Consider the following 57,671-nt stretch of genomic DNA (forward strand, 5'->3'; position numbering starts at 1 on the left):
GTCAGGATCTTGTCCTTCGTGACCAGCGTGCCGTCCACATCGGCCAGCACCAGCCTGATCTGGCTGGCCGGTGTTGCTGCTGCGTCCTGGGGCATGTTGCCTCTCCCTTCTGTGCCACGCGCCTATGCGCGGGGCAGTACAAAACTTTCCATGGCAAAAGCCCACCCGTCATCCGTATTGGGTCGCGTCACGAAACGGGCATGGGCCTTCACATTGTCGGGCGCGTTGCCCATGGCGATGCTGACCCCGGCTTCCTTCAGCATGGGAATGTCGTTGTTCATATCCCCGATACACGCCGTATTCCGGATATCAATATCCAGCAGTTTTGCCAGTTCTTTTGCCGCATAGCCCTTGTTCGCCTGCGGATGCGTAATATCAAGGTAAATGGGCGACGAACGATGTACGCTCGCCTTGCCAGCCAGCAGGTCCGCAAGCGCGCGTTCCACCTCCGGCAGGGTGGCGGGATCGGTCGATACCCCCATGATCTTGCCGACATGTTCATAATGCCCGTCAAAATCATCCACCCGTACCGGGATGGTCTGCACCACGTCACGTTCATGACGGACCTGGGGCGTATCATCGCGGCGCACCAGCCAGTCATGGTCGATGTACAGCCACGGCTCGACCCCATGGGCGATCAGGAATTCAACCGCCGCCCGAGCCGCTGCCGGGTCAAGGGACAACCGTTCGCGGATCGTACCATCGGGATCGCAGATCAGCCCGCCATTCAGCCCGGCAATGGGGGTATCGATACGCAGTTCGCGGACAAACTGCATCATGCCACGGGGCGCGCGGCTGCTGACAAGGCTGAGCCTGATGCCAGCAGCCCGCACGTCATCCGCCGCGCGACGGGCAGCCGGGGTCAGCGCGCGGTCCGGTGTGATCAGGGTTCCGTCAATATCGGATACGACAAGGTGGACGCCGCCTGCGGGGGCAACGGGGGAGGTCATGGGCATCATCCAATCTTCAGCCAGTGGCGGTGGTCGCGGGCCAGCAGGGCGTCGGCCGCTTCCGGCCCCTCGCTGCCGGCTGCGTAGAAATCAAGGCTCCGCGCATCCTGTCCCCAGTCCAGAACCGGCTGCACGGCGCGCCATCCGGCCTCGATATTATCCGCACGCTGGAACAGGGTGGCATCACCGATCATGCAGTCATAGATCAGGGTCTCGTAACCCGTGCTGGGCCCTTCGCTGAACCATTCGGCATAATCGAATTTCATCCGCACCCCGCCCAGCCGCACGGACGGACCGGGGATCTTGGCGGAAAACTGCATGGTCACACCTTCCGTCGGCTGGATATGGATGACCATGATGTTGGGGGCCAGCTTTTCCACCGGTGTGTCGCGGAACAGCGCATAGGGCGCAGATTTGAAATGTATGGCGATTTCGGTCTTGCGCGCGGCCAGCCGCTTGCCCGTGCGCACATAGAACGGCACCCCGGCCCAGCGCCAGTTATCAATCTGGAACTTCATCGCCATATAGGTTTCGGTCAGGGAATGGGGATCAACGCCGGGTTCCTGCCGGTAGCCGGGCACGTCCTTCCCATTGACCACGCCGGGGGCGTACTGCCCGCGCACGACGTCCTGCGGCGAAAGGGGATGGATCGCGTCCAGCACCTTGGTCTTTTCATTGCGCACCGCATCGGCATCAAAGGAAATGGGCGCTTCCATCGCCGTCATGGCCAGAAGCTGCATGACGTGGTTGGGCACCATGTCGCGCAGGGCGCCGGTGCCTTCGTAAAACTTCGCACGCTGTTCCACGCCTACCGTCTCGGCAGCGGTGATCTGCACATGGTCGATGTTCTGGCGGTTCCACAGGGGTTCAAAAAAACCGTTGGAAAAACGCAGCGCCAGAATGTTCTGGACCGTTTCCTTACCAAGGTAGTGGTCGATGCGGTAAATCTGCTGTTCCGTCAGGGTATGCAGCAGCCGTTCATTCAGCGCCACGGCGGAAGGCAGGTCGTTGCCAAAAGGCTTTTCGACAATGACGCGGCGGAAGGTGTGGCGTCCTTCGCGCACCAGTCCCGCCTCCCCCAGCCTGTCCACGATGGGGCCAAAGAAACGGGCGGCCACGGCAAGGTAGAAGATGCAGTTCCGATCGCCCACCACCGTGGCGATGTCCTGATACGTCTGCATGGTTTCAAAATCGCCGCGCACGTAACGGATGCGCGGTTTCATCCATGTCCAGACGTCCTCGCGCAGTGTCACGGCTTCAGCACCCCGCCGGGCGGCGAAATCCTCCAGCGCCGCACGGACATTGAGCTGCAGCTGCGCATCGGTCAGTTCGGCGCGGTCAACCGCCACGACGCTGAACCCGTCATCCAGCAGCCCCGCACAGGCAAGATTGTAAATGGCAGGCAGCAGAAGACGGCGCGTCAGGTCGCCTCCCCCACCGAAAATGACAAATGATCCCGGCGGGCTGCGCCGTGGGGCGGTTTCATGCCCGGTGTCGCCAACCTGTGATACCGCCGAGGCAATGATGTTTTCCATTATACTGCTGTCCCTGGACTGTTTCCGCCTGTCTTCCTTCCCCGGCTGTTCCGGTTGCAGTCATTAAGCGCTGTCGTTTTTTCCAGAAACAGCCGGGACCCGGAATGCGTAGCATCCCGGCGTCCCGTCAGTTACCAACCGCGTGTCAGGTCAGTTATTCGTACCCTCAATGTGACCGCCAAAACCGAAGCGCATGGCAGACAGCATCTTTTCGGCAAAGTTGTTGCCCGTGCGCGAACGGAAGCGCGTGAACAGCGACGCGGTGATGACAGGCACCGGCACCGCTTCCTCGATCGCGGCCTCGATGGTCCAGCGGCCTTCGCCGGAATCGGCCACGTCGCCCTTGTAGTTCGACAGGTCGGGGTTGCCCGCAAGCGCGCTTGCCGACAGGTCCAGCAGCCACGATGACACCACGCTGCCACGACGCCAGACTTCGGCGATGTCGGGCATGTTCAGCTCGAAACGCTGGTCTTCGGGCAGGTCGGTCGAATTCTTGGACTTCATCACGTCAAAGCCTTCGGCGAAGGCCTGCATGATCCCGTATTCAATGCCGTTATGGACCATTTTCACGAAATGGCCCGAGCCTGCGGGACCGCAATGCAGGTAACCCTGCTCGGCACGCGGATCGAAACCGGGCTTGTCACGGCCCGGCGTGCGCGGGATGTCGCCAATCCCCGGCGCCAGGGCGGACAGGATGGGGTCGATGTAATCGGTCGCGTCCTTGGTGCCGCCGTACATCATGCAGTACCCACGTTCCAGCCCCCACACGCCGCCCGACGTGCCGACATCGACGTAGTGAATGCCCTTTTTCATCAGTTGCTCGGCGCGGCGGATATCGTCCTTGTAAAACGAATTGCCGCCGTCGATCACGATATCGCCCTTGTCCATGAGCGTCCCGAGTTCCTGCACGGCCTCTTCCGTCACCTCGCCCGCAGGCAGCATGAGCCAGATAACCTTGCGGCCTGCAAGCTTGCCCACCATGTCTTTCAGCCCGGTGGCAGGGGTGCAGCGATTGTCTTTACCCTGCGCGCAGACCTTGGCGGTCACGGCAGGATCACGGTCAAAGGCCACCACGTCATGACCGTGGCGGGTCAGGCGGATGGAAATGTTACCGCCCATCTTGCCAAGGCCAACAATACCGATTTGCATGATCAAACACTCCTAGAAGATGGGATAGGGCCATAGTCCTACCGCCATCGTGGCCATTTCCCAATGACACCCATCAAAAAACCCGCCCCTTCGTCAGAGGGGGCGGGCCAGCATGCGGTCAGACCGCGCGGGCAATATCCTGCCCAAGTTTTTCAAGACCGGCCTTCAGTTCACCATGAATGTGAACACGCAGCACCCGGCGGCCACGTTCGGCCAGCACTTCCATATCGCCACGGGCCTGCGCTTCCTTGACGATGCTGAAGGTATATTTTTCACCCGGCACCGGCAGGTTGACTTCATCATCACATGTGATCTGCAGGAACACGCCCGTGTCGGGCCCACCCTTGTAGGCCTGCCCGGTTGAATGCTGGAAACGGGGTCCGAATTCGGCAGCCGTCGCCAGCTTCAGCGCGTCACGCAGGTCAAGGCGTACCTTCTGGATCCAGTCACGCGTCCATGTATCGCGGTCGATATAGGCCAGCAGGGCAATGTAATCGCCTGCCTTCCCACGGGCGAAATGCGCCTTCAGGATCGCTTCCGCCGTCCTGCCGCCACCCAGCGCCGAAGCGTTTTTCGGATCGGCGTAGAAAGCGAACGGGCCGTCCTTGGCAAACGGCTCGTAGGGCGGCAGCTGGCCGGTTTCGTTATAGGCCGTGGTGATCTTCTTGGTTTCGATCTTCGATTCCTCGACATCGGGCTGGTTGAACGGGTTGATCCCGATCACCGCACCCGCGACGGCGGTCGCGAATTCCCAGCGGAAGAATTCCTCCAGCACCTGACGGCGTTCATGCAGTTCGATGGTGACGACCGGCTCACCCGCTTCGGCCAGTGCAGCGAAGGCCGCGTCCTGCTTCGGGCAGGGATCTTCAGCCAGGCGCAGATAGGCAAACACCCGGTCCGTGCCATACACGCCCGGCTTGCCGATGGTTTCATCATCAATGGGGATCAGACCCTTGCCGTCCTTGCCGGTCGATTCCGCAATCAGCTGTTCCAGCCATGCACCCATGTCGTAAATACCGGGCGATGCGATGATGGTCACCTTGTCACGACCGAAATCGCGCGCGGCCACACCCAGCACGGCGCCCAGCACCACGCCGGGGTTCTGCGCGGGCGGGACCGAGGCAGCACAGGATTTCTCGCCACGCTGTGCCGATTCCAGCAGCAGTTTCAGCGGCAGGCCGGCAACGGCTGCCGGCACCATGCCGAAATCGGACAGGACGGAGTACCGGCCACCGATCTGCTTTTCACCGTAGAAGATTTTCCAGAATCCGTCCTTCTTCGCCACATCTTCCATGTGCGAACCCGGATCGGTCACGGTGATGAAGTGCGAACCAGCCCTGTCGCCCAGTACCTTTTTCGCCTGATCGAAGAAATAGGCCTTGAGGATGTTCGGCTCCAGCGTGCCGCCGGACTTGGAAGATACGATGAACAGCGTCTTGCTGATATCGATCTTCTTTTCAAAATCACGCACCTGCTGCGGGTCCGTGCTGTCGAGCACGTACAGGTGCGGGAAACCTTCATGCCTGCCGAATGTCTGTGCCAGCACTTCGGGCCCGAGGCTGGAGCCACCCATGCCGAGCAGCAGCGCATCGCGGAAACCGCGTGCCTTCACTTCCGCCTGGAAATCCTCGAACTTCGACAGGGCAGCAACCTGGTCATCGGTGATGTCCAGCCATTTCAGCCAGCTTGCCTCATCCTTGCCGGTCCACAGGGTTGCATCCTTGTCCCATATGCGGCGGACATTGCCCTTCCTGCGCCATGTCTCCAGTTCCGCATCGACCGCTTTCTGCAGGTCGGCTGGCAGCCTGAGCGCGGTGGAGGTGACCTTCTTGCCAAGGAATGCCGCCTGCTTGGCCGCAACCGACCCCAGCAGGTCATCAAACGCATCGGCGAAGGAGGCAACGCCCTCATCCACCAGTACCTTCGTCACGCCATCAAGGTCGAGGCCAAGCCGCCGGGCTTCCGCCAGGACCTTCTTCGCGCCCTCGATATCCTGCGTCAGGGTCGGGGCGACCTTGCCGTGATCACGGAAGGCGTCGAACGTCGCGGGCGGGATGGTGTTGACGGTTTCGGGGCCGATCAGGCCGTCCACATACAGCACGTCGCTAAAGGACTTGTCCTTCGTGCCCGTGCTGGCCCACAGCAGGCGCTGCGGCTGGGCGCCGGCATCGGCCAGCTTTTTCCAGCGCGGGCTGGCCGTAACTTCCTTCCAGTGTTCGTACGCCATCTTGGCATTGGCGATCGCGACCTTGCCGCGCAGCGCCTTCAGCGCCGCGCTTTCCTTGTCACCCTTCGCCACGCGGGCGTCGATTTCCTTGTCGATCTTCACATCGATGCGGCTGACGAAGAAGGACGCGACACTGGCGATGTTCTTTACGCTCTCACCACGGCCAAGACGGTCTTCCAGCCCGGTGATGTAGGCTTCCAGCACCTTCTTGTACGCATCGTTCGAGAACAGCAGGGTAACGTTGATGCTCAGTCCTTCGGCAATGGCGGCGCGCACGGCGGGCACGCCTTCCTCGGTGCCGGGAATCTTGATCATGAGGTTGCAGGCATCGACCGCTTTCCACAGGCGCAACGCCTCGTGCAGCGTGCCCTTGGTGTCACGCGCCAGATAGGGCGAAACCTCAAGGCTGACATAGCCATCCACGGCCTTTGTCTGTTCATAGACGGGATACAGCACCTTCGCCGCGGCGCGGATGTCGTCCACGGCCAGCAGTTCGTACAGCGCGCCCGCGTCAAGAACCTGATGGGCCAGCACCGAACGGATCTGGGCATCGTAATCCGTGCCCTGACCCATGGCTTTCTGGAAAATGGCGGGATTGGAGGTCACGCCCTTCAGCCCGTCTTCATCCACCAGCTTCTTCAGGCTGCCATTTTCGGTATAGGAGCGCTGGATAAAGTCCAGCCACGGGGACTGACCATAGCGGGCCAGTTCCTTTAACGGATTTTCGCCACCAGATTCACGCGCACTCATGCTGTGCTTCCTTTGCTTGCCAGCAGCGCGGGAAAGCCCCACGCCGCCAATACTGCTTCTTCAAAAAACAGGGCAGGCGGAACGCCATGTCCCGCCTGCCCGTCCATTGCGCCTATTTGCCCGCCTGCCTGCGGGCCGCGGCCACCACGGCGTCAACCGTGAACCCGAATTTGACCTCCAGCTGCCCCGCCGGGGCGGAAGCGCCAAAGCCGTGCATGACGATCGTCTCCCCCGCAAGGCCGGTATACCGGTCCCAGCCAAGCCCTGCTGCCTGTTCCACCGCAACGCGCGCGGTGACGTCGGGCGGCAGCACGCTGTCGCGATAGGATTTGGGCTGCGCTTCGAACAGGTCCCACGACGGCATGGAGACAAGACGCACCTTGATGCCATCCGCCTTCAGCTTTTCCGCCGCCCTGATGATCAGCCCGACTTCGCTACCCGTTGCCATAAGGATGACATCGGGACGCCCGTCAGCATCTGCAAGGACATAGGCCCCTTTTGCCAGCCCTGTTGCGGGCGCATAGGTCTTGCGGCAGATGGTGGGCAGGTTCTGGCGGCTCAGCGCCAGCACGCTGGGGCGATCCGTGATCCGGACCAGCGTCCGCCAGGCTTCTGCCACCTCGTTCGCGTCAGCCGGGCGCAGCACGGTCACGCCGGGAGTGGCGCGCAGCTGGGCCAGCTGTTCGATGGGCTGGTGGGTCGGGCCATCTTCCCCCACCCCGATCGAATCGTGGGTAAAGATATAGGTCACCGGCAGCTTCATCAGCGACGACAGCCGGATCGGCGGCTTCATGTAATCCGAAAAGATCAGGAAGCCCGAGCAGTAGGCCCGGATGCCATACAGCGCCAGGCCATTGCTGATCGACCCCATCGCATGTTCGCGCACGCCAAAATGCAGGTTGCGCCCGCCATAGGTCCCGCCCCACTGCGGCGGCTGGAAATCACCCGCGCCATCGAACGTCAGGTGCGTCTTGGTGGACGGCGACAGGTCGGCCGAACCGCCGATCATCCACGGATAGTTCTTCGCGATTTCGTTCAGGACCTTGCCCGAGCTTGCGCGTGAGGCGATGCCCTTCGCATCCGCGTCGAAGACCGGGATATCCCTGTCCCATCCTTCGGGCAGCGTCCCCGCGAAGATGTGATCCAGCTGTGCGGCCTCGGCCGGATATTTGGCGCGGTAGGCGGCGAACAGTTCGTCCCACGCCCTGGACGCGGCAGCGCCACGGGTGGCGATTCCCGCCTGGAAATGTTCGGCCACGCCATCGGGCACGTAGAAGTCCCTGTCTTCCGGCCAGCCATAGAATTTCTTGGTCTCGCGGATTTCCTCCGCGCCCAGCGGCGAGCCATGCGCTTCCGCCGTCCCGGCAAGGTGCGGCGCGCCCCAGCCGATGATGGAATGGACGATGATCAGCGTGGGCCGTGACGTTTCGGCCTTCGCTTCGGCCAGCAGGCGGCGGAAATCGCCCGTGTCGTTGGCGTCCTTCAGTTCCAGCACATGCCAGCCATAGGCCTCGAAGCGCCTGTGCACGTTTTCGGTAAAGGCGATTCTGGTCGAGCCCTCGATGGAGATATGATTGCTGTCATAGATCCATGTCAGGTTGCCCAGCTTCAGGTGCCCCGCAATGGACGCGGCCTCGCTGGCGACGCCTTCCATGTTGTCGCCATCACCACACATTGTATAGATATGGTGATCGAACAGCTTGAATCCGGGCCGGTTATAGCGCTCGGCCAGCCATTTTTCCGCGATCGCCATACCAACGGAATTGCCGCAGCCCTGACCCAGCGGGCCGGTCGTGGTCTCGACGCCTGCGGTATGGTGATATTCGGGATGGCCGGGGGTGAGCGAGTCCAGCTGGCGGAACTGCTCAAGATCCTCCAGCGTCAGCGCGGGACGGTCATTGCTGACCCCGCCGGGGCGTATATCGCGGATACCGGCCAGATAGATCAGCGAATACAGCAGCATGGACGCGTGGCCGATCGACAGCACGAAACGGTCGCGGTTGGGCCATAGCGGATTGGCCGGGTCGTAGTTCAGCACATCGCGCCACAGCGTATAGCCGACGGGGGCAAGCGCCATGGGTGTGCCGGGGTGGCCGGAATTGGCTTTCTGCACCGCGTCCATGGACAGTGTGCGGATTGTGTTGATGCACAGCGTATCGATATTGGTGGGCATTGCGCCACCTCCTTCAGGTGCCATCAGGGGGGATGTAGTCAGGGAACGCATGAGAGACCGGCCTCCTTACAGCCATGGTCGTTGTCCTGATCGGGCCGGGCCTGTTGCCTGAACACGACAACCTTTCTTGTTTTTCTTTCCACACCACCAGCATCCGGCCCACCCGGCGGCGGACAGCGCGGGACGCAGGGAAAAAGGCTTTTTACGGCACGCACCTTCTCACGACCTTCGGGACGGAACAAGCCATCTCATCAAGCCGTTACCACGTCCCGGCCAGCAGGGACCGTGCCTTGCCATTGCCCTATAGCAGCGCGTGGCATCCCGCACGGTTGCCCCACGTCACGCATACGGGACGGAATTTGACATGCGGCCCGACCTTCCCCACCAGATCAGGGGTCGCGCCCGTTGGCCGATGGAGACCACGCATGCCCCAGCTACCCGCCAGCGATCACACGGATGGCACCCGCTTTTTCAATCCCCCCGCCATCCGCCCCGACGCCACGCCGCCGGGGCGGATGCGGCGCCTGTCCATCCTGAAATGGCAGTGGAACCGACCGAAATCGGACTGGCCCGCATGGATCGGGAACCCGCCACCAAAAGGCGACCCACATACCCGGCCTGCGGCGGGAACGGTGCAGGTAACGTTTATCGGGCACAGTACGTTCCTCATTCGTCTGCCCCGCCCTGATGGCACGGCGCTGAGCATCCTGACCGATCCCATCTTCTCCCTGCGCTGCTCGCCCTTTTCCTTCATGGGGCCCAGGCGGGTGCGCGCGCCGGGACGGGCACTGGCCGACCTGCCGCGCATTGACGTGGTACTGGTGTCCCATGCGCATTACGACCACATGGACCTGCCCACCCTGCGCGCGCTGGCACGGCGGGGGGATGACCCGCTGGTGATCACGCCGCTGTGCAACGCCCGATTCATGCGCAGGACCGGGCTGCGGCGCATCATGGAACTGGACTGGTGGCAGTCCGTGGCCATACCGGGCCTGCAGGTGACCTGCACCCCTGCCCGCCATGGCGCGGCCCGCACCCCGTTCGACCGGAACAGAAGCCTGTGGGGCGGGTTCATGCTGCGTGACGGGGCGGGGCACCGGCTGTTCTTTGCCGGCGACACCGCGCATGGGCGGCACTGGGGGCTGATCCGCGAACGGCTGGGAGCACCGGACATCGCACTTCTGCCCATCGGGGCGTATGACCCGCGTGCGCTCATGGCAGGCGTGCATGCCACCCCCGAGGAAGCAGTGGCGGGCCTGCGCCAGCTTGGGGCGAAGCATGGCATCGGCATGCATTTCGGCACGTTCCGCCTGACGGATGAACCCATGGATGAACCCGTGCGCAGACTGGCCCGCGCCGTGCAGGAGAGCGGCCTGCCCCCCGATACGATGGGCGTCATGGACCACGGGGAATGCCGCGACATTGCATGGCGGCAACCCGATGATGCGTGATTGCCCGATGTTCTTTTCAGCCGAACCGTCCTATGATCCGCCGCATCTGACGGGACCGGCCCCCGCCCCCGTTTTCCGCAACCCGACCCGCGAGGCAGGCACATGAGCAAGACAATCGCCAGCGGCGACCCCGCCGCCGCCGCACCCGAATCCTTCAGCAACGCGGAAATCGAGACCCTGTTCCTGTCCGCCGCCCGTGATGGACAGACAGACCTGGTCAGCGAATTCCTGAACGCGGGCATCAACCCCGATACCCGCAATGACAAAGGCTACACCGCGCTGATCCTGGCGGCCTATAATGGCCATGCCGGGACCGTGCGCGCCCTGCTGGAAGGTGGGGCCAACCCCAACCTACAGGACGCCAAGGGGGCGACCGCGCTGGCCGGTGTGGCGTTCAAGGGCGACCTGCCCTGTGCGCGCGTGCTGGTGGAACATGGGGCTGCGATTGACGTGCCCAATTTTGTCGGCCGCACGCCGCTGATCTTTGCGGTCATGTTCAACCGGGACCCCATGGTGACCTTCCTGCTGGATCATGGCGCCAACCCCGACCTGCGTGATGGCGAGGGGATCAGCGCGCGCATCTTTGCCACCCGCCAGGGCAATACCGCCCTGCTGTCCGCCATGAACCGCCCGGCACCAGCCGGCGACTGATCCTTTCCTTTCCTTTTCTTTACTCCCGCGCGCCCGTGCCCGCCCCGGGGACGGGCGCGCGTCTGTTTTCATGACCCTGACAATCTGGAATTCACCCTGATGAGCCGTTTCTGGAGCCCTGTCGTCCATACCCTGACCCCCTATGTGCCAGGGGAACAGCCCAGACTGGCCAACCTGATCAAGCTGAATACCAACGAATGTCCGTATGGCCCGTCGCCAAAGGTGCTGGAGGCCATTCGCGCCGCCACCAACGACACGCTGCGCCTGTATCCCGACCCCACGGCGCAGGCGCTGTGCGCCGCGATCGCACGCGCGCATGATGTCCCGGTTGACCATGTTTTTGTAGGCAATGGATCGGACGAGGTGCTGGCCCATACCTTTCAGGGGCTGCTCAACCACGAAGACCCCCTGCTGTTTCCTGATATTACCTACAGCTTCTATCCCGTGTACTGCGGGCTGTATGGCATAAGGCATGAGACGGTGCCGCTGGATGACGCCATGCGCATCGACGCCGCCGCCTATCGCAGGCCATGCGGCGGCATCATCATCCCCAACCCCAACGCCCCCACCGGAATTGCCCTGGGGCTGGACGCCATCCGCACCGTGCTGGAGGACCACCCCGACGCGGTAGTGGTCGTGGATGAAGCCTATGTCGACTTCGGTGCGGAGACGGCAATTGCGCTGGTGGCGCAGTACCCCAACCTGCTGGTCGTGCGTACCCTGTCCAAGTCCAGTGCGCTGGCGGGGCTACGGGTTGGATACGCCATCGGGCAGCCCGACCTGATCGCAGCCCTGACCCGCGTAAAGGACAGTTTCAATTCCTATCCGCTGGACCGTCTGGCGCAGGCAGGCGCCATCGCCGCGATCGAGGATCGGGAATGGCTTGCAAACACCCGTGAGAAAATCATAAACTCCCGGAACAGGCTGACCGACAGCTTGGGAAAGATGGGGTTCGAGATCCTGCCATCACAGGCAAATTTCATATTTGCCCGGCACCCGGACCGTGACGCCGCGTATCTTGCCGCCGCCCTGAGGGAACGGGCGATCATCGTGCGTCATTTCCGGACCCCGCGCATTGCACAGTGGCTACGCATCACCATTGGTACCGATGCCGAATGTCAGGCCCTGATATCGGGTCTGGCCGATGTGCTGGCGCTGAACGGGGGTTAAGTCCCCCGGTTCATCACGTACCTGCGCCTGCCCAACCTGCCATGACCGCAGGCGGGGGACAGTGCGTGCTGTCCGTCTTTCCACATTCCGGTTAACAACCCATTTCCTGGACCCGAGGTCCACAGGACACCTATCATGCGCGCATTCCACGGACAGATGTCCGACAACCAGCCGATCCGCCGCACGCTTGCTGAAAAACAGAAACAGCTGCGCGACCTGCGTGAAACGCTGGCCACCATGAAATCGCATACTTCCCCCGCCCTGCGCGAAAGCGTGCAGAAACGCATCCGCCAGCTGGAAAGCGAAGTCAGCGCCGCCCCTGCCCTGAAAACAAACGAACGACGCACCACAGGCAGCCCGAATGGCACGGATCGCCCGCGCAGCCCGCGCCGTCGTCCCGAACGCAGTATCTGACAGAACGAAAAAGGCCGGCCCCATCGGGTGCCGGCCTTTTTCATATCATGCCACCTGTCTGGCTGACCCCAAGGTCCCGTGCCGTCAGGATAAGGCTCCATGACCTACAGTTTCTGATCATAAGATGGTTTCCGGACGCTTCCTGAAGCTTTTCCTCTTTTCCCCCAGCAATCCTGGGTCAGTTCCTATTCAGATCATAAAAAACGGGCCTGCTTTACAGCAGGCCCGCTCTCTACCCGTCCCGAAACGACGGGACTGATACAGGTGGGGCGGGATCAGTGACCGAGCGTCACTTCTTCCGCCACGTCACCGCGCGCCGCAGCCGCGTCGATGTAACGACGGGCTTCAGGCGAGACGGTCAGCACCAGCGTCATCACGGCTGAAGCGACATACAGGCCGGAGAAGATCCAGATGATCCCCTCGATCCCACGCCAGTTTTCAAACCACGTCACGATGGCCGGACCAACCCACGTGCTGGCGCCAGCACCCAGACCCAGGGCGGACAGGGCGGCAGCCTTTTCCTTCGGGCAGATCTGCGGCACCAGGCCGGACAGCGGCACGAAGGCGGCAATCGTCGCGCCATACAGCGCGCCCATGGCGGCAGCGATGGGGAAGTTGCCGGGGAACATCTGCGGCACGTAGTAGAACAGCGGCACGGTGATCGCAGCACCCACGCAGCCGAACAGGGCGACAACCGTACGGTGACCCAGACGGTCAGCCGTGATGCCGGACACCAGGTTCACCAGAATGTTCGACAGGAAGATGATCGACAGAAGCTGCAGCCACTGCGACAGCGAGAAGCCGATCACCTTGGTGAAGAACGCCGGCATGATGACCAGGAACGCATATTCGGACGACGTGTTGATGGTCCGCACGATCATGGCGATAAACGTCTTGGGTTCACGCCACAGGATGCTGATCGAACTGAAGAAGATCGTGGCCGGCGGCGTGCCGGGGGCCGCGAGGCGCTTGGACCCGATCGGTTCACGCGTCATCAGCAGGGCAAGCAGGCCACCGAACATGACCAGCGCCAGCGAGGACCAGAACGTTGCCATTTCGCCAATCAGCGGAATGGAGAAACTGGCGAACAGCGAACCCAGCGTAGGCAGCCCGCCGGAGAAGGCGAACCAGAACCAGCCCGCGGCCGAACCCAGCTGGCGCGGCGGGGTCGCGGCGGCAATCCATACAAGGAAGCCGTAGGTGAACAGCGGATAGCCAAAGCCACGCATGGTGTAGGCTGCCAGCATGATGGGATAGCTGTTGACGGCCACGCCAAAGGTCAGGAACAGGACCTCGAACACACCCCAGATGGCAAGTCCGATCCACATGACCCGCTTGGGGCCCCACAGGTCGGACAGCGGCCCCGATGCCCATGAGGACAGCGAAACGGTCACACCGTAAATGGTAAACAGCAGCGCGGTATTGCGCGACGAAATGCCCTGCCCCTCCAGATAGGGGGCCAGGTAGCCGGCCTCGACACCATCACCGATCATGAAGAACAGCAGGCCGACAAACCCCCAGAACAGGGGCGCCGGGATGCCAAGCTTATCAGCTATGGACGTTGATTCGGACAGATTGTCTGTCTGTTTCAAGGGGAGATACTCCTCTTTCACAGGCAGCCGACACGAAGATGAGGGGCTCCACCTCATTGTGGAGCGTCGATGCAGGCTGCGTCCACACCGTCCGGTTTTCCGGAAGCACCAGTGCGGAACCTCAGTTTCACAAGTTCGGGTGTGCAACCACCCGGACCGGCTACAGCAATGCGGGAACAGAAGAATGGCACCAGCGCCAAAACGCCAGCGCATCATGCCTGGCAAACCTGCTTCCCCATAGATATCACCGGCCAAAAGTCGTCGATCCAGCAGGAAAACGCGCCTGACGGCACGAGTTTCATAACAATACCAATGAAAAAACACCTGGCCTTACCCAAAAAAGGGCACAACCACGTGATCTCCCATCACCGGAAAGACCAAGAATTGGCTGGATATACAAAATCGTTGCAGTTTCGAACGATTTCACAGTGATCCGATAGTCTTCAACCTCCGAACAGGTACAAAAAATATATTCAGTGATGGCAATCTATACTAAAAAACTCTCCAGAATGTAAGGGAAATCTCAAATTTTTGCCGAGATTCGGATTTTTCCCTTATTATATCAAGAGATTTCAGGTCATATTTTTATGCATACAGTATATGCATCACGCCCGGGCACCATCTTTCGCCATGGGTGGGTTCCTGCCATAGTCGGCCTTTCACCTGCCCATACGGGCGGGGCCGCACCCCGGTGCGGTACAGGCACTGCCTGCTGCATTCTTTCATGCCGGGGCATGGACAGACGGAAACGGTTACGGTGAACATCAATTCCATACGCCTTGCCGCATTGCCGGTTGCTTTGCTGCTTTCCCCCGCGCTGGTCTGCGCGTCCGCCCATGGCCAGAGCCTGGCCACGCAGAAGGTGCAGCGCGCGATGGAAGTCCTGCGCCTGAAGCCGGACCTGGCCAGCAAGGCATGCCTCGACAAGCTCGAGGACCTGCACAAGATGGAAAAGGTCATCGAGGAAGCAAGCGAAAGCGCGCACAACCCCAACCTGTCGCTGGCCCACGATGTCATGGAATCCGATTACGAGGACGCAACCGAATCCTGCGTGCCCGATGCGGCCAAACTGTGCGCCAACCCGGGCAAACTGGCCAGCGCGAACCAGAAGAAGCTGTGTGAATCGCTGGATGCGATCATGTCGGTTGATGGATCGGATGAAGGCGAGGAAATCGCCACCCCGCCCGAAGGCACGTCCTCCGACTGAAGGACGCGCCCGGAAGGAAGATCAGGAAAGCTGCGCCAGCAGGTGCAGCCCTTCCGCATTGCCCAGAACGGCTGATTTCTCGGCCCGGTCCAGTTCCCGCATGGCGGTAGCCAGATCGGGGGCCTCACGCAGTTTCAGCAGCCCCACCAGCAATGCCGGATTGATCGGATCGCCCGGCCTGCGGGGTGGCGGCAACATGATTTCATGTACCCTGAGCAGCCCCGCACGCGCCCGCAGCACCGTCACCGCGTCCTGCACCGGGCGCCCGGCCATCTGCACCATATAGGTCAACGCCGCCTGCAGGACCGACGGCGGGGCGGTTTCCTCGGGGATCAGCAGCAGGTGAGCGCGCCGGAAGGCCTGCCCCACTGCCGCACTGCCCGTCAGCACCGCCAGCGGTATGGCGCAGACCAGCCCCAGCGTGACCGGCAGCATCCACAGGAACAGCGGCAGGGAGACACTCCATGCCGCAACCGCCAGCGCAATGCCCAGTATGGTATGGATGGCATACAGCCGGGCGTTCTGCATGATCTGCAGCCCGCCTGCATCACGCCGCTGCGCGTTCCAGCCCGAGTCGCGACCCAGCAGGATGGACATGACCCCCGCCGTCTGGATGATCATGGCGATAGGGGCCACCAGTCCCCCCACCACCGTTTCCACCACGATGGACGCCGCCGCGGCAAACGCGCCGCCGCAGCCACGCCGCAGCGGCCCGTCAATCAGCAGCAGCAGGTAGGCCAGTATCTTGGGCGCCAGCAGCACGCCCATGGTGCCAATGAACATGTATTCTGCCTGAACCGGGTCAACATGCGGCCAGTTGGGGTAAAGCAGCTTGGTATCGCCAAAATATTCCGGTTTGTAGAAACGGTTCTGCAGCGAAACCACAATCCCCACCAGCAGGAAAACCAGCCACAGCGGCGACGTGACATACGATCCGATGCCCATGAGCATGTGCATCCGGCTGATCCAGTGCAGGCCCCGCGCGGACACAACCTTTGCATGCTGCAGGTTGCCCTGGCACCACCGCCGGTCGCGAATGGCGATGTCGGTCAGGGACGGGGGACTTTCCTCATACGATCCGGCCAGCGCCGGTACCATGTGGATGGCCCATCCGCCCCGGCGCATCAGCGCAGCCTCCACGAAATCATGGCTCATGATCGCGCCACCAAAGGGCTTGCGCCCCGGCAGGTGCGGCAGGCCCGCCTGCTCGGCAAAGGCACGGGTGCGGATTACCGCGTTATGGCCCCAGTAATTGCCTTCCGACCCGTGCCACCAGGCAATGCCGTGGGCGATCAGCGGACCATATACCCGTCCCGCGAACTGCTGCATGCGGGCAAACAGCGTCTGCCCGTTGACAATAACCGGCAGGGACTGGATCAGCGCGACACCGGGATTCCGCTCCATGGCCGCCGTCAGCCGCACGATCACATCACCCGACATGACGCTGTCGGCGTCCAGCGTGATCATCTGCTGGTAAGCCGCACCATAGGTCCGCACCCATTGCGCGATATTGCCCGCCTTGCGGTCCGTATTGACCGCACGCCGACGGTAGAACAGCCGCCCGCCCCAGCCAGTGGCGCGGCACAGGGCCATGTAGGCCGCCTCCTCCGCCACCCAGACATCCGGGTCGGTCGTGTCCGACAGGATGAACACATCAAACGCCCGTTCCTGCAGGGTGGCCGAAAGGCTGTCTATGGTGGCGCGCAGGCCGGCCATGACACGGCCCGGGTCCTCGTTATAGGTCGGCATGAGCAGCGCGGTGCGGGTGGTCAGGCGCGGCAGCGGACCGCTGCGTTCAATCCCCAGCCCCAGGCCGCCATGCGTCAGCATTGACGCAAACCCGGCAAGGGCTGAGGTAAAGGCCAGCGCGATCCACAGGAACAGCATCACGAACAGCACCAGCATCACCATACCGGCCACGGAGCGCTGCACGGCATTGAACACCAGGTCCATTTCGTAACCGGCCAGCCCCGTCATGGCGACCGCGCCACCAATCACCAGCAGGCGGCGCAGGTGGATCATCCGCCATTCGGTGGGCGGCGTCGGGCTGCGTCCGTGCAGATCGGGCGTTGCCGCCAGCGGATGGACCGGCATCTCCAGCGGGGCCGCGGGTGGCAGGGCGCACCAGCCCTGCGGCAACAGCGGCGCGGACTGGCCCGCCGCCGGACCGGGTGGCGCGTTTGCGGCTAGGGTGTCCATCGATAGACCCATTCTTCCGACACAGGACCATTATCATCGGCCAGCACGCAGTTCAGTTCCGCCACCTTTGCGTCACCAGGCGCGAATTCGAACGTGCTGCGCCAGCCATGGATGGGGGGAACAGGTTCGACCACCACATTGCGGATCTCCCCTGCCGATGTACGGCACTGCAGGTGGAAATGCGGCTTTTCGGGCAGGTTCTCAAACGGCGCGCCCACGAAATCGAGGTCAAAGAACCGGGTATGCGAATCATCCGTCGCATCCCCCACGCGCGTTGCGGAAATACGGGCCAGCTTCGTGGGCCACGGCGTATCCCACCCCCAGTACATCCGGTAGGTGAACACATATTCACGCCCCGGCGCCAGCGCATCCTGCGGCCGCCAGAAGGCGACGATATTGTCGTTCACTTCATTGGGCGTGGGGATTTCCACCAGATCCACGGCACCCGCGCCCCAGTCCCCGATCGGCTCGATCCACAGCGAGGGACGCTTTTCATAATTCAGCGACACGTCCTCGAAATCGGTAAAGGCGCGCTTGCGCTGCATCAGGCCAAAGCCATGCGGGCGCACGTCACTGAAGGCCGAGAACTGCAGGTCACGCGGGTTGCGCAGCGGACGCCACAACTGCTGGCCACTGCCCGTCCACATGGACAGGCCTTCGCTGTCATGGGCCGCGGGCCGCCAGTCATCAACGCGCGTCCGGTCATTCGCATCGAAATAGAACATGCCTGTCAGCGGCGCGATCCCGGATTCCGCAATGGCCTTGCGGGGGTAGAGATAGGACTGGACATCAAAGACCGTCGTCTCGCCGGGGCGGATGGTAAAGCGGAACGCCCCGACCAGCGACGGGCTGTCCAGCAACGCATGGATAACCACGCTATCCACGCCCGCCTTGGGCTTTTCCAGCCAGAAGGCACGGAACAGTGCGAATTCCTCCCCCTTAGGGTCGCCGGTCCCGTTGGCGAACCCACGCGCGGACAGGCCGTAATTCTGCCCCTTCGCCACGGCACGGAAATACGACGCGCCAAGGAAAACGCAGAATTCCTCCATCACGCCCGGCGTATTGATCGGCGCGCGCAGCCGCAGCCCGGCAAAGCCGATATCGTCATTCACCCGCAGGGCAGGATCGTTATAGGTGAACATGTCGGGGTTGAAGGCGATGGGACGGGACTGACCATCAATGACTTCGTTCATGTCGATGCGCGGTGCATACAGGTAGCCACGCGGAAAGAATTCGACATCGAAACCCAGGTTCTCACCATGCCACAGGGCCTGTTCCGAACGGAACGTAATGGAATTGTACTGGTCGAAATTCAGGTTACGCATCGCAGGGGGCAATGACTGGGACGGGGCCTGGTATGCCTGCTGCGACAGCTGGTGCGCCAGCGTGCGCACGGTCGTGGAATCGAAATTTCCGCTCTGGGTGGCGCGGGCGGGCCGCGCCACGCCCACGCCCGCCACGGTCATGGCGGACAGGGCGGTTCCTGCTTTCATGAAATCACGTCGTAACACTGAGTTTAGCTCCAGTTCATTTTTCTTGATTTACTGCCGCGCCACATATCCACGCTCATCGGCGCAAAAGAATGCCTGAACGTCCGTGATCGGAGTCGCCTATGGCTTTTTCACGGCGGGGGCGAACACATGGCGGCCAATGTTTCCAGCTGTCCCTGCACGGCGTCCCGCCCCGCTTTCTCGATATCACGGTACAGCCGCACCACGGCTTCCCCTTCGGGCGAAAGGCCGGCCCCGCCGCCGCCGCCGGGGCGTGCGGCCACCAGCGGGCGCACGAAGGTCGTGTTCATCGCCTCAACCAGCAGCCATGCCCGGCGATAGGACATGCCCATGGCCCGGGCGGCTGCCGAAATGGACCCCGTCTGGCCAATCTGTTCCAGAAGCTTGATCTTGCCATGCCCCAGCAGGGGTGAGCCGTTCGCGTCCACGCGTAACGTCAGGCGCATTTCTGTCATGGTTCCAAACTCCCGGACACAGCTATATCATTGTCCCTTCTACCGGAAACGGCTGCACCTGAAACGGAATTTTCCCGCCATGTCCCTGCCCTCTTCCCCACCCGGGCCGCCAGCAGGCCCATGGCGGCCCATGCAGCCACACGACCTGCCCGCCGTCATGGCGCTGGCCACCACCATGCACCCCGGCTGCCCAGAACGGGCGGACGTTCTGGATGAACGCCGCAGGCTATGCCCGGCGGGCTGCCTCATCCTGCCTGACGCGCAGGGACGCCCTGGCGGGTATGTCCTGAGCCACCCCTGGCGGGCAGACCGTCCGCCCGCGCTGGACACCTACCTGCACCACCTGCCCGGACAGGCGAACTGCTGGTACCTGCACGACATCGCCATCATCCCGCCCCTGCGCGGACAGGGCGCGATGCATGCGGCGCTGCGCATCCTGACCCGGCACGCCCGCGACCATGGCGTGAACCGGATGGCGCTGATGGCGGCGGAAGGCGCGCGTCCGGTCTGGGCGCATATGGGATTTACCCCCATGCACGGCATCCCGCCGGACATCACCGCAACCTACGGGGTCGATGCCTGCCCCATGCACCGTGCCATTTCCGGAACGATACAGGTATAAAAGCCATTCCGGGCCGTCTGAAAAGCCCACTGATGCACCAGTCCGCAGGTCTTAAAAACGATTGTGGTAAAGAATTGTCTAAAAAACTTTAGAAAATGCCGCCTTTTTTTAAAAAAGGCGGCACCCGAAGAATTTTATTATTTTTTATTACTCAACTGTTCCGGGACAGTTGCTTACACAGGCAGGCTGGCCCGCACGCCGCGATCCCGAATGGCCCTGCGTGCGGCGACCACCGCCGCATCCAGCGCGGTGGTGTCCATGTCCCGCCAGCCATCAAAGGCCGGCAGCCGCAGGCCTGCGGCAAGGTCGCTGTCATTGACCAGCGCGATCTGGTCCGCATCCAGCGTGGGTTCGATAGGCGTATAGGTCTGCCCCTTTTCATCCTGCCCGCGCAGCATTTCCAGATAGGCGGCGATGCCGAACGCTATCCGGTCAAGGTCACGCCCGCTGTTCAGTGAACGGCGCACGGTATCGGTCCAGAACACACGCACCTTGGATGCGCCATCGCTACAGATCCGCAGCAGCGTATCGGCCACGGCGCGATTGGAAAACCGGCTGAGCAGGCGCGTGCGGTACGCATCCAGGTCCACGCCCGCCGGGGCGTCGATCTGCGGCATCGCATCCTTCGTCCAGTAGGCATTGGCCAGACGGGCCAGATCGGCGTCCTCCACCGTTTCATGCGCATAGCGGTGGCCCAGCAGCAGCCCCGTCGAGCCAAGCAGCAGGTGGGCTGCGTTGAGCATGCGCACCTTCACCTGTTCATACCCCGCCACATCGTCCGCGAACTCGACACCCACCTGTTCCAGCGCGGGACGACCGTTGCAGAACCTGTCCTCCAGCACCCACTGGCTGAAATCCTCCGCCAGCACCGGCAGGTCGTCATCCAGCCCGCTGGCCGCGTTCAGGCTGTCGCGCGTGGCCCTGTCCACGCCCGGCGTGATGCGGTCGACCATGGAGCACGGGAAGGTCACATTGGCATCAATCCATTCGGCAAGATCCGCATCCAGCGCGCGGGCGTAGCCCACGAATGCCTCATGCGCGACATGGCCGTTACTGCGCAGGTTGTCACATGACAGGACGGTAAATGGCCCGGCCCCCGCTGCACGCCGGCGACGCAGGCCTTCCACCACGTAACCGAACACGGTCGTGGGACGACGGGGGTTCTTCAGGTCCGCCTGCACGGCGGGGGTATCAAGGCGGAACTGCCCGGTTTCCTCGTTGATGTTATAGCCGCCTTCGGTAATCGTCATGCTGACGATACGGGTCTGCGGGTCCGCAAGGCGGGCCAGCACGGCTTCAGGATCGGCAGGGGCAAGCAGGTACTCACGCAGCGCGCCGATGATGGACACCGTGCGCACGCCACTGGCCGTGACTTCCGTCAGGGAATACAGGCAGTCCTGCTGCGTGAAGGCATGGGCCTTGGCTTCGCCACGCGGGCCACCACCCAGTCCCACACCCACGATCCCCCACTGTGCCTGTCCCGGCAGGGCGAGGCATTTATTGACGTACCATGCCTCATGCGCGCGAAAGAAGTTGCCGACACCAAAATGAACGATCCCTCGTCCCACGTCCTCCCGTTTGTAACGCAGCGGCTGGACGCTGGCGGGAAGGTGATTCAGGGTTTTTTCATTCAGCATGGTGTCTGTTGCACTCCTTGATTGTGTCTTCGTGCGCCCGTCCTATTGCCTTGCAACCGCGTTGGTTGAAACAGGATCAAACGCCGTCTCGGCCACGAACGGATGCCCCGACAGGGGGAACGGACCATCATCGGTCCGCCCGTCCGACCAGATATTGCGCGCGGCCAGCCGCATGTCGGCATGCAGCAGCCCGATGGCGAAACGCATGACAGGGGTCCAGTGTTCCCCCTGCTGATCCTGCAGGTCCAACTGGTCCAGAATATCGCGCATTCCCTCATCGGGCAGCGTGTGTCCCCGGCGGGACGCAGCCATGGCATCGCAGCGGTCGGCCATCTGGCCCAGCATCCGTCCCAGCATGTCACGCTCCTGCTGCAGGATGTCGCCGGTCCGGGCTGTTTCGCCTTCCACGGCGGCGCGCGAAATAAAGATAGCATCCGAACGGACCCGACGCAAAAGTCCCGGCAGGCGCACCACCAGCGGGTCGTGCCGCGCCAGTGACCCGGGGTGTTCGACCTCGGCCTCCTGCACGCCGTCATTTATGTCCTGCAGCAGGGAGCGGCACATGACATCCACCGTGGCCAGCGCGTCATGGTCGGGATGCTGGTGCAGCGCGGTGACCAGCAGGTCCGACAGGCGGCGCAGCAGGCTTGCGGCATTACGCAGCACTTCGCGTCGCGCCTCGTTCCGCAACACGAAAAACGACACCGCGAACGACACCACGACACCCGTCATGATCGAGGCGATCCGCTGCAGCGGCCTTGAAAACGGCTCCCCCGTGGCGGGAAACAGCAGCACGACCATCAACGTGACAATGGCCACCCGCATCTTGGGCCGCAGCGCCACCAGCACCGCCAGCGGCATGAGCATGACCCAGAACACCATGCCCACCGACAGCGCGCACCACTGTTCCAGCGCAATGGCCGACATGCCCGCCGCCGCCCCGATCAGGGTGCCCACGATCTGTTCGCGCCCGGTGGACAGCGTCTGGGTCAGGCGCGTCTGGGTAATGACGATGACCGAGGTGATCAGCGCCCAGACCGGTTCATCCAGATGGATGATGGTGGCGACAATGCCCGACAGGATGAGCGAGACGTTCATCCGCACGACCTGCCGCCACGTCCCCCGCCGCGTAATGGACAGGAAAAGGTTCTTCAGGCGTTCATGCATACGGCTTAGTGTCCGGCGCCATCCGGCAGGGGAAAGGGCACCCAGCGCAGACCGTCTGAATTCTGCACCAGGAACAGCACGGTCTTGCGGTGCTGGGCGCGGGCCGCGTCAAGCTGGCGGCGCAGATCGGCGGGCGTGTTCACCGCCGACTGCTGCACTTCGGTCACCACGTCGCCGGGGCGCAGGCCACGCTCGGCCGCGGGGCTGTCATCTGTCACGCCGGTGACCAGCACGCCCTTCTGCCCTTCCGCCATGTTGTATTTCTGGCGCGCGATGTCATCAATCTCGCCCACCGTGAAGCCCATGCCTGTAATGGCCATGCTGCCCTGTGCCGGTTTTTTCGCAGGTGCCGTGGCGCCATCGGCCTTATCGGTCTTTTCCTCGGGCAGGGCGCCAATGGTGATCGCCACGTTCATCTGCTGGCCCTTACGCCAGATTCCCAGATGCGCGACGCTGCCACCCGCCAGTTCCGCCACAAGGCGCGGCAGGGCGCGACCGTCAATATCCTTGCCATTCAGGCTCTGGATCACGTCGCCGGTCTGCAGGTGGGCCACCGCCGCGGGTCCCTTTGGCTCGACCCCCGCGATCAGCGCGCCGTGGGGGCTTTTCAGGCCCAGCCCATCGGCAATTTCCTGCGTCACGTCCTGAATGCGCACGCCAATCCATCCGCGCGTGACACGGCCGTGGTGGCGAAGCTGGTCGATGATGCCCTGCGCTTCGGCCGAGGGAATGGAAAAGCCGATCCCGATCGATCCACCCGAAGGCGAGAAGATGGCGGTGTTGATGCCGATCACCTCCCCGTTCAGGTTGAACAGGGGGCCACCGGAATTGCCCTTGTTGATCGGGGCGTCGGTCTGGATGAAATCGTCATACGGACCCTGTTCGATATTGCGTCCGCGTGACGAGACGATGCCCGCCGTCACCGTACCCGACAGGCCGAACGGATTGCCGATCGCCAGCACCCAGTCCCCCACGCGGGCATGGTCGCTGTCGCCAAAGGGCACGGCAGGCAGCGGTTTCGGGCTGTCCACCTTCAGCACCGCAAGGTCGGTGCGGTCATCATGGCCCAGCAGCCGCGCCTTCAGCACGGTATTGTCCTGCAATGTAATGGTGATCTGGTCGGCATGGCGCACGACATGGTTGTTGGTCACGATCACGCCCGACGGGTCGATGATGAAGCCCGAACCCAGCGCCTGCATCTTGCGTGGTGGCGCATTGGGGGTGTCCTGGCGGTTCATGAAATCATGGAAGAATTTCTCGAACGGCGATCCTTCGGGAAAATTGGGCACCTGTGGCGTGCTGTCGCCATCATCGCCATCATCATCGTCCTCGCCGGGACGCACCATCTCGGTGGTGGACACGTTGACGACGGCGGGCAGCAGCTTCGCTGCAAGGTCGGCAAAACTGTCGGGCATGTTGCGCCCCTCGCCCGGCAGGCGCAGGGGGGCGGCGGATGCGGCGGCCGGAACAGGGGCCGGGGCGGGATCAGCCGCCTGCGCGGCATGCCCCCCAAGGGCCGTCACCAGCCCAATGGCAAGGCAGGATCGGGAAAAGGCAGCGGCGCGAAAGGACATGGGGCTCATATATCCTGCTGAACTGGATCGGACGCAGCACCTATATCACGCCCTTCACGCGCGCGGAAACCATGCCCTCAGTTCCGGCATAACGGCGCATGCACGGGCAGGCCGCCCGGTGCGGGGGACGCGGCCCTGCGGGCGCGGGCCACCGCACGGGCGCGTTCGCGGTTGCGCGCCACCCACAGCAGCACCATAAACCCCACGACATTCACCACCACCTGCATGATCCAGCCCGCGCCAAAACTGGTCAGCACCAGCCGGGCATACAGGTCCACCAGCGTTCCCGCCGTAAAGATTTCAAGCGAATGCCGACCGAACAGCGCCATAAGCTGCCCACCGCGCGTTGCGGCCAGCGCGGTCGCACCGGGCGAGGACTGCACCAGATAGAACAGCGCCAGCACATCCAGCAGCCGCCATGGGGCCAGGATCATCTTGTCCGGCACCGCCATGCTGACGGGCCGCAGGTCGGCAAAGCCCCAGTCCATCCACGGAAACGACTGAACGAAGGAAAAGACCAGATACAGACCGCAGGCCGCAGCCAGCACACGCGAACGTGGCAGGCTGCCATCATGCCGTCCCGCAAGCCGCGCCCCACAGACCCCCAGTATGAACAGGAACTGCCACGCCAGCGGGTCGAAATACCACCCGTCGGGGTCCAGCCAGTTGGGAAAGTTCAGGCGCGGATCAAGATTGACCAGAAGCCAGACGGCGGCACTCAGCCCCAGCACGACCGGCGTCCCCACCCCGCGCAGCAGCGCGTACAACGGCGCGAACCCCAGCAGCAGCACGATATAAAGCGGCAGGATGTTCAGGTTGCCCGGCAGGGCCTGAAGTGACAGCACCCGCCATGCCGAATCCAGCCCATGCGCCAGTTCGGGTTCAAGGAAATCAACCGGCACAGGCCAGAAATGCCGCCATATGCGGATGGTGGAAATACACACCACCACCATCGCCATCTGGAAAACATAAAGCTGCCAGCACCGTCGTCCGATACGCGCCAGCACCGACAGGACCGGCTGTTTTTTGCCAAACGCACGGCCATAGGCCAGCCACGAGGCATAACCCGCCAGCAGTACGAACACCTCCGCCGCATCGGCAAACCCGACATTGCGCATGGTGAACCGGTTCAGCACATCCTGCGGGATATGGTCGATACACATCATGAGCAACGCAACCCCGCGCAGCGCGTCAATGCGGTGATCGCGCCGGTGGGGCGTTGCTGCGTGCGAAGGGGAAGCGCCCATCGTATTTCCTGTCAGCCCGAACGGTGCACAAGATGGCTGCAACCATCATGGCGCAGCGAGCGTAAAGCAGCAAACCGCGCCGCAGGCCATTCCCGTCATGGCAGGGATGCCACGCATGCCGGACATGGCACGCGGATGCAGTCCGGACAGGCTGCCCACCGTTTCATGACTCGACCATCACGGCCCGCCCCTTCTATACCCGCACGGGTCACACAGCCGCCAGCAGGGAGCGCACAACCATGACCAGTCCCGACCGGACAACCATCGAGACCGTGCTGCACCGCGTGCGCACCGCGGATCATGCCGCCAGTATTGCGGATATGGGCAGTCTGGATGCCTTCATGATGCGTGATGGCGTCCTGCATGTCGCCATCGCGACCGACCGCACGCGGGCGGGATCATTGCAGCCACTGCTGCCTGAACTCGAACGTGCCCTTGTCTCGGCGGTTCCCGGCTGCACGGGGGCCAGCGTCATCCTGACCGCGCACCGCCCGGTATCGGCGCAGCCCGCGCCACAGCCCGCCCCCGCTGGCGGGGGGCACCGCCCCCTCAACCTTGGGGGGGACAGGGCCTCCCGTCCGGCCACCGGCCCCCTGCCGCCGGGCGTGGGCGTGGTTATTGCCGTGGCGTCGGGCAAGGGCGGCGTGGGCAAGTCCACCACGGCCGTCAACCTTGCCGTCGGGCTGGGGCTGGAGGGGCTGAAGGTCGGCCTGCTGGATGCAGACGTGCATGGCCCTTCCCTGCCGCGCATGATGGGTGTTGGCGACCAGCCCGAAGTCCGCGATGGCCGGCTGATCCCGCCGCACAAATGGGGCATCAGCGCCATGTCGATCGGCATGCTGGTGGATGAAAGCAAGGCCATGATCTGGCGCGGGCCGATGGTCATGGGCGCGATCGGGCAGTTGCTGGGCGATGTGGAATGGGGCGCGCTGGACGTTCTGGTAGTGGACATGCCGCCTGGCACGGGAGATGCCCAGTTGACACTGGCGCAGAAAACCGCGCTGGCCGGCGCCGTGATCGTCTCCACCCCGCAGGACATCGCCCTGCTGGACGCCCGGCGCGGCGTGGCCATGTTCGAGAAGATGAACGTGCCGGTGCTGGGGGTTGTGGAAAACATGTCCTATTTCTGCTGCCCCAACTGCAACCACCGCACCGACCTGTTCGGTCATGGCGGCGCACGGGCGGAAGCGGAAAAAATGAACGTGCCGTTCCTGGGTGAAATCCCGCTGCTGGCCGATATCCGCGCCAGCGCGGACAATGGCGCGCCAATCGTCATTGCCGCCCCGGACAGCCCGGCGGGTCAGGCCTACCGCGCCCTGGCCCACACGGTTGGGGGCGCGCTGCGCCGCCTGCTGGAACAGAAGGAAAAGGCCGCGCGCTGATCGGGACGGTGCATGTCACGACACCAGGCGCGACAGTCTCTTTTTTTCAGTCGCCCCACTCCCGTTGGCCTGGTCCATGATCGGGTCAACGGCGCTGCATGAGCCAACGTGATGAATTAAATAACAAAAGGCCCGGGTGCCACCTGTTTTCAAAAAGGCGGCGTCCCCCGAAGCTTAAAAAAAGCTTTACCAGAAACTTTTAATTTTCAGTCTGCCCCGCAGACAGGGCCTTACAGCCTGCGGTCGCGCTTGATCCGGTCCCATGCCGCATTGATCTGGGCGATGCGGGCAGCCCCCTGCGCCTGCTGCGCGGGGGTTGCGCCACGCGCAGTCATGATATCGGGGTGATGTTCGCGCACCAGCCTGCGCCAGACCACGCGCACTTCCTCGTCGCTCGCATCGCGGGAAACGCCCAGCACGGCATAGGCATCGACCTCGCTCACGCCCGGACGCGCACCGCCATCACGCGCGCGGTCCCATGCCCCGGGGCTGAGGCCGAATGCCTTGTGCACCCCGCGCAGGAAGGCTTCCTCACGCGCATTGACCTCTCCATCCGCGCGCGCGATCACGAACAGGGATGCCAGCGCCTCTTCCAGCATGCCGGTCTTGCTGGCGAAGGCACGGCCCAGTTCAGTGGCGAAGGCGCGGTAGTCATCCGTGCGCTGGCGCGCGCTGTCAAACAGGCGGCCGACTTCCTTCATGTTTTCGGGCGGCAGGTGAAAACGGCGCTTGAAGGCATCGATTTCGGCCCGGTTCACCGGCCCGTCACACTTCGCCATCTTGGCGGACAGGATGATGATGACCAGACCATACATCTGGTCACGCTTGCCCATCACCGCCGCCATCTTGGCCGCCATGAAGGTCGCGGCCCCGTTAGGGTCCGCATTCAGCCGGGGGCCCCAGCGGTCGGTCCATCCCCCCACCGGGGTTTCCAGCAGGGAACCGTTATCCGCCGCATGGCCCAGCGCCGTGCCGACGACAGCGCCCATGGGGCCGCCAACCGCGAACCCCGCAACGCCACCAAAAAGTTTTCCCCAGATTGCCATGCCCCGAGGCTAGCACGGATGCCCGGTCAACCCAACTGATCTTCCCTGTCCGTACCAGCAATTTCCGGCAATGCAGGCATCCATTCCCGCAATGCCTCCACCCGCAGCGCAGATGCCAGCGGGCGGTCCGGGGGACGGCCCGCGTCAATCCGGCCCACCAGGGCGGCAAGGGTCAGGCCGCGCTTCTGCGCGATCAGGTGCAGGGCATGCCAGAACTCCGGCTCCAGCGCCACGCTGGTGCGGTGCCCCGACAGGTTGATGCTCCGCTTGCGCAACAGGCGCGCACCGCGCTGCGCGGGTAGCGGCATGCCCATATGGTCCGTCACCGGGGCAGCCTGAGCGTGGCCCAGCGCGCGGCGTCCGCCACCACCGGGTCGGCATCCGCGCATAATGCCGCAACGCTGGGCCGCAGGACGGCCTGCCCGCTATTGCCGATGGCCACCGCCACGTTGCGCACGAAGCGCCCCCGGCCAATCCGCTTGACGGGAGAGCCGGAAAACCGTGCGCGGAACCCCGCGTCATCCAGTGTGGCAAGATCCTGCAGCGCGGGCGCGCGCAAATCGTCGCGCGCAGCCAGTTTCATGTGATGCGTGGCCGTGGCGAAGCGGTTCCACGGACACACGGCCAGACAGTCATCACATCCGTAAATACGGTTGCCCATGGCGGGACGCAGCCCCTCGGGAATCGGGTCACGGTTTTCAATGGTAAGGTAGGAAATGCACCGTCGCGCATCCATCACGCCGGGGGCCGGAAACGCATCGGTCGGACACGCGACCAGGCAGCGCGTGCAACTGCCGCACCCCCCACCCGATGGGACCGATTGCGGCAGGTCCAGCGTGGTATAGATCTCGCCCAGGAACAGCCAGCTGCCATGACGGCGCGAGACAAGGCTGGTGTGCTTGCCCTGCCAGCCAAGGCCCGCGTTCTGCGCCAGCGGTTTTTCCATGACCGGGGCGGTATCGACAAAGACCTTCACCTGCGTGCCGTCCATGCCCTGCCGCCGCCCCTCGTTCACCACGAACTGGGCAAGGTGCTTGAGCATTCCCTTGACCACGTCATGATAGTCCCGGTTGCGGGCATAGACAGAAATATTGCCCGCATCGGGCATGCGGGTCGTAGCCAGCGCGTCCCCTCCGGGCGCGTAATTCAGGCCGAGGGCGATGACGCTGCGCACTTCCGGCCACAGCATGCGCGGGTCGCCACGCTGTTCCATGCGCTGGGCCATCCAGCCCATGCTGCCCGCGAATCCGTTTTCCACGAACATGGCCAGACGCGCGCGCGCCGCATCATCCAGCCGGGCTGGCGCGAACCCCACCGCGTCAAAACCCAGATCGCGCGCATGGTCGGCAATCCGCGCCGCCATCCGCACGGGATCAGGACCGGATGGCGCGGCCGCCATCAGGCCACCGGGGGAATGTCGGGAAAGGGCATTTCGTCACCACTCCAGTCATCCATCGCCCACTGCGCACGCAGGTGGTCGGCATGGGCGGCAAACGCGCCATCGACAATCGCCGCCCGCATACCGCGCATCAGGCGCTGGTAATAGGCAAGGTTATGCCATGTCAGCAGCATCGGCCCGAGGATTTCATTCGCACGGAACAGGTGATGCAGGTAGGCGCGGCTGTGACGTGAACAGGCCAGGCAGTCACAATGCGGCGAAATGGGCCGCGAATCGGTGGCATGCCGTGCGTTGCGCAGGTTCAGCGTGCCGCGTTCGGTATAGGCACGCGCCGTACGCCCCGCGCGCGTGGGCATGACACAGTCGAACATGTCCACGCCCCGTTCCACGGAACCAAGCAGGTCATCGGGCGTGCCCACGCCCATAAGGTACCGCGGGCTGGCATCGGGGATCAGCGGGACAGTGGCGTCAAGGGTGGCGAACATCAGTTCCTGCCCTTCACCCACCGCAAGGCCGCCAATGGCGTATCCTTCAAACCCGATTCCCGTCAGCGCCCTGACGCTTTCGGCCCGCAGTTCCGGCTCGGTCCCGCCCTGGATGATGCCGTACTGCGCGTAGCCGGGGCGCTGGATGAACGCGGTGCGGCACCGCTCGGCCCAGCGCATGGACATGCGCATGGATTTTGCGATTACGTCGGGGGCGGCAGGCAGCGCGGGACATTCATCGAAGCACATGGTGATGGTGGCATCGAGCGCGTGCTGGATGTCGGTCGAACGTTCCGGCGTCAGCCGGTGCCTTGACCCATCAATATGCGAACGGAATGTCACGCCATCCTGATCCAGCTTGCGCAGCGGCCCCAGCGACATGACCTGAAACCCGCCCGAATCGGTCAGGATCGGCCCCGGCCAGTCCATGAACCGGTGCAGCCCGCCCAGCGCGCGCACCCGTTCGGCCCCGGGCCGCAGCATGAGGTGATAGGTATTGCCCAGCACGATGCCCGCGCCCGTTGCGCGCACGCTGTCCATCGTCATGGCCTTGACGGTGCCGGCGGTGCCAACAGGCATGAAGGTGGGTGTCGGCACACTGCCATGGGCGGTATCCAGCCAGCCGGCACGGGCATGGCCCGCGCGGGCTTCGGGCCGCCAGCGGAATGTGGTCATGGCAGGTCTCCTTCGGTGCGGTGCAGCAGGCAGGCGTCGCCATAGGAATAAAAGCGGTAGCCGCTGGCGATGGCATGGGCGTACGCCGCCTTCATGCGGTGATAGCCGCCAAAGGCGCAGACCAGCATGAACAGCGTCGAACGCGGCAGGTGGAAATTGGTCAGCAGCATGTCCACCGCGCGGAAGCGGTAGCCGGGGCGGATGAAGATGGCGGTCTCCCCATGGAAGGGATGGACAATGCCGTTTTCATCCGTCGCACTTTCCAAAAGCCGCAGCGAGGTGGTGCCAACCGCCACGATCCGCCCGCCCGCCGCGCGGGCTGCGTTGATGCGGGCTGCGGCATGGGGGGAAATCGTGCCGCGTTCGGCATGCATGCGGTGGGCGGAAATCTGTTCGCTGCGCATGGGCAGGAACGTGCCCGCGCCGACATGCAGCGTCAGCGTCTGGCGGATCACGCCCGCCGCATCCAGCCCCGCCAGCAGGCCGGGCGTGAAATGCAGCCCCGCCGTGGGGGCGGCCACCGCGCCACGGTGCTGTGCAAATATGGTGCTGTAGTCCTTGCGGTCCTCGTCGGTGGGGCCTTCGGGCCGGGCGATATAGGGTGGCAGCGCCAGATGACCCACATCATGCAGGAACTGGTCGAACGCCGCCCCTTCCGCGCTGAAGCGCAGCGTCACATCACCGCCTTCCCCACGCGACACCACCTGCGCCGTAACGGGGGATGCGCCGAAGGTCAGCGTATCGCCAGGCCGCAGGCGGCGGGCGTTGCGTGCCAGCACGTGCCATGTGCCATCGGGCAGGATGCGGTCCAGCGTAATGCCGATTTTCGCATCCCCCCGCATGGCCGACAGCTGCGCCGGGATCACCGCCGTGTCATTGGCCACCAGGATGTCACCCGCGCGCAGGCAGCCCGGCAGGTCGCGCACATGGCGGTCCCTGAAGGGGCCATCCACCGGCACGTCCAGCAGTCGCGCGCTGTCACGCGGGCGGGCGGGATGGTCGGCGATGTTTTCGGGCGGAAGCGTGAAGTCGAAATCAGAAACCAGGTCCGTCATGCGGCTCCCTTTACGGAATCCGCACCATACTTGCCAGCCCGAACTGTCACCTTCGCAACAAAGCGTCCGGTCATATGCCCCATGCATGCCGGTGTTGGACAGACGCAGCCGGGGAAGCCAGAATGAGACAGCGATTCCCGCATGGGAATTCCCGTGCCCGGTCCCGGCCGGGCCAGTAACCAGATGGAGAATGAAGCCCCATGTCCTATGCCCAGCTTGATGCCGCCCGCATTACCCGCGCCTGCCACACCGCGCTGCAGGTGCTGGAATCGGTCGAGGAAAAGGACCGCAACGAAACCTACCAGCGCAAGACACTGATGATCCAGCGCATCGAGGCGCTGGCCCGCGCTGCCGCCGAAAGCAAGAACGGCGATCAGGTCATCACCCTGACATCGGAAGAATTCTGGCTGATCAGCCAGAACTGGTAAACTCCACCCGATACCCGGCCTACGCTGACCCCGATCCGCGCGGCCCGCCGCGCGGAAAGCAGGAAACCGACATGACCTTTACACTGACAAGCCGCTCCTTCCACGATGGCGACCGCCTGCCTGCGGCACAGGTATTTGACGGGATGGGCTATTCAGGTGGCAACATCTCGCCGCCGCTGGCATGGCAGGACCCGCCAGCCGGCACCAAGAGCTTCGCCATCACCATGTACGACCCCGACGCGCCCACGGGTTCGGGCTGGTGGCACTGGGTTGTCATCAACATTCCCGCCAGCGTGTCCTCACTGCCCGCAGGGGCCGGGTCGGGTGACAACAGCCTGCCCGAACCGGCGGAAATGACGCGCACCGATTTCGGCGGCAATGTCTATGGCGGCGCCGCCCCCCCGCCGGGACCGGATCACCATTACATTTTCACCATCCATGCGCTGGACATCGAGCGTATCGAACTGCCCAATGATGCATCGGGCGCCATGGTGGGATTTGTCATCAACCAGCACAGCCTCGGTTCGGCCACGCTGACCGCCGTGTTCGGCAGGCAGCCGAAATAATGATCCTGCGCCGCGCATGAATGCGCGGCAGCAGGAAAGGCGCGCGTCCATGATGCCCGATATGGGCGGCGCGTGCCGCCAGCACCCTGCTCCGGCCAGACAGGCTGATGCGCGCGGTCAGCCCCCGAACACCCCATCAGGATATGGGGCGCCCTTCCACCAGCATGGGCACGACCGCGCCCGTGAATTCACATCCATGCATCCGGGAACGGACAGGGCAGGCAGCCCTACCCCTGATAGGACGCGATTTCGATCAGGTTGCCGTCGGGATCGTTACAATAGACCGAGGTCACCGGTCCCAGCGCACCCAGACGGGCCACTGGCCCCTCGGTCACGTGCACGCCGCATTTTTCCAGATGTTCAATGACATCGACACTGTTCAGGGCGGTGGTGAAACACAGGTCATTGGTGCCGGGCAGCGCGTCTTCCGCCGTGGTCCAGCCTTCCGCGCCATGGGGGCGCAGGTTGATCTTCTGACCACCGAATTTCAGGGCCGTACGGTTATTGCGCCCGTATTCCTCCCGCTCCATGCCCAGCACGCGCTGGTACCATGAGGCCGAGACCTCCAGGTCACGGACACTCACCACAAGGTGGTCAAGACGATCGACGGTAAAACGCATGGCGCTCACTAACCTCCGGTTGTCCGGCCCGACTGGCGGGCCGGACGCACCGCAGGGATACGTTCAGCCGGTCAGGCCATCATAAAAATCATTACCCTTGTCGTCGATTACGATAAAGGCCGGAAAATTCTCGACCTCGATCTTCCACACCGCTTCCATGCCCAGTTCGGGATATTCCAGCACCTCGACCTTACGGATGCAGTCCTGCGCCAGACGGGCGGCCGGCCCACCAACGGACCCGAGGTAGAAGCCGCCATATTCCTTGCACGCATCACGCACGGCCTTCGAACGGTTGCCCTTGGCCAGCATGACATACGACCCGCCAGCCTTCTGCAGCATGGCCACATAGCTGTCCATGCGCCCTGCCGTGGTGGGGCCGAAGGAACCGGTGGGCATGCCTTCGGGCGTCTTGGCCGGGCCTGCGTAATAGACGGGGTGATCCTTGAGGTACCGGGGCAGGCCCTCGCCCTTTTCCAGCCGTTCGCGGAACTTGGCATGGGCAATGTCACGCGCCACCACCATCGTGCCGGTCAGCGACAGGCGGGTGCGCACGGGATACTGCGACAGCTTGCGGCGGATCTCATCCATCGGCTGGTTCAGGTCGATCTGGACCGCCTCCCCATCCAGATCATCATCCGTGGTTTCGGGCAGGAAGCGGGCGGGATCGGTCTCTAGCTGTTCCAGAAAGACGCCATCGGCCGTGACCCGCGCCTTGACCTGACGATCTGCCGAGCATGACACGCCGATGCCCACCGGCAGCGACGCGCCATGCCGTGGCAGGCGCACCACGCGCACGTCATGGCAGAAATACTTGCCGCCAAACTGCGCGCCAATGCCCAGGCGCTGGGTCAGCTTGTGGATTTCCCCTTCCATCTCCAGATCGCGGAAGGCATGGCCATGCGCGCTGCCTTCGGTCGGCAGGCTGTCCAGCCAGCGGGTGGAGGCCAGCTTCACGGTCTCAAGGTTCTGTTCGGCCGACATGCCGCCAATCACCACGGCAAGGTGGTACGGCGGGCAGGCCGAGGTGCCCAGCGTGCGGATCTTGCCGTCCAGCCATTTCAGCAGGTGTTCCTTGCTGGACAGCAGGGCGCGGGTTTCCTGGAACAGGAAGGTCTTGTTGGCTGACCCGCCGCCCTTGGCGATGAACATGAGGTCCATCTGTTCGGCATGGTAATCACCGGGCGTTGCCGAAATATGGAACTGCACCGGCAGGTTGGTGCCGGTATTCACTTCCTCGAACATCGAGACCGGCGCCATCTGGGAATAGCGCAGCGACGTGCCGGTATAGGTATCGTATACCCCGCGGGAGAAGGCTTCCTCCTCATTGCCATCCACCCATACGCGCTGGCCCTTCTTGCCATATACGATGGCGGTGCCTGTATCCTGGCACATGGGCAGCACGCCACCGGCTGCGATACAGGCGTTCTTGAGCAGGTCCAGCGCCACGAAGCGGTCGTTTTCCGACGCTTCGGGGTCTTTCAGGATTTTGGCAAGCTGCGCCAGATGCCCGGGACGCAGCAGGTGCGCCACGTCGTTGAAGGCCCGTGCGGCAAGCGCGGTCAGGGCTTCGGGCCGGACATGAACCACCGTGCGGCCACCGAGGACCGAGGTGGTTATCCCCTCGATCTCCAGTTTCTTCCACGGTGTGTCATCATCATGCAGTGGGAAAAGCGGGCCATAGACAAATGGCTTGCGCGTGGGTGCGGATACATTCAACGGACGGTCTCCTGCCTTTTCTCCCCCGGATTGGTTCCGGGTGGCGGCGTTCAGGTTCAGGGCGCGCCCGGCGCATCCGGCGCGCCCGGATGGATGATGTGGCTCAGCCCGGTCCCCCCGGTCCCCGCCTGCGGAAGGCGGCGAGACTGACAACCTGCGAGCCTTCGCCCTTCTCCGCGTCCTTTCCGGCCGGTTCGGCAGCCGTCTCGGCCTTTTCCACCGTGTCCGCTGCTGCGGCGGGCTGCACCGGCACCACGTTGGGTGCATTGGTCGCCACCGGCGGCTGTTCGGGAACGGTAAAACGCAGGGCCAGGCGGATATGCGGATCGGCAAAGGCGGATACGGCCGCCACCGGAATCACCAGCGTGGAGGGAATCCCTCCGAACGACAGCCCGACCGATATGATCTGGTGCGCGCGGTCGACCTTCAGGTCCCAGAACTGGTGCTGAAGGACAATGGTGATTTCATGCGGGTACTGGGCGCGCAGGCGGTCGGGCATTTCCACACCCGGCCAGTCGGTCCGGAATGTCAGGTAGAAATGATGATCACCCGGCAGGCCATTTCCCGCGGCGTACTCCAGCGCGCGCAGCATGACCTGGCGGTAGGCATCCTCGATCCAGGAATCATAGGGCATGAGGCTGTCGGGAATGGCGGCATCAAAACCGTTTTCCTCGTCATGATCATCGGACATTTCGGACTTCTCCGTACATCCGCCCGGACGGTTTCCCCGCCGGACCGGATTTTTGCAGACATGCGGGTTCGGGCCACGCCGTGCCACAGCTTCAAGCTGTGCGTCAAACTTCAGGGCGTGGCAAGCCGCTGGGGTCGGGCATCCCTTCACGAAGCGGATACCGCGCCATCAATGTAACATGAACGGAAGAAAAGGTGGGAGGGCTTCTGTTGCCCGGTGCCCTCCCGAACCGCGCTTATCGCTTATGCAGCGACAGCGAGCACCTCAGAGTTATCATTGGCACTTGTAATTTAGCCCGATAACGGTGGTACAATGCCGGGCAAAAGGCGGGTCTTTACCATGCGTGTCGAGCCTGTTTCGTCCCCATGTTCCCCCTGAGGGAGAAATTTGGTGGAGACGCCGGGTACCGCCCCCGGGTCCACAACACTTATTCCACGCGCCGTTTATCGCCATAGCCAAGGGGCAAGCCCCTCCGGCATTTTCGGATATAGGGACTGGCCGCGCATCTGGCAAGGGGCCACGCGATGGCAGGGCGCCCTCGACGGGATTTCCGCCGCCTGCTACCGGACTGATATTTTTTTTACCCATGGTACCCGGTCCATCCGAGCGGATGCAGAAAAAATATTCCATTCCCGTGGCCCGACCGCATGGACGGCGAACAGTCAGCAGGCCGTATTTTTTCCTTGGCGCCAGTGGTGTTTCTGCATCCGGCCTGCGCCATGATGCAGCCGTAAAGACGGCCCACAGCAACATGAACAGATCAGGCCACGCGGGCTGATGGGATGGACCAGCGCCTTTATATGAAATGACCCATATGATATGCCCCGCGTCCTCATGCTATGATCGATACAGACGGGACGGGACGCGGCACATGTTTTCCACTGAGCAGAAATCGGCAATCGACGCAGCCCGCGCCGGATGGGCGCAGACCCGCCGCCTTGTCGTACCGGCGGTGGAAGACGTGCTGTATTCCCCCATTCCGGTGCTGGAAACGGGTTTTGTCCGCGCGGTGGACTACATGGGCGGCGACAGCGGCATCGTGCAGGGCGCGCGCGTATCCTACGGCAAGGGCACGCGCAGCACGTCCGATGACCGGGGGCTGATCCGCTACCTCATGCGGCACCGCCACACCAGCCCGTTCGAACTCGCGGTGCTGAAGCTGCATGTGCGCGCGCCCATTTTCGTCACCCGGCAGTGGTTCCGTCACCGCACCGCCAGCATCAACGAATACTCGGCCCGCTATTCGGTGCTGGAGAAGGAATTCTACTTCCCCCGCCCCGAGGACATCGCCGTCCAGTCCACGAACAACAGGCAGGGCCGCGCCGACGCCCTGCCGCCCGAGCAGGCGCAGCAGGTCCTTGATATCCTGCGCGATGACGCATCACGCTGCTATGACCATTACCTCGACCTGCTCAACGAGGATGAAAACGGCGAAAAGCGCGACCCCGGCCGTCCGGCCATCGCGCGCGAACTGGCGCGCATGAACCTGCCGGTCAACATCATGACCCAGTTCTACTGGCAGATTAACCTGTGGAACCTGCTGCACTTCCTGCGCCTGCGCGCGGACAGCCACGCGCAGTACGAAATCCGCGCCTATGCCGACGCCATCCTGCAGATCGTGCAGAAATGGGCGCCACTGACATTCGAGGCCTTTACCGATTACATGCGCGACGCGGTCCTGCTGTCCGGTCCGGCGCTGAAGGTGCTGCGCGCGGCGATGGGGGGCCAGCAGGTCGATCCGGCGCAGGTCGGCCTGTCGAAGCGCGAGATCCGTGAACTGGCGGAGATGTTCCCCGAAATCGCGCCGAAGCTGGTGCGCTGACCCCGGCCCGACAGTCAACAAATCGTGATACGGTGCCACCGCGCCAGTGTCCTGACGTTGAAGACATTGTGGATTTTACGTCACACTCAGCGCGGCAATTCTGCCAGCATCCCCCTTCATATGGTCGGTTCAGGGCTGGCTTTGTCCCATGTGTCCCATGCAGGGCAGACACAATATGCCCTCATCCCGTGGCAAGCGGATTGCACAACAGCAATCCCATGCTAGAGAGTGACGCAAGAAAGGGGCGTCATTGCCCGGTTCGGGATTCTTGCAAACGCATTGGGCCATCCCGCCATGCCAGCATGGGGGGCAAGCGAATACAGAGGGAAGCGGAAACGAGTATGCGCGCAGAGACAGGATCGAATTCTTGGTCGTCCCGCCCGTTCCCGTCCCCGCGTCGCTCGACGCTTCGCGTCGCGGGGATGGCACTTGGACTGCTCGGGCTTGCGTCATGCGCGACGCCGCCGCCCAAGGACCCGGACGCGCTGGCTGAATACAAGGAAGCCAACGACAAGTACGAAAGGCTGAACCGCAAGAATTTCGACCTGACCATGTGGGCCAACAAATACACCCTGCGCCCGGTGGCAAAGGCGTATATCTGGGCCGTGCCGCGCCCGCTGCGCAATTCGATCGGCGGCCTGTACCAGACCATGAACGAACCCGTCGTGTTCTTTAACGACGTGGGCGCGGGCAAGCCCCGCCGCGCGGGCGATGCCTTCGTGCGGTGGTGCATCAACATGACGGTGGGCATTGGCGGCCTGATCGATGTCGCCAATTATGCCGGCTACAGGCACCACGACAACGATGCCGGCCTGACGCTGGCGACGTGGGGCGTGCCATCCGGCCCCTACCTGTTCCTGCCGGTGCTGGGTCCGTCCTCGTTCCGTGACGGTGTCGGCTATGGCATCGACGTCGGGCTGTCACCGTGGAACTATGTGCCCCGTGGCTATGGGCTGCTGACCTTCAACTGGGCCTATAACATCATGGGCACCATCAACGGCATGGCTACCAATGTTGATGCGCTTGATCAGGTCATGAAGGATTCGCTTGATCCCTACGCCACCATCCGCAGCGCCTACCAGCAGCAGCGCAAGGCCTTGGCGGAAAACATAAAGAACGACCACCGGGCCACCGTGCCCGACTGGTACCACAACAGATAACCAAAAGGGACATAGCGATGCAGACATCCTTCCCCCGTCGCCACGCACTGGCTCTGCTGGCAGCGACCGCCGCCGCCATGCCTGTTGCTTCAGCATGGGCGGTTGATGCCGGCGCGCAGGCCCGTTCTTTCGTCACCATGTTCGGCAGCAAGCTGGTTGCCATCGTCAACAGCGGCGCGCCACTGGACAGGAAAAAGCAGGATATCCTGCCGCTTCTGGAACAGTACGTGGATGTGGACGCCATCGCACGCTACTGCCTGGGCCGTTACTGGCGCACCGCCACGCCGGACCAGCAGGCACGCTACATCAAGCTGTTCCATCAGGTGCTGGTCAACGCCATTACCGACAAGATCGGGGATTATCGCGGCGTGACCTTCGTGGTCGGCTCCAGCGCGCCATCGGGTGATGACACGGCGGTTTCCACCATCATCAACCGCCCCGGCCAGCCGGGTGCCGATACCCAGTGGATCATCAGCACCGCCAGCGGCAGCCCGAAGGTCGTGGACGTGGTGGGCGAAGGCGCCAGCCTGCGCCTGACGCAGCGGCAGGACTATGGTTCCTTCATCGCGCGCAATGGTGGCAACGTGGATGCCCTGCTGCATGCACTGGACAAACAGATCGCCAACCACCACTGACCAACGGCACCTTCCACAGGCAGCCGTTATGGGATGCAACGAGACATGAAAAAGCCGGTCCCCAAGGACCGGCTTTTTCAGTGCATTCCGGCAGCGCCCCCACCGGGACGCATGCTGTGATATAGCAGGATGTCCGCGCTACAGGATACAGGCCGCGCGTCACAGACGCTCATGCCGGCCCCACCAAAAACCTGTCGGCCCACGATATCGTTTTCCCGGACATAGGAAATGACACGCCCGACCCCACCAGCATGGGCAAAGGCCAGCGCCATGCTGGTTGCTTCACGCGACAGGGCGGTATCACGGGCATGGGGCAGGATGGCAAACTGCAGTTCGTGGCATTCAGGTTCAGTGCTGGAAGGCTGTACACCTGCAAGGCCGATAAAGCGTCCCTGCTGGCGGACGGCAAACATGCCCACCCCTTCACGGCCCCATGTCATGAGATCGGTCATCATGTCCTGCTCGCTCAGGACACGATTGCAGACCCCGCCCGCCAGCCGTCCGGTCACACCGGCGCTGGCCTTGAGCTGGACAACATCTTCCAGATCGGCCCATGAGACCGGATCAAGCTGCAGGCGTGCTGTCTGTATGCTGTTTCGACATCCCATAACTGCCTCCGTCGCGGCAGGTGCAAAGACCTGCCGTTATTGACGCAGATAATATTGCGGATGGCAAATGGAATCAGCGTTCGATGGGGCGGTACTTGATCCGGCTCGGCTCGGTCGCGTCGGGGCCAAGGCGGCGGCGCTTGTCTTCCTCGTAAGCCTGGAAGTTCCCCTCGAACCATTCAACATGGCTATCCCCTTCAAAGGCGAGGATATGGGTCGCCAGACGGTCAAGGAACCAGCGGTCATGGCTGATGATGACCGCGCAGCCCGCGAATTCGGCCAGGGCCTCCTCCAGCGCGCGCAGGGTATCAACGTCAAGGTCGTTGGTCGGCTCATCCAGCAGGATGACATTGCTTTCCTGCCGCAGCATCTTGGCGAGATGGACGCGGTTGCGCTCACCACCCGACAGGACGCCCACCTTCTTCTGCTGGTCCGGCCCCTTGAAGTTGAAGGCGCCAACATAGGCACGCGACGGCACGGCCCGCTTGCCCAGATAGATGACGTCGGTCCCGCCGGAGATTTCCTCCCACACGGTCTTGTTGTCATCCAGGCTGAAGCGCGACTGGTCCACATAACCCAGCTTCACGGTTTCACCGATGGTCAGCGACCCACTATCGGGCGTTTCCTGCCCCATGATCATCTTGAACAGGGTGGACTTGCCCGCGCCGTTCGGCCCGATCACGCCCACGATGCCGCCGGGCGGCAGCTTGAAGCTGAGGTCATCGATCAGCAGGCGGTTGCCGAAGCCCTTGCGCAGGTCCTCGGCCTCGATCACCGTACCACCAAGGCGGGGTCCGGGCGGAATGATGATGTCGGCGACGCCACCACCCTTTTCGTTGTTCTGCGCCAGCATTTCCTCATATCGCGCGATACGGGACTTGCTCTTGGCCTGACGGGCCTTGGGGGAGGAACCGATCCATTCCTGTTCGGCCGCAAGGGCGCGCTGACGGGCGCTTTCCTCTTTTTCTTCCTGCGCCAGACGCTTGCGCTTCTGTTCCAGCCACGAGGAATAGTTGCCTTCAAACGGGTAGCCACGACCACGTTCAAGTTCAAGGATCCAGTTGGTGACGTTATCGAGGAAGTACCGGTCATGGGTAATGACCATCACGGTGCCTTCGTAATCACGCAGCGTCTTTTCCAGCCAGGACACGCTTTCCGCGTCAAGGTGGTTGGTCGGCTCATCCAGCAGCAGCAGGTCAGGCTTTTCCAGCAGCAGGCGACACAGCGCCACGCGGCGGCGTTCCCCACCGGACAGCTTGTCCACCGGGCTGTCGGCGGGCGGGCAGCGCAGGGCTTCCAGTGCGATTTCCAGCTTGCGGTCCAGCTCCCAGCCATCGCCCGCGTCGATCACTTCCTGCAGTTCGGCCTGTTCGGCCAGCAGGGTGTTCATTTCATCATCGGACATGGGTTCGGCGAACTTCATCGAAATCTCGTTGAAGCGGTCCACGGCCTTTTTCAGCTCGCCAAAGCCCAGGGCGACGTTTTCGCCAACCGTCAGGCTTTCATCCAGCTTGGGCTCCTGCTCCAGATAGCCCACGCGCGCGCCTTCGGCGGCCCATGCCTCGCCACCGAATTCCTTTTCCACGCCCGCCATGATCTTGAGCAGCGTGGACTTGCCCGCGCCGTTGACGCCCAGCACGCCAATCTTGACGCCCGGCAGGAAGGACAGCGTAATCCCCTTGAAGACTTCACGCCCACCCGGATACGCCTTGGTCAGGTCCTTCATCACATAGACATATTGCGTGGCGGCCATGACGGTCGGCTCCTGATAACTGAAAGAAAAAACGGCAGGTCACCTGCCCGGCGCGGACAGGCGCGCGGCCGGTTGCGCAGTGCTGCAGGCAATGGAAAAGCCTGCGCCCGGCAGGACTTGAACCCGCAACCAAGCCGTTATGAGCGGCCCGCTCTAACCAATTGAGCTACGGGCGCGCAGGCAGTCCCTGATCTCGCGCATGTGGAGGGATTTGGCAAGATCAACGTGCCTTTTTCCACGTAATTTTTTCGACTTCCGCGGCGACCACGCCATAAAAAAAACAACTTCATGATCTGGCTCATGGCCGGGACGTCTGCCACAGAACATGACTTGCACAGGAAACGGTGGGAGATATACCGTCATCCCCCGTTAATTCATGCCGCCACGCAATGGGGCGGCTAACGCACCAACAGGCAGCAGGAGGCCTGAACAGCAATGGACGTATCAAAGATTTCACCCGGCAAGGACGTACCGAACGACATCAATGTCGTGATCGAGATCCCGCAGGGGTCCGGCGTGAAATACGAAATCGACAAGGACAGCGGTGCGCTGGTCGTGGACCGCATCCTGTTCACGCCCATGGTCTATCCCGCAGCCTACGGCTTCATTCCCAACACGCTGGCCGCCGATGGCGACCCGACCGATGCGCTGGTGCTGATGCCGGCCGCCGTGGTGCCGGGCGTCGTGGTCCGTGCGCGTCCCATCGGCATGCTGAAGATGGAAGACGAAAGCGGGCAGGATGAAAAGATCATCTGTGTCCCGCATGACAAGGTGCATCCCTACTATTCCAAGGTGGAGAAGCTGGAAGACCTGCCCGAAATCGTGCTGAAGGAAATCGAGCACTTCTTCACCCGCTACAAGGACCTGGAAAAGGGCAAGTGGGTCAAGGTGTCCGGCTGGGCCGACAAGAAGGCCGCTGGCGAAGCCATCCTTGAATCCGTCAAGGCAGTGGCTGGCAAGTAAGCCATCCCCTGCCGGCTACCGGGCCACATCGGCCCGGCGGTCACGCGGCACTGGTCAGCCTGTCCGGGCGTGCGCCCGCGACAAGCTGGCCGATCAGCCGGTGATAGCGCGCCATGTAGGCGTGCATGTCCAGCGTGCGTTCCGCCTGCGCACGGACACTGGCCCGCAGCCTGCGCGCCAGCCGCCCGTCTTCCAGCAGTTCCAGCACGCCGTCGGCAATGCGCCGGGGGTCAAGGAAGGGCACAAGCCGCGCCGTCCTGCCATCATGCAGGAATTCCGCGACCGGGGGCGTCCGGCTGCCCACGATGGCGCAGCCACTGGCCATCGCCTCCCGCAGCGACCATGACACCACAAACGGGTATGTCAGATAGACATGCGCGTCAGAACGTTGCAGCAGGCGGCAGAAATCACCGTACCCGACCCTGCCTGTAAAATGGACGCGCGCCGTATCCAGCGTGCCACCCAGTTCCGCCAGCATGTGCTGCCGCCATGTCCGGCCATCCGGCGCACGGCCGCCATAGCTGACGCCATCGCCCCCCACCACGATCACCCGCACATCGCCGCGCGCGCGCAGGATATGCGGCAGCGCACGCATGAAGACGTGGAACCCGCGATATGGCTCCAGATCGCGGGCAATATAGGTCACCAGTTTTTCGCCCGCCGCCACATGGATGTCCCCCAGCACGAAGGGGCGCATGCCAGCCTGCGGATCGGGCACGCACCGGTCCAGATCCACCCCTTCGGGCAGAAGGGTAATGCGCGCGCGCGCCCAGTCGGGATAGGTATCGCGCTGGAAACGGGTGGGCGAGTGTCCCCAGCCTGCCCCGGCAAGGGCCAGCAGGTTCAGCGTATTGCGCGCCCGCACCAGCGGGGCGACGCCGGACGCCGGGGCGAATTCCGGGTCAAAGCCGACATCCAGCCCGGTGGGGTGATAGAAGAATTCGTAATATCCCAGCATCGGCACGTCAGGATAGACATCGGCCAGTTCCAGCATCTCACCCCAGCCATGGTGGCCAATGATGATGTCGGGCACATAGCCCAGCCCCCGCAGGGTACGGGCCGCACGCGCCACCTCCGCCGCACGCTGCATGGCACGTGCCAGTTCCGCCACCGGGGCGGAGGCATCAACCCGCGCTGGCGGCGGCAGGCGATAGGATACCCGCCGCACGCCGGGTATCTGCACCCGGCCCGTTTCACTTATGAAAACGATCTCGTTTCCGCCGCGCGCCTGCAGGTCGCGCAGCAGGTGCACGAACTGGCCGGGAAAATTCTGGTGCACGAACAGGTATTTCATGTCCGGCCGTCCCGGCCTTTCCCCCCGATGGTCACGACTGCGCCACGGTGCGCGACCTGCGGCCCGTCCTGCGGCTTCGCCCCCGCGTGGATGCGGTGACGGGAGCCGCAACCGGCTTTTCGGGCCTGCGGTGCCACCACGGCACGGGTTTATCCGCTGCGGCATCCGGCAGGGCGGGCGGTTCGACAGCTACGCGCGGGGGCACGACACGCCTGCCCCGCCGCACGCGGGGAACAGAAGGCGCGGACTGGTCAGCGGGGGGCATGGTGGCTGGCGCAGCCTTCCCTGCCGCATCTTCAGGTGATGGATCAGATAACGCCGCCGCCTGACGGGGCAGGATTTCGATACGGAAGGCCTCAAGCGGCGCCTGCGAGGACGCCATGACCGGCGCATCCTCCAGCGGGCCAAGATGGGTGCCGTCGGTAAAACAGGCTTCGATCCGGCAGACGAACTGCCGCGCGGCCTCCCCTTTCAGGCGCACCCGCAGCCCCAGCAGCGGCAGCGCCATGCCCCGACTGCCGCAATAGGCGCCACCATTCACCCATGGCGAAAACCAGTCTGCGCCCAGAATGGCCTGATATTCCATATCCCCTGCCGCAAGACCGGGGGCAGGCTGGATGGCGAACCCTTCCATCCACTGCCTGCCGCCCCTTTTGCCCATCCACGTCCCGAGTGCCGCGCTGACGTCACCGCGTCCCTGGATATGGGCGATCATGCCACCTGCCCTGACATCCCCTGCCGCCTGCGCGGATGACGGTACGGCCGCCGCAGCAGCAGTCACCTGCGGCCCGGACAGCCTGACCACCTGCAATCCCGGCAGGGCCGCCCCGTCACGCGCCGGATCGCGATAGGTAGTGACCAGCACTGCCCCCCCGTCATCGGGCATGCGCACGAGGGCCGCGCCCCCTTTCGCACCCATCCAGCCATCCGCGTCAAACGTGCTGACCCGCACCGCATCCATGCCGGGCGGCACGGTCACGCGCATGCCCGACAGCGGCGCAAACCCCGCGCCCGCCGGAACGGCTGCGTGGAAAATGCAGTACGTTCCGGCCTCCAGCCGCATAAGCTGTGCGCTGGCCTGTACATCTCCCGCCTGCGGGGCGGCGCGTGCGGCCTCCATCACCAACGTCCCGCCACAGGACAGCACAGCACCGCGCGCATATGGGCTGGGGCAATAACGATCAAGACAGACCTCTTTTGCTTACATCATGAATGGGCTGGGCCGTGACGGAGTGCCCGGCCCGGGCATAAGACAGCAAAAACGTATTCAATTGGTGAACGGGCAGCCCCAGCGGCACGCATGCCCCGCGCCCTGTCGCCCGGATACGGTCGGCCACCGCGCCAAGGTCAAACGCCACGCAGCGCAGGTCCGCGCGCCATAGCTGGGTCAGGGTAAAGCACCATGTCTCGGGACAGATGGAAGGCACGAACCCCACGTCGCCCCGCGCGCCACGCAGCAGGGACACGGCGTCTTCCCCACCATAAGGGCCGGTAATGAAAACGCGTCCGGTGTCCAGCAGGGGCGCGTCATCGGATGTATGCCCCACCACAATGAATTCCAGCGCAAGGTCGCGCGCGCGCGCATCCTGCGCCGCCGCCAGTAATATCCCATGCCCCTTGTCCGGCCCGATCCCGCCCGCCACCACAACCCGGCACCGCCCGGTCCGTGGCGGCAGGCCGGAGGCAGGGCGGGCCGCACAGCCTGCCGCGAACCGGCGCAGGGACAGGTCCGGACAGTCATTTTCCAACGCTGATATTTCACATGAAACATCCGGAACATGCCGCGCCAGCCTGCGGGCCACATCCGCCGACGGCACGACCACACGCCGCGCACCCGCCAGTTCACGGGCCGTATCGCGCCGCAGGCGGGCCACATCCACTTCCCCCACCAGCGAGCCCAGCGCCTGGACACAGGCCCGGCATCCCGCCGCATCCGGCTCCCCGCAGTACCGCCCGGCCGCTCCCACCAGCGTAATGCGTGGACATATCCCGGCATAATCATGCACATGCCGGTCATAGGGCACATCCAGCCGCGCACACAGGTCATGCACCCGCCTGCCGTGACCCAGATGGTGATGCACCTCGACCAGCCGCAGCCCGAACGCGCGCAGCAGGCCAATCAGGCTGTCCGCCTGCCCAGGCCAGGCAAACCGCATGGCCGGACATGCATCCCCTGTCCTGCCGTCACGCAGCATGAACCCGTTTTCAGCCGGTTCCAGCACAAGCGGAAACCGGCCTGTTTCCGCCCATTGCAGCGCACGCCCGGCCACCACGCGGGCAACGCCGCCTGCCCCGTCATGGGTCACCAGCAGCACCGCACCGTCACCCGCCATCTGGCGCGCGACACGGCGCCACACAAGAAGCGACAGCCGCTGGCGTGCCGCCGCCAGAGGGTCGGCCGCGACATGCGCCTGCACCAATGCGTCATAACCGGGAAACAGCCGGTTCAGTATCCACAGGTTGCGCTGCTGCAACGCCCGGCGCTGCGCGCCGAAGGATACGCCCCCCACATGCCCGACAAACACGCCAACCGCCGCCCGGTGCCGCCAGCCCGCCAGCCGGGCACGCATGGAAAAATCATTTTCCTCCCCATATCCCCGGCCATACAGTTCGGGACGGAACAGGCCCGTCTGGCGCAGGCAGTCATGGCGGATCAGCATGCAGAAGCCGTGCGCGGTGGGAATGTCCACATCCCGCCCCCCATTGGCCCGCAGGCTGGCCGCCATAAGCTGGCGGACTTCATCCATATCGCATGTTCGGGGCCGCGCCGGGTCCGGATCAGGCCATGTCAGGATGGAGGCATCATTGGACAGGGGGGAAACCGTGCCGGTATCAACCCGCGCATAGGCTACGCGCAGCATTTCATCCAGCCAGCCGGGGGCGACCAGCGTGTCGCTGTTCAGCAGCACGACATCCATGCCATCCGCATCGGACAGGCCGGTATTGACCGCCGCCGGATAACCCTGATTGGCGTCATGCCGCCGCAGGCTGATCCTTCCTGCCGCCGCCCGCGTGTCCAGCGCGGTAGCCAGCATGGGGTCAGGCGTTGCATCATCCACCACCATGATATCCACTGCCGGACCATCCGACCGCCGCGCCAGTGTCTCGGTCACGCTGTCAAGGCAGGCCAGCGTGCGCGCCCGGTCCGCATAAACCGGAACAACCACCCGGCAGCGCGCCGCCCGCCGGGGAATATGGTCGGGGGTCCGCACCCGCCGTCGCATGGTGGGAAACACCTGTCGCGCCCGTGGCAGGCGCACCGGCAGGGGGGAACCGATCAACTGCCGTCCATCGGGCATGGCAACATGCACCGTGCCGTGCGGCGCCAGGTCGGACCATGCCATGCCAAACCCCCATACCGGCATGGTGGGACCGGCACCGTTTTTCCACCCCGCCCCCCACTGACGCGACAGGACCGGGGCACGCCTGCCATGGGCATCATCGGATACGGACAGGTCAGGTGGATGATCCGGCTGCGCCGGCATGACGGCCCAGCCCGTCATGCCCTGCGCATCCAGCATGACGGCACCGGTTACATGGCACAGGGCCTGCCGGTCCGGCCGCGCACCCAGCAGGGGCGTGCCGTCATACTGCACCACAATATCATGGGCCTGCCGCCAGTACCGGGGCAGACGCACGCACTGCCCGTCATGCCGCCGGGGGGTCCATGCCTGCCCGTCCAGTATCACGTCTGGCGCGCAACCAGCAGGCAGGCCGCCCCAGTGCAGCACGCCACCGGGATCCAGCGCGCACCAGCCACGCAACGCCATGTGCTGGCAGACCAGTCCCGCCGGAACACGCAATGCCGGGTCAAAGCCATAACAGGTGAAAAACCGGCCCAGCGCCCGCGCGGCCTGGGGCCATGCGTTCTCCACGCAGCGGGCGAGGACCAGCAGGCGCAATCCGGCCCGGAATTCCCCCTGTTCCATGACCGTCTCGATCGCACGGGCCGCACTGTTCCCGTGCCCCGCGCCCAGACGGGCGGCGGCCAGCGCGTACAGCACGCCCATATCTTCCGCCGCCAGCCGGGCCGCGCGTTCCATCCATGCCAGCGCCAGCCCATGCTGCCCCCGCCCGGCCAGATGGCGCGCGTGGCGCACGGCGCCCCCGACATCCGCATCCGGCCCCGCCGTCCCGCCCGCGTCATGACCCGGCATGTTCATCCGCACGGGTCATGCGATCCAGTTCGTCACGCGCGCCGCGTACGCCGTGCGCCGCAGCCTGTTCCAGCCAGTACCGCGCCCGCACACGGTCCACCGGCCCCGCCAGTCCCTTCACCAGATACCGGCCCAGCATGAACTGCGACAGGGCATTGCCCGCTTCCGCGCCGCGCATGAACCAGTGCAGCGCCCGCGTCCGGTCAGGCGGCAGGTCGTGACCACCACCATACAGGGCGCCAAGGGAAAACATGGCCTCGGCCCGGCCCATATGGGCGGCGCGCTGGTACAGCGCCAGTGCGCCCGCATGGTCACGGGGGCCGCCCTTCCCTTCCAGACAAAGCTGCGCCGCAACCACGCAGGCATCGGCCAGCCCATGCCGGGCGGCGCGTTCCAGCCAGTGACGGGCGCGTGCCACATCCATCGGCACCCCGTCCCCTTCCAGCAGCATGCGCCCATACCAGTATTCGGCATTGACCACGCCCGCGCGGGCGGCACGCCCCATCCATGATGCCGCCTGCACCGGATCGGCCACCATCCCCACCCCGTCATGCAGACTGACCGCAAGGTTGAAGGCCGCGACCGGGTCCCCTGCCCGTGCCGCGGGCATGAAATCCGGCAGCGGCGTATCGGGGGTGGAGCGTGCATCCTGCCCCTGCGCCACCAGCGCTGCCGCAAGGTCGGTCATGGCCGCGACATCACCCAGTTCCGCCGCCCGTTTCAGCCAGTGCCGGGCCTGTGCGGGATCAGCGGCAACCCCGCGTCCGTGCCGGTACAGCAGCGCCAGCATGCGACACGCCACCGCATGATCCCGGTCCGCCGCGCGGCGGTACCACATCACGGCTTCATGATCACCGGGCAGGGCCGCCTCGCCGCGCGCATGCAGGTCACCCAGCAGGGCGGCTGCCTCCCGATCCCCTGCCAGACCCGCGCGACGCAGCCATGTCTCGGCCGTCATGACATTGCGTGGCCTGTCCGCTCCCTCCTCCAGCAGCAACGCGCCATACCGCGCCTGCGCGGGGCGCACGCCCTGGGCTGCGGCGCGGGCATACCACTGTTCGGCCTGCGCCCTGTCCGCCGGCAGGCCCCAGCCCCGTTCATGCAGCAGGCCCAGCATGTACTGCGCGGTGGGCAAGCCACTATCCGCCGCGCGTATAAGGGCCGCCACCGCGTCGGGATCCGTGCCGGGCAACTGGTCCGGGGCCGAAAGATGGGCGACCGCCAGCCCCAGATCCCCCTGCGGGCATCCGGCCCGTGCCGCGCGTTCGCACCACATCCGCGCGGCCTGCGGGTCGCGTACGGGGTGCGGCCCGGTGGCCAGCAGGTAGCCATACAGGGCCTGCGCATCAGGCAGGCCGCCTTCCGCCGCCCGCCGTGCCCATTGCGTTGCCGCCACCGGATCAGGCCATTGGTCGATGCCATCGGGCAACGCCACGGGCAGCAGGCCGTCTGCCCCCCTGTGATCGGGTGGGTCAACCAGCAGCATCAGTGCAAGGGAAAAGCAGCCTTCGACATGACCCGCGCAGGCCGCCATGTGCATCCAGTGCACGCCCTCGACAGGGCTGCGCGGGACGCCGTTGCCCTCAAGATAGGCCCGCGCGACCTGATACTGCGCCGCCACCATGCCGTCGCGCGCAAGGCGACCCAGCAGGGCGAACCCCTGTGCCGAGCGCCCTTCGTGTTCCAGCAGGCGGCATGCATGGCGGAAACGGGCCGTGGGGGATACCGCCCCCAGCAGGCCGGACAGGAACGTACGCACCGCCGGATCAGGGTTCGCGCATGCCGTCGGTCACGGCGGGCAGCAGGCGGTTGAGCAGGTACTGCATCATGGTCCGCCGTCCAACATGGATGTCCGCCTCGACCGGCATGCCCGGCTGGGGGCGGAAAAAGGACGGCACGCCATGCAGGGTGTACCGGTCGATCGACAGGCGCACGCGGTAATAGGCATTCATCATGTCGCCCACATCGGTGCCCTGTTCGGCGCTGGCGCCGGGCTTCGCGGCAGAGGTGGAAAACGCATCGGGGCTGATGACGCGCACCGTCGCCTCGCCCCCGCCGTACTGGGTATAGGGAAAGGCCGCGAATTTCAGCAGCGCATGATCGCCTGCGCGCACATAACCCGCATCCACGCCGCGCAGCGTGGCTTCCACGTCCAGATGGCTGCCCGTCGGCACCAGCGTCAGCAGCGGGGTCGCGGCCTGGATGACCGAACCCGCGGACAGATGCGCGATACTCAGCACCACCGCGTCACGGTCGGCGCGCATGACGATCAGGTCATGGTGCAGCACAGCCTTGCTGTAGCTGCCATCGGCATCCGCCAGATGGTGCTGCGCAAGGGCCAGGTCCTGATACACCGTGGCGTGCCAGTTGCTGGCGTACCCGTCGCGCTGGGCCTTCATCGCGTCAAGGCGCGCGCGGGTGCTGTCAGCCGCATGCCGGGCAGATACCTGCGAGCGCGTCACCTCCATAAGCGTATCCTGCGCCGCCAGCGTGGACAGGCGGCTGCCCACCTGTTCATGCTGCAGGCGCACGCGCATGTCCTGCACGTCGCGTGCGACACGGGCGCGTGCGGCATACATGGCGGCACTGGCCTCATACCCCTGCAGTTCGCTTTCCAGCCCCGCCACCTGTCGGTCGTAATTCGACATCTGGGCCGTGTATTCCGCCTGTCGGCGCAGATAGGCGGCGGCTTCCTGCACGGACGCGGGATCGTTCATGTCCGCCGTGTAGGGGCGGCCCTCGGCCTCCGCCGTGCGGCGGGCGACCTCCGCCCGGTAGGCCGCGACCTGACGGCGCAGGTTGGTGACGTCCGCATCCGTCACCGTGGGGTCCAGCCGGGCCAGCACCTGTCCCTTGTGGACGGTGTCGCCCTCATGCACCTCCACCGTGCGGATGATGGAGGTCTCCAGCGGCTGCAGCACCATCGTGTCGTCAAACGGCGTCAGGCGGCCATTCACGCTGACCACCCGGTCCAGCGGGAAAAACGTCATGACCATCAGCCCCGCCCCGGCCAGCGCCGCGACCAGCCAGATGACATAACGCGCCGCATCCGACGGCGGCAGGTCCACCAGCGCCGCGCTGGGGGAATAGAACGTCAGCAGCGCGGGCGGCAGGCCGGTGGGAATATCCGCCGTGGGCGGCGGCAGGACCGACAGGAGCCCGGCGCCATTCCCCTCATCGGGCGTGGAGGGCACAAGGTCATGGCCGCTCATGCCGCATCTCCATGCATGTGGGAGACGGAGGGCGGTGGTCCCCCGTCATTGCCGCCGGCGGGCTGGTTCTGCTGTGTCCACAATGTGCGGTAGATGTCGCACCGCGCCAGCAGGTCCTCATGCGGGCCAATATCGACCACATGTCCATGGTCCATGACGCAGATCTGATGACATGCCACCAGCGAGGCAAGACGGTGCGAGACGATCACCATGGTCCGCCCGCGCGCAAGATGGCGCAGGTTGGCGTTGACCACCGCCTCGCTCTCCGGATCGAGGGCGGACGTCGCCTCATCAAGGATCATGAGCCTGGGGTCCGAAATCACGGCGCGCGCGATGGCAAGGCGCTGGCGCTGGCCGCCGGATATATTGGTGGACCCTTCCTCGATCCATGTATCGAACCCGGCGGGCATGCGTTCGATGAATTCTTCCGCCCCCGCCAGGCGCGCGGCCCGCACCACGTCCTCCAGCGTCAGGCCGGGACGGCCTGCGATGATGTTGTCGCGGATGGTGCCGCGAAACAGGAAGTTGTCCTGCAGCACCACCCCGCATGACCGGCGCAGGTAGGTCAGGTTGATTTCACGCAGTTCGATGCCATCCAGCCGCAGCTGTCCGGTATAGCTGCGGCTGACGCCCTGCAGCAGGCGCGTGATGGTTGACTTGCCCGACCCGCTGCGTCCGACCAGTCCCAGCATGGTACCCGCGGGCACGCTGAACGTCACATCCGACAGGGCCGGGGTGGACGCGCCGGGATAGGTGAAGGACACGCCCGAAAACGCCAGCGCGCCATGAATGGGCGGCCGCAGCCCGGTGGTCAGCGCACGCGTCTCGGTCGGACGGTTGAGGACGGACCCCGCTTCCGCCAGCGCGCTGCGCACCTCGTTCAGGTCATCGATCAGCCGCGCCATGCCCACCAGCGGGGACGCAACCCGGCCACCCAGCATCATGAACGCCATAAGGGCGCCTGCCTCCATGCCCGAGGTGGTGGAGGTAATGGCCAGATAGGCCCCGATCAGGATGATGCCCCGATTGATGAACAGGTCGAGCGGCATGACCGCCGTCGCGACCCAGTTGCTCATGCGCCCGGCATCGAGGGACGCGCTGATCACGTTGGCGGTCTTTTCATCCCACACCTCGCGCCGCACCGGTTCCAGCGCCAGCGTCTTGATGGTGCGGATACCGGCCACCGTTTCATACAGCGCGCCGCTGCGCTCCATTTCCGCGCGGATCTGCCGCCCGACCAGCCGCCCCACCGTCGGCATGGCCAGCAGGATGATCCCGCCGATCAGGGCCGCGGCAACCACCGTCAGGCAGGCAAGCGCCGTGCTGAGCCAGAACAGGAACGGCAGCACGACCAGCAGGGTGAACAGGTCCAGGAACGTGCCCAGCAGTCGCCCGGTCATGAACTGCCGCACCTTGTAGATCGCGCTGACGCGGCCGATCACGTTGCCCGCCTGCTCACGCTCGAAGAATTCCAGCGGCAGGGCCAGCAGGCGGTCGAACACCGCCAGCGAGATACGCGTATCCAGCCGCGTGGTCATGACCAGCGTGATCTCGCGCCGGGCATAGGACAGCAGGACTTCGTAGAACGCCATCACGCCCACCAGCCCGGTCAGGGACACCAGCGTGGACATGGAATGGAAGTTCACCACCCGGTCAATGACCTGCATGACGATCAGCGGCGGGAAGATCGCCAGCACGCTTATGACCATGGAGGCGATGATCACGTCACGCAGCAGCACCCGTTCGCCCAGCACCATGCGCCGCAGCCATGCGAAATTGACCGCATCTTCCTTCCGCCCGCCATCGTGCCGGCCGCGCACCAGCAGCACGTCGCCGGTCCACACGCCCTCCAGCCGCAGTTCATCCACCGCCACGGGCGGGGTGTCGGGACTGGCGAAGGGGTCAACCAGCCAGATCACGCCATTGGTGTCATCCGCGCCCACCATCAGCCCGGCCGATCCGTCGGCAAACATCAGCGCGACCGGCGGCACGTCACGCAGGCGCACAAGGTCGCGCCATTGCAGGCGCATGCCCTGCGCGGTGCCGCCATTTTCCTCCACCCACCGCACCAGGGCGGGAATGGAGGGCACGGCTTCGCCCGCCTCGCCCGCGAAATCACGCACGTCAAGGTCAATGCCGTGGAAGCGGGCCGCACGCAGCACGGCCTGCAGGCGGATCAGTTCCGGTGCGTGGCGTGTCTCCGCCTGTCCGCTGCCGGTCGGGTCCGCTGATTGGTCTGGATGGCCCACGGCACCCCTTCTGCTTTACGCGCTCTGTCCGTTCACGCGTCCGAACCTAGGGGCAGAAAGCAAAGGGTTCCTTAACGGAACAGTTTTTCAGGCCGGTCCCGTGCGCGGGGGCCGCACGGCAAAGCGCGCGCTGACCAGGACATCCGCGGACAGCGCGGCCCGCCAGGCAGCTTCCTGCCCCCGTGGCGGCAGCACGGCCACGCGGTCGAACCATTTCAGGGCGCCCGTGGCGCGCCTGCGGAACGCATCCCCCAGCACGGCGGCCAGCCCGCCCCCGCGCCCCGTGCAGCACGCGCACCCCGCCACGTGCGCAAACGGGGTGATGGCGGCCTGGTCTACCGTGACAATCCCCGCCCATGCGGCGGGCTGCGGCGGCGTGTCACCACCGCCCACAACCAGCAGCGTATCGGAACGCGGCGGAATGGCTGCGGGACCATTCATGAATTCCAGCGCGATGCGCCCGTCACCGCTCATGGTGTTCTCCATTCATCCATACAGGCCCGTGAACAGTCCCCATTTGGGCAATGGTTCTGGACACCAGCCGAAAGTTAAGGAAATAAAGGGCACCGGACATAACTTTATGCAAGGCAGCGCCAGATACCCGGCCGGAAAACCTTCCCGCGCCATGTCCCCTGCCATGAGACCTCAGGATAACAATGACCACTCGTCCCCATCTTCTCGATGCCCTTCGCGACCAGGTCCTGCTGTGTGATGGCGGCATGGGTTCGCGCGTACAGCTTCTGGACCTTGAGGTCGAGCGCGATTACTGGGGGCAGGAAAACTGCACCGAAATCCTGAACCTGTCCCGTCCCGAACTGGTGCGCGAAATCCATCGCGGGTATTTCGAGGCCGGGGCCGACATGGTGGAAACCAACAGTTTTGGCGGCTCGCCCATAACGCTTGCCGAATTCGGGCTGGCGGACCGCGCGCGCGAAATCAACCGCACCGCAGCCCACCTGGCGCGTGAAGCCGCCGAGACCTTTGCCGATGGCCGCCACCGCTACGTTGTCGGCTCCATCGGGCCGGGGACCAAGCTGCCCTCTCTGGGCAATATCGATTACGACACGCTTGAAGCGGGCCTTGCCGAACAGTGCCGGGGCCTGATCGAAGGGGGCGTGGACTGCTTCCTGATCGAAACCTGCCAGGACACGCTGCAGATCAAGGCCGCCGTCAATGGCGCCAGGATCGCGCGCGCCGAAATGGGCGTGGACACCCCCATTTTCGTGCAGGTCACGGTGGAAACCACCGGCACGCTGCTGGTCGGTCCCGACATCGCGGCAGCCGCCACGGTCATCAACGCGCTGGATGTGCCGCTGATGGGCCTGAACTGCGCCACCGGACCGCAGGAAATGGCGGAACACGTGCGCTGGCTGTCCGAAAACTGGCCCGGCCTGATTTCGGTCCAGCCCAATGCGGGCCTGCCCGAACTGGTCAATGGCACGACACATTACCCGCTGACGCCCGCCGAAATGGCAAGCTGGGTTGACCGCTTCATTACCGAGGACGGGCTGAACCTGATCGGCGGGTGCTGCGGCACTTCCACGCCGCATACGCAGGCGCTCGACCAGATGCTCCGCCGTCGCGCCGAGGGCACGGGCCGCATCCGCCCCGCCCCCGTGCCACGCAAACCGGTGTGGATCCCCTCGGTCGCCAGCCTGTATTCGCAGGTGCCGCTGCGGCAGGAAAACAGCTATTTCTCGATTGGCGAACGCTGCAACGCCAACGGATCGAAAAAATGGCGGCAGTTGCAGGAAGTGGGCGACTGGGATGGCTGCGTGGCCCTTGGCCGCGAACAGGTGGCCGAAGGCTCGAACGCGCTGGACATCTGCACCGCCTTCGTCGGCCGTGACGAAATGCGCGAAATGAACGCGGTCGTCACCCGCTTCACCTCCTCGGTCAACGCGCCGCTGGTCATTGATTCCACCGAAACCCCGGTGATCGAGGCGGCCCTGAAGCTGCATGGCGGCAAGCCGATCATCAACTCCATCAATTTCGAGGATGGGGAGGCGATCGCCAACGAACGCATGCTGCTGGCACGCAAGTTCGGCGCATCCGTCATTGCCCTGACCATTGATGAAGTGGGCATGGCCAAGACGGCGGAAGACAAGCTGCGCATCGCGACGAGGCTGGTCGAATTCGCGTGTGAAAAACATGGCCTGCCGCAATCCGACCTGATGATCGACCCGCTGACATTCACCATCGGCACCGGCACGGAAGATGACCGCAAGCTGGGTGAATGGACGCTGGAGGGCATCCGCCTGATCCGCGAACGCTTCCCCGACATCCAGATCGTGCTGGGGCTGTCCAACATCTCGTTCGGCCTGAATCCCGCGGCGCGCGCAGTGCTGAATTCCGTATTCCTTGACCACGCGGTACGCGCGGGCATGACGGCGGCGATCGTGCATGTATCGAAAATCCGTCCGCTGCACCTGATCGCGCAGGAAGAGGTCAAGGTTGCCGAGGACCTGATCTTCGACCGCCGCAGCGAAGGCTACGACCCGCTGCAGCGCATGCTGGAAATCTTTGCCGACCGCAAGGCCGCCGATGCGGTGAAGAAGGCCCGGGCCGAAACCGCACCCGAACGCCTGAAGGACCGGATTGTCGATGGCGACCGCAAGGGGCTGGAAGATGACCTGGCCGAAGCCATGCAGGACATGGCGCCACTCGACATCATCAACACCGTGCTGCTCGATGGCATGAAGGTGGTGGGCGAACTGTTTGGCGCGGGCAAGATGCAGCTGCCCTTCGTGCTGCAGTCCGCGGAGACGATGAAGGCCGCCGTGGCCTGGCTTGAACCCCATATGGAACGCACCGAGGGCCAGGCCCGTGGCACCATGGTGCTGGCCACGGTCAAGGGCGACGTGCATGACATCGGCAAGAACCTTGTCGACATCATCCTGACCAATAACGGCTACCGGGTCATCAACCTTGGCATCAAGGTGCCGGTGGCCGACATGATTGCGGCCGCGCGTGAGCACAGGGCCGATGCGATCGGCATGTCCGGCCTGCTGGTCAAGTCCACCGTCATCATGCGTGAGAACCTTGAGGAAATGAACCGGCAGGGCGTTGACGTGCCGGTCATGCTGGGTGGTGCGGCGCTGACCCGCAATTATGTGGAGGAGGACTGCACCGCGGCCTATGGCGAAGGGGGCCGGGTCGCCTATGCACGTGACGCGTTCGATGGCCTGTCGCTGATGGACAAGGTGGCGCAGGGCGAATTCGACACCTACCTTGCCGCCATCCAGTCCCGCCGCGCGGGCAAGGCCACGCGCACCAGCCGCACGCAGGATATCGAAGCCGCCGAAACCCGTGGCTTCGGCCCGGTGGACATGACGGCGGCCCGCGCGCGGCGCACACGGCTGACGGCGGATGAACCCGTGCTGACGCCGCCCTTCTGGGGGCCACGCGTGCTGGAGGCGACGCCGGAGGCGGTGCTGCCGTTCCTCAATGAACGTTCGCTGTACCAGTTCCAGTGGGGTTTCCGTAAACAGGGCCGCTCGCTGGAAGATTTCATGGTCTGGGCGCGCAAGGAACTGCGCCCCGTGCTGCGCCACATGCTGGCCCTGTGCGCGGAGCAGGACATCCTGCACCCCAAGGCCAGCTACGGCTACTGGAAGGCGGCAGGCGAAGGCAACGACCTTGTGCTGTTTGGCGAGGACGGCACAACCGAGGTCGCCCGCTTCACCCTGCCCCGCCAGCCCCGCGCGGACGGGGCCTGCATTGCCGATTTCGTACGCGACATTGATGACAGGCAGCGCGACGTGATCGGCCTGCAGGTCGTAACCGTGGGGCAGGACGCATCGGACAGGGCGCGTGAATGGTTCGAGGCGGACCGTTACAAGGATTACCTGTACCTGCATGGCCTGTCGGTGGAGATGGCGGAAGCCATGGCGGAATACACCCACAAGCGCATCCGCGCCGAAATGGGCTTCGCGGCCGAGGACGACCGCGACATGGCGAAGCTGCTGCAGCAGGGCTACCGGGGGTCGCGCTACTCATTCGGCTATCCCGCCTGCCCCCGGCTGGAGGAGCAGGAGCCGATCCTGAAGCTGCTGGATGCGGAAAAGATCGGCG

General features: G+C 64.2%; 45 protein-coding genes, 1 tRNA gene and 1 other RNA gene (1 of these 47 running past the window's edge). 15 read left to right on the plus strand and 32 right to left on the minus strand.

All coding sequences use genetic code 11. The annotated features are described in order from the left end of the window. Window positions 1–122 precede the first annotated feature (122 nt). The 5 genes from B7449_RS08250 to tkt form a co-directional block, all read right to left on the minus strand. Window positions 123–959 carry a Cof-type HAD-IIB family hydrolase gene (locus tag B7449_RS08250; protein WP_082084810.1) on the minus strand — a complete coding sequence of 279 codons (837 nt, stop codon included), beginning with the start codon at window positions 957–959 and terminating at the stop codon, window positions 123–125. Further along, window positions 956–2,485, minus strand: a complete 1,530-nt coding sequence (gene zwf / locus B7449_RS08255) for a glucose-6-phosphate dehydrogenase (RefSeq protein WP_039734502.1) — start codon at window positions 2,483–2,485, stop codon at window positions 956–958. Before zwf ends, B7449_RS08250 begins: the two co-directional genes overlap by 4 nt. Window positions 2,486–2,635: 150 nt before the next feature. Continuing rightward, window positions 2,636–3,634, minus strand: a complete 999-nt coding sequence (gnd, locus tag B7449_RS08260; protein WP_039734510.1) for a phosphogluconate dehydrogenase (NAD(+)-dependent, decarboxylating) — start codon at window positions 3,632–3,634, stop codon at window positions 2,636–2,638. Window positions 3,635–3,752: 118 nt separating this feature from the next. Beyond that, window positions 3,753–6,611 carry a bifunctional transaldolase/phosoglucose isomerase gene (locus B7449_RS08265; protein WP_039734501.1) on the minus strand — a complete coding sequence of 953 codons (2,859 nt, stop codon included), beginning with the start codon at window positions 6,609–6,611 and terminating at the stop codon, window positions 3,753–3,755. Window positions 6,612–6,723: 112 nt separating this feature from the next. Next, window positions 6,724–8,835 (minus strand): transketolase, encoded by a 2,112-nt coding sequence (gene tkt, locus B7449_RS08270; protein ID WP_039734499.1) that lies wholly within the window; start codon window positions 8,833–8,835, stop codon window positions 6,724–6,726. A gap of 374 nt (window positions 8,836–9,209) precedes the next feature. Here tkt and B7449_RS08275 point away from each other — a divergent pair, with 374 nt between their 5' ends. The 4 genes from B7449_RS08275 to B7449_RS08290 all read left to right on the plus strand — a co-directional run bounded on the left by B7449_RS08275 (window position 9,210) and on the right by B7449_RS08290 (window position 12,470). Then, window positions 9,210–10,235, plus strand: coding sequence for an MBL fold metallo-hydrolase (locus tag B7449_RS08275; protein WP_039734498.1), 1,026 nt, complete (start codon window positions 9,210–9,212; stop codon window positions 10,233–10,235). A gap of 102 nt (window positions 10,236–10,337) precedes the next feature. Beyond that, window positions 10,338–10,886 (plus strand): ankyrin repeat domain-containing protein, encoded by a 549-nt coding sequence (locus tag B7449_RS08280; RefSeq protein WP_039734497.1) that lies wholly within the window; start codon window positions 10,338–10,340, stop codon window positions 10,884–10,886. A 99-nt stretch (window positions 10,887–10,985) separates the two neighbouring features. Beyond that, entirely contained in the window at window positions 10,986–12,056 is a 1,071-nt protein-coding gene (hisC, locus tag B7449_RS08285) for a histidinol-phosphate transaminase (RefSeq protein ID WP_039734496.1), read from the plus strand. A gap of 135 nt (window positions 12,057–12,191) precedes the next feature. After that, window positions 12,192–12,470 (plus strand): hypothetical protein, encoded by a 279-nt coding sequence (locus tag B7449_RS08290; RefSeq protein WP_010514135.1) that lies wholly within the window; start codon window positions 12,192–12,194, stop codon window positions 12,468–12,470. Between the two features lie 275 nt (window positions 12,471–12,745). Here the strand turns inward: B7449_RS08290 and B7449_RS08295 are convergent, their stop codons facing one another. Then, entirely contained in the window at window positions 12,746–14,062 is a 1,317-nt protein-coding gene (locus B7449_RS08295; protein WP_039734495.1) for an MFS transporter, read from the minus strand. 168 nt (window positions 14,063–14,230) lie between these two features. Between B7449_RS08295 and B7449_RS19750 the strand changes: the two genes are divergently transcribed. Together B7449_RS19750 and B7449_RS08300 are read left to right on the plus strand one after the other, a co-directional pair. Next, window positions 14,231–14,494: a hypothetical protein gene (locus tag B7449_RS19750; protein ID WP_039734494.1), complete on the plus strand. Its 264-nt coding sequence runs from the start codon at window positions 14,231–14,233 to the stop codon at window positions 14,492–14,494. Window positions 14,495–14,819: 325 nt separating this feature from the next. Beyond that, the gene (locus tag B7449_RS08300) at window positions 14,820–15,269 is read left to right on the plus strand and encodes a hypothetical protein (protein WP_039734509.1); all 450 of its coding nucleotides are present in this window, start codon (window positions 14,820–14,822) and stop codon (window positions 15,267–15,269) included. A gap of 21 nt (window positions 15,270–15,290) precedes the next feature. Here the strand turns inward: B7449_RS08300 and mdoH are convergent, their stop codons facing one another. From mdoH to B7449_RS08315, 3 genes are all read right to left on the minus strand, one after another. Then, a complete protein-coding gene (gene mdoH / locus B7449_RS08305; RefSeq protein WP_048883560.1) occupies window positions 15,291–17,468 on the minus strand; it encodes a glucans biosynthesis glucosyltransferase MdoH in 2,178 nt (725 codons plus the stop codon). Further along, a complete protein-coding gene (locus B7449_RS08310; protein WP_039734492.1) occupies window positions 17,456–18,961 on the minus strand; it encodes a glucan biosynthesis protein in 1,506 nt (501 codons plus the stop codon). The genes mdoH and B7449_RS08310 overlap by 13 nt, the downstream gene beginning before the upstream one ends. A 128-nt stretch (window positions 18,962–19,089) precedes the next feature. Then, on the minus strand, window positions 19,090–19,434 hold the full coding sequence (locus B7449_RS08315; protein ID WP_010514140.1) for a winged helix-turn-helix domain-containing protein: 345 nt from the start codon (window positions 19,432–19,434) through the stop codon (window positions 19,090–19,092). Window positions 19,435–19,513: 79 nt separating this feature from the next. On the opposite strand from B7449_RS08315, the gene B7449_RS08320 reads away from it, so the two are divergent. Further along, window positions 19,514–20,056: a GNAT family N-acetyltransferase gene (locus tag B7449_RS08320; protein WP_039734491.1), complete on the plus strand. Its 543-nt coding sequence runs from the start codon at window positions 19,514–19,516 to the stop codon at window positions 20,054–20,056. A 173-nt stretch (window positions 20,057–20,229) separates the two neighbouring features. Here the strand turns inward: B7449_RS08320 and B7449_RS08325 are convergent, their stop codons facing one another. From B7449_RS08325 to B7449_RS08340, 4 genes are all read right to left on the minus strand, one after another. Further along, complete coding sequence (locus B7449_RS08325; RefSeq protein WP_039734490.1) at window positions 20,230–21,693, minus strand: mannitol dehydrogenase family protein; 1,464 nt, start codon at window positions 21,691–21,693, stop codon at window positions 20,230–20,232. A gap of 42 nt (window positions 21,694–21,735) precedes the next feature. Further along, window positions 21,736–22,860 carry an FUSC family protein gene (locus tag B7449_RS08330; RefSeq protein ID WP_039734489.1) on the minus strand — a complete coding sequence of 375 codons (1,125 nt, stop codon included), beginning with the start codon at window positions 22,858–22,860 and terminating at the stop codon, window positions 21,736–21,738. Window positions 22,861–22,865: 5 nt separating this feature from the next. Next, complete coding sequence (locus tag B7449_RS08335) at window positions 22,866–24,434, minus strand: DegQ family serine endoprotease (RefSeq protein ID WP_039734488.1); 1,569 nt, start codon at window positions 24,432–24,434, stop codon at window positions 22,866–22,868. A gap of 77 nt (window positions 24,435–24,511) precedes the next feature. Then, on the minus strand, window positions 24,512–25,681 hold the full coding sequence (locus tag B7449_RS08340) for an OpgC family protein (RefSeq protein ID WP_039734487.1): 1,170 nt from the start codon (window positions 25,679–25,681) through the stop codon (window positions 24,512–24,514). A gap of 239 nt (window positions 25,682–25,920) precedes the next feature. Here B7449_RS08340 and B7449_RS08345 point away from each other — a divergent pair, with 239 nt between their 5' ends. Then, window positions 25,921–27,063, plus strand: coding sequence for an Mrp/NBP35 family ATP-binding protein (locus B7449_RS08345; protein ID WP_039734486.1), 1,143 nt, complete (start codon window positions 25,921–25,923; stop codon window positions 27,061–27,063). A 230-nt stretch (window positions 27,064–27,293) separates the two neighbouring features. Here B7449_RS08345 and B7449_RS08350 read toward each other — a convergent pair whose 3' ends face one another. From B7449_RS08350 to queA, 5 genes are read right to left on the minus strand one after another with little or no spacing between them, the layout of a single operon-like run. Further along, the gene (locus B7449_RS08350; protein WP_039734485.1) at window positions 27,294–28,109 is read right to left on the minus strand and encodes a TerB family tellurite resistance protein; all 816 of its coding nucleotides are present in this window, start codon (window positions 28,107–28,109) and stop codon (window positions 27,294–27,296) included. Between the two features lie 26 nt (window positions 28,110–28,135). Beyond that, window positions 28,136–28,423, minus strand: coding sequence for a ribbon-helix-helix domain-containing protein (locus B7449_RS08355; RefSeq protein WP_082071060.1), 288 nt, complete (start codon window positions 28,421–28,423; stop codon window positions 28,136–28,138). Window positions 28,424–28,431: 8 nt separating this feature from the next. After that, entirely contained in the window at window positions 28,432–29,508 is a 1,077-nt protein-coding gene (queG, locus tag B7449_RS08360; protein WP_039734484.1) for a tRNA epoxyqueuosine(34) reductase QueG, read from the minus strand. Then, window positions 29,508–30,668: a tRNA guanosine(34) transglycosylase Tgt gene (gene tgt, locus B7449_RS08365; RefSeq protein ID WP_039734483.1), complete on the minus strand. Its 1,161-nt coding sequence runs from the start codon at window positions 30,666–30,668 to the stop codon at window positions 29,508–29,510. Before tgt ends, queG begins: the two co-directional genes overlap by 1 nt. Then, entirely contained in the window at window positions 30,665–31,723 is a 1,059-nt protein-coding gene (queA, locus tag B7449_RS08370; protein WP_039734482.1) for a tRNA preQ1(34) S-adenosylmethionine ribosyltransferase-isomerase QueA, read from the minus strand. Before queA ends, tgt begins: the two co-directional genes overlap by 4 nt. A 200-nt stretch (window positions 31,724–31,923) precedes the next feature. On the opposite strand from queA, the gene B7449_RS08375 reads away from it, so the two are divergent. Both B7449_RS08375 and B7449_RS08380 read left to right on the plus strand, forming a co-directional pair. Further along, entirely contained in the window at window positions 31,924–32,151 is a 228-nt protein-coding gene (locus B7449_RS08375; protein ID WP_039734481.1) for a hypothetical protein, read from the plus strand. Between the two features lie 71 nt (window positions 32,152–32,222). Further along, on the plus strand, window positions 32,223–32,717 hold the full coding sequence (locus B7449_RS08380) for a kinase inhibitor (protein ID WP_039734480.1): 495 nt from the start codon (window positions 32,223–32,225) through the stop codon (window positions 32,715–32,717). A gap of 227 nt (window positions 32,718–32,944) precedes the next feature. Here the strand turns inward: B7449_RS08380 and B7449_RS08385 are convergent, their stop codons facing one another. The 4 genes from B7449_RS08385 to ssrA all read right to left on the minus strand — a co-directional run bounded on the left by B7449_RS08385 (window position 32,945) and on the right by ssrA (window position 36,261). Then, window positions 32,945–33,337 carry a VOC family protein gene (locus B7449_RS08385; protein WP_039734479.1) on the minus strand — a complete coding sequence of 131 codons (393 nt, stop codon included), beginning with the start codon at window positions 33,335–33,337 and terminating at the stop codon, window positions 32,945–32,947. A gap of 63 nt (window positions 33,338–33,400) precedes the next feature. After that, complete coding sequence (locus tag B7449_RS08390; RefSeq protein WP_039734478.1) at window positions 33,401–35,053, minus strand: fumarate hydratase; 1,653 nt, start codon at window positions 35,051–35,053, stop codon at window positions 33,401–33,403. Between the two features lie 103 nt (window positions 35,054–35,156). Beyond that, window positions 35,157–35,744, minus strand: coding sequence for an SspB family protein (locus tag B7449_RS08395; protein ID WP_039734477.1), 588 nt, complete (start codon window positions 35,742–35,744; stop codon window positions 35,157–35,159). A gap of 195 nt (window positions 35,745–35,939) precedes the next feature. Then, window positions 35,940–36,261, minus strand: a transfer-messenger RNA (tmRNA) gene (ssrA, locus tag B7449_RS08400). A gap of 354 nt (window positions 36,262–36,615) precedes the next feature. On the opposite strand from ssrA, the gene thyX reads away from it, so the two are divergent. From thyX to B7449_RS08415, 3 genes are all read left to right on the plus strand, one after another. Then, a complete protein-coding gene (thyX, locus tag B7449_RS08405; protein ID WP_039734476.1) occupies window positions 36,616–37,566 on the plus strand; it encodes an FAD-dependent thymidylate synthase in 951 nt (316 codons plus the stop codon). Between the two features lie 422 nt (window positions 37,567–37,988). Continuing rightward, the gene (locus B7449_RS08410) at window positions 37,989–38,726 is read left to right on the plus strand and encodes an MlaA family lipoprotein (protein WP_039734475.1); all 738 of its coding nucleotides are present in this window, start codon (window positions 37,989–37,991) and stop codon (window positions 38,724–38,726) included. 17 nt (window positions 38,727–38,743) lie between these two features. Further along, on the plus strand, window positions 38,744–39,361 hold the full coding sequence (locus tag B7449_RS08415; protein ID WP_039734474.1) for an MlaC/ttg2D family ABC transporter substrate-binding protein: 618 nt from the start codon (window positions 38,744–38,746) through the stop codon (window positions 39,359–39,361). Window positions 39,362–39,438: 77 nt separating this feature from the next. Here B7449_RS08415 and B7449_RS08420 read toward each other — a convergent pair whose 3' ends face one another. From B7449_RS08420 to B7449_RS08430, 3 genes are all read right to left on the minus strand, one after another. Next, the gene (locus B7449_RS08420; protein ID WP_039734473.1) at window positions 39,439–39,969 is read right to left on the minus strand and encodes a GNAT family N-acetyltransferase; all 531 of its coding nucleotides are present in this window, start codon (window positions 39,967–39,969) and stop codon (window positions 39,439–39,441) included. A gap of 73 nt (window positions 39,970–40,042) precedes the next feature. Further along, complete coding sequence (gene ettA, locus B7449_RS08425) at window positions 40,043–41,722, minus strand: energy-dependent translational throttle protein EttA (protein ID WP_039734472.1); 1,680 nt, start codon at window positions 41,720–41,722, stop codon at window positions 40,043–40,045. 102 nt (window positions 41,723–41,824) lie between these two features. Next, window positions 41,825–41,898, minus strand: a tRNA-Ile gene (locus B7449_RS08430). Window positions 41,899–42,157: 259 nt separating this feature from the next. Between B7449_RS08430 and ppa the strand changes: the two genes are divergently transcribed. Further along, window positions 42,158–42,685 carry an inorganic diphosphatase gene (gene ppa, locus B7449_RS08435; RefSeq protein WP_010514165.1) on the plus strand — a complete coding sequence of 176 codons (528 nt, stop codon included), beginning with the start codon at window positions 42,158–42,160 and terminating at the stop codon, window positions 42,683–42,685. Window positions 42,686–42,725: 40 nt separating this feature from the next. Here the strand turns inward: ppa and B7449_RS08440 are convergent, their stop codons facing one another. From B7449_RS08440 to B7449_RS08470, 7 genes are all read right to left on the minus strand, one after another. Then, window positions 42,726–43,979 (minus strand): glycosyltransferase, encoded by a 1,254-nt coding sequence (locus B7449_RS08440; protein WP_039734471.1) that lies wholly within the window; start codon window positions 43,977–43,979, stop codon window positions 42,726–42,728. Window positions 43,980–44,010: 31 nt separating this feature from the next. After that, entirely contained in the window at window positions 44,011–45,099 is a 1,089-nt protein-coding gene (locus B7449_RS08445; protein ID WP_039734470.1) for a hypothetical protein, read from the minus strand. A gap of 61 nt (window positions 45,100–45,160) precedes the next feature. Beyond that, complete coding sequence (locus B7449_RS08450) at window positions 45,161–48,142, minus strand: glycosyltransferase (protein WP_242407743.1); 2,982 nt, start codon at window positions 48,140–48,142, stop codon at window positions 45,161–45,163. Next, entirely contained in the window at window positions 48,123–49,895 is a 1,773-nt protein-coding gene (locus tag B7449_RS08455; RefSeq protein ID WP_039734469.1) for a tetratricopeptide repeat protein, read from the minus strand. The genes B7449_RS08450 and B7449_RS08455 overlap by 20 nt, the downstream gene beginning before the upstream one ends. A gap of 7 nt (window positions 49,896–49,902) precedes the next feature. Beyond that, window positions 49,903–51,348, minus strand: a complete 1,446-nt coding sequence (locus B7449_RS08460) for an HlyD family type I secretion periplasmic adaptor subunit (RefSeq protein ID WP_039734468.1) — start codon at window positions 51,346–51,348, stop codon at window positions 49,903–49,905. Beyond that, a complete protein-coding gene (locus B7449_RS08465; RefSeq protein ID WP_039734467.1) occupies window positions 51,345–53,597 on the minus strand; it encodes a peptidase domain-containing ABC transporter in 2,253 nt (750 codons plus the stop codon). The genes B7449_RS08460 and B7449_RS08465 overlap by 4 nt, the downstream gene beginning before the upstream one ends. Window positions 53,598–53,684: 87 nt before the next feature. Further along, a complete protein-coding gene (locus tag B7449_RS08470; protein WP_039734506.1) occupies window positions 53,685–54,071 on the minus strand; it encodes a hypothetical protein in 387 nt (128 codons plus the stop codon). A gap of 182 nt (window positions 54,072–54,253) precedes the next feature. On the opposite strand from B7449_RS08470, the gene metH reads away from it, so the two are divergent. Next, window positions 54,254–57,671: the 5' portion of a methionine synthase gene (gene metH / locus B7449_RS08475; protein ID WP_039734466.1), read on the plus strand. Its footprint extends 92 nt past the window's final position; only the first 3,418 of its 3,510 coding nucleotides appear in the window; it begins with the start codon at window positions 54,254–54,256; its stop codon lies off the right edge, out of view.

The sequence above is a fragment of the Komagataeibacter intermedius TF2 genome (assembly GCF_000964425.1).
GTDB classification, from domain to species: Bacteria; Pseudomonadota; Alphaproteobacteria; order Acetobacterales; family Acetobacteraceae; genus Komagataeibacter; species Komagataeibacter intermedius.

Bases quoted from the DNA above. Each gene is read 5' to 3' on its own strand.
- B7449_RS08250 (WP_082084810.1), bottom strand. From the start codon at position 959: ATGATGCCCATGACCTCCCCCGTTGCCCCCGCAGGCGGCGTCCACCTT.
- zwf (WP_039734502.1), bottom strand. From the start codon at position 2,485: ATGGAAAACATCATTGCCTCGGCGGTATCACAGGTTGGCGACACCGGG.
- gnd (WP_039734510.1), bottom strand. From the start codon at position 3,634: ATGCAAATCGGTATTGTTGGCCTTGGCAAGATGGGCGGTAACATTTCC.
- B7449_RS08265 (WP_039734501.1), bottom strand. From the start codon at position 6,611: ATGAGTGCGCGTGAATCTGGTGGCGAAAATCCGTTAAAGGAACTGGCC.
- tkt (WP_039734499.1), bottom strand. From the start codon at position 8,835: ATGCGTTCCCTGACTACATCCCCCCTGATGGCACCTGAAGGAGGTGGC.
- B7449_RS08275 (WP_039734498.1), top strand. From the start codon at position 9,210: ATGCCCCAGCTACCCGCCAGCGATCACACGGATGGCACCCGCTTTTTC.
- B7449_RS08280 (WP_039734497.1), top strand. From the start codon at position 10,338: ATGAGCAAGACAATCGCCAGCGGCGACCCCGCCGCCGCCGCACCCGAA.
- hisC (WP_039734496.1), top strand. From the start codon at position 10,986: ATGAGCCGTTTCTGGAGCCCTGTCGTCCATACCCTGACCCCCTATGTG.
- B7449_RS08290 (WP_010514135.1), top strand. From the start codon at position 12,192: ATGCGCGCATTCCACGGACAGATGTCCGACAACCAGCCGATCCGCCGC.
- B7449_RS19750 (WP_039734494.1), top strand. From the start codon at position 14,231: ATGCGGGAACAGAAGAATGGCACCAGCGCCAAAACGCCAGCGCATCAT.
- mdoH (WP_048883560.1), bottom strand. From the start codon at position 17,468: ATGGACACCCTAGCCGCAAACGCGCCACCCGGTCCGGCGGCGGGCCAG.
- B7449_RS08310 (WP_039734492.1), bottom strand. From the start codon at position 18,961: ATGAAAGCAGGAACCGCCCTGTCCGCCATGACCGTGGCGGGCGTGGGC.
- B7449_RS08315 (WP_010514140.1), bottom strand. From the start codon at position 19,434: ATGACAGAAATGCGCCTGACGTTACGCGTGGACGCGAACGGCTCACCC.
- B7449_RS08320 (WP_039734491.1), top strand. From the start codon at position 19,514: ATGTCCCTGCCCTCTTCCCCACCCGGGCCGCCAGCAGGCCCATGGCGG.
- B7449_RS08325 (WP_039734490.1), bottom strand. From the start codon at position 21,693: ATGCTGAATGAAAAAACCCTGAATCACCTTCCCGCCAGCGTCCAGCCG.
- B7449_RS08330 (WP_039734489.1), bottom strand. From the start codon at position 22,860: ATGCATGAACGCCTGAAGAACCTTTTCCTGTCCATTACGCGGCGGGGG.
- B7449_RS08335 (WP_039734488.1), bottom strand. From the start codon at position 24,434: ATGTCCTTTCGCGCCGCTGCCTTTTCCCGATCCTGCCTTGCCATTGGG.
- B7449_RS08340 (WP_039734487.1), bottom strand. From the start codon at position 25,681: ATGGGCGCTTCCCCTTCGCACGCAGCAACGCCCCACCGGCGCGATCAC.
- B7449_RS08345 (WP_039734486.1), top strand. From the start codon at position 25,921: ATGACCAGTCCCGACCGGACAACCATCGAGACCGTGCTGCACCGCGTG.
- B7449_RS08350 (WP_039734485.1), bottom strand. From the start codon at position 28,109: ATGGCAATCTGGGGAAAACTTTTTGGTGGCGTTGCGGGGTTCGCGGTT.
- B7449_RS08355 (WP_082071060.1), bottom strand. From the start codon at position 28,423: ATGGGCATGCCGCTACCCGCGCAGCGCGGTGCGCGCCTGTTGCGCAAG.
- queG (WP_039734484.1), bottom strand. From the start codon at position 29,508: ATGGCGGCCGCGCCATCCGGTCCTGATCCCGTGCGGATGGCGGCGCGG.
- tgt (WP_039734483.1), bottom strand. From the start codon at position 30,668: ATGACCACATTCCGCTGGCGGCCCGAAGCCCGCGCGGGCCATGCCCGT.
- queA (WP_039734482.1), bottom strand. From the start codon at position 31,723: ATGACGGACCTGGTTTCTGATTTCGACTTCACGCTTCCGCCCGAAAAC.
- B7449_RS08375 (WP_039734481.1), top strand. From the start codon at position 31,924: ATGTCCTATGCCCAGCTTGATGCCGCCCGCATTACCCGCGCCTGCCAC.
- B7449_RS08380 (WP_039734480.1), top strand. From the start codon at position 32,223: ATGACCTTTACACTGACAAGCCGCTCCTTCCACGATGGCGACCGCCTG.
- B7449_RS08385 (WP_039734479.1), bottom strand. From the start codon at position 33,337: ATGCGTTTTACCGTCGATCGTCTTGACCACCTTGTGGTGAGTGTCCGT.
- B7449_RS08395 (WP_039734477.1), bottom strand. From the start codon at position 35,744: ATGTCCGATGATCATGACGAGGAAAACGGTTTTGATGCCGCCATTCCC.
- thyX (WP_039734476.1), top strand. From the start codon at position 36,616: ATGTTTTCCACTGAGCAGAAATCGGCAATCGACGCAGCCCGCGCCGGA.
- B7449_RS08410 (WP_039734475.1), top strand. From the start codon at position 37,989: ATGGCACTTGGACTGCTCGGGCTTGCGTCATGCGCGACGCCGCCGCCC.
- B7449_RS08415 (WP_039734474.1), top strand. From the start codon at position 38,744: ATGCAGACATCCTTCCCCCGTCGCCACGCACTGGCTCTGCTGGCAGCG.
- B7449_RS08420 (WP_039734473.1), bottom strand. From the start codon at position 39,969: ATGGGATGTCGAAACAGCATACAGACAGCACGCCTGCAGCTTGATCCG.
- ettA (WP_039734472.1), bottom strand. From the start codon at position 41,722: ATGGCCGCCACGCAATATGTCTATGTGATGAAGGACCTGACCAAGGCG.
- ppa (WP_010514165.1), top strand. From the start codon at position 42,158: ATGGACGTATCAAAGATTTCACCCGGCAAGGACGTACCGAACGACATC.
- B7449_RS08440 (WP_039734471.1), bottom strand. From the start codon at position 43,979: ATGAAATACCTGTTCGTGCACCAGAATTTTCCCGGCCAGTTCGTGCAC.
- B7449_RS08445 (WP_039734470.1), bottom strand. From the start codon at position 45,099: ATGGAGGCCGCACGCGCCGCCCCGCAGGCGGGAGATGTACAGGCCAGC.
- B7449_RS08450 (WP_242407743.1), bottom strand. From the start codon at position 48,142: ATGAACATGCCGGGTCATGACGCGGGCGGGACGGCGGGGCCGGATGCG.
- B7449_RS08460 (WP_039734468.1), bottom strand. From the start codon at position 51,348: ATGAGCGGCCATGACCTTGTGCCCTCCACGCCCGATGAGGGGAATGGC.
- B7449_RS08470 (WP_039734506.1), bottom strand. From the start codon at position 54,071: ATGAGCGGTGACGGGCGCATCGCGCTGGAATTCATGAATGGTCCCGCA.